Source organism: Streptomyces johnsoniae (assembly GCF_031845565.1).
In the GTDB taxonomy this organism is placed as follows: domain Bacteria; phylum Actinomycetota; class Actinomycetes; order Streptomycetales; family Streptomycetaceae; genus Streptomyces; species Streptomyces johnsoniae.
Genome location: NZ_JAVREV010000001.1, coordinates 171,026 through 228,696 on the forward strand (window position 1 = coordinate 171,026; position 57,671 = coordinate 228,696).

The 57,671-nt window shown below is 72.7% G+C and carries 44 protein-coding genes, 3 tRNA genes and 1 pseudogene (2 of these 48 running past the window's edge); 11 read left to right on the top strand and 37 right to left on the bottom strand.

The features are described 5' to 3' along the window. Positions 1-413: the 3' portion of a MerR family transcriptional regulator gene (locus RM779_RS00765; RefSeq protein WP_311614668.1), read on the top strand. 268 nt of this gene lie to the left of the window's left edge; only the last 413 of its 681 coding nucleotides appear in the window; the start codon falls outside the window, past its left edge; it ends in the stop codon at positions 411-413. Positions 414-431: 18 nt separating this feature from the next. Here the strand turns inward: RM779_RS00765 and RM779_RS00770 are convergent. The 13 genes from RM779_RS00770 to RM779_RS00830 all read right to left on the bottom strand — a co-directional run bounded on the left by RM779_RS00770 (position 432) and on the right by RM779_RS00830 (position 13,117). After that, positions 432-504 (bottom strand) — tRNA-Glu (locus RM779_RS00770). Positions 505-531: 27 nt separating this feature from the next. Further along, positions 532-604, bottom strand: a tRNA-Glu gene (locus RM779_RS00775). Between the two features lie 19 nt (positions 605-623). Then, positions 624-695 (bottom strand) — tRNA-Gln (locus RM779_RS00780). A 142-nt stretch (positions 696-837) separates the two neighbouring features. Beyond that, a complete protein-coding gene (gene gltX, locus RM779_RS00785) occupies positions 838-2,322 on the bottom strand; it encodes a glutamate--tRNA ligase (RefSeq protein ID WP_311614670.1) in 1,485 nt (494 codons plus the stop codon). After that, a complete protein-coding gene (locus RM779_RS00790) occupies positions 2,306-3,088 on the bottom strand; it encodes a fumarylacetoacetate hydrolase family protein (RefSeq protein WP_311614672.1) in 783 nt (260 codons plus the stop codon). The genes gltX and RM779_RS00790 overlap by 17 nt, the downstream gene beginning before the upstream one ends. Positions 3,089-3,163: 75 nt before the next feature. Next, entirely contained in the window at positions 3,164-3,757 is a 594-nt protein-coding gene (locus RM779_RS00795) for a GTP-binding protein (RefSeq protein WP_077058635.1), read from the bottom strand. Then, positions 3,738-4,382 carry a DUF742 domain-containing protein gene (locus RM779_RS00800; RefSeq protein ID WP_311614675.1) on the bottom strand — a complete coding sequence of 215 codons (645 nt, stop codon included), beginning with the start codon at positions 4,380-4,382 and terminating at the stop codon, positions 3,738-3,740. Before RM779_RS00800 ends, RM779_RS00795 begins: the two co-directional genes overlap by 20 nt. A 102-nt stretch (positions 4,383-4,484) precedes the next feature. Continuing rightward, a complete protein-coding gene (locus RM779_RS00805) occupies positions 4,485-4,898 on the bottom strand; it encodes a roadblock/LC7 domain-containing protein (RefSeq protein WP_311615446.1) in 414 nt (137 codons plus the stop codon). Between the two features lie 10 nt (positions 4,899-4,908). Beyond that, positions 4,909-7,743, bottom strand: coding sequence for a nitrate- and nitrite sensing domain-containing protein (locus tag RM779_RS00810; RefSeq protein ID WP_449657291.1), 2,835 nt, complete (start codon positions 7,741-7,743; stop codon positions 4,909-4,911). A 295-nt stretch (positions 7,744-8,038) separates the two neighbouring features. Beyond that, the gene (locus tag RM779_RS00815) at positions 8,039-8,632 is read right to left on the bottom strand and encodes a GTP-binding protein (RefSeq protein ID WP_077058638.1); all 594 of its coding nucleotides are present in this window, start codon (positions 8,630-8,632) and stop codon (positions 8,039-8,041) included. Beyond that, positions 8,613-9,023: a DUF742 domain-containing protein gene (locus RM779_RS00820; protein ID WP_394813203.1), complete on the bottom strand. Its 411-nt coding sequence runs from the start codon at positions 9,021-9,023 to the stop codon at positions 8,613-8,615. Before RM779_RS00820 ends, RM779_RS00815 begins: the two co-directional genes overlap by 20 nt. Before the next feature lie 70 nt (positions 9,024-9,093). After that, positions 9,094-9,507: a roadblock/LC7 domain-containing protein gene (locus RM779_RS00825; RefSeq protein WP_062206445.1), complete on the bottom strand. Its 414-nt coding sequence runs from the start codon at positions 9,505-9,507 to the stop codon at positions 9,094-9,096. Between the two features lie 22 nt (positions 9,508-9,529). After that, a complete protein-coding gene (locus tag RM779_RS00830) occupies positions 9,530-13,117 on the bottom strand; it encodes a sensor histidine kinase (RefSeq protein ID WP_311614680.1) in 3,588 nt (1,195 codons plus the stop codon). A 563-nt stretch (positions 13,118-13,680) separates the two neighbouring features. On the opposite strand from RM779_RS00830, the gene RM779_RS00835 reads away from it, so the two are divergent. Continuing rightward, the gene (locus RM779_RS00835) at positions 13,681-13,863 is read left to right on the top strand and encodes a hypothetical protein (RefSeq protein WP_311614682.1); all 183 of its coding nucleotides are present in this window, start codon (positions 13,681-13,683) and stop codon (positions 13,861-13,863) included. A 118-nt stretch (positions 13,864-13,981) separates the two neighbouring features. On the opposite strand, the gene RM779_RS00840 is transcribed toward RM779_RS00835, so the two are convergent. From RM779_RS00840 to RM779_RS00875, 8 genes are all read right to left on the bottom strand, one after another. Then, complete coding sequence (locus RM779_RS00840) at positions 13,982-14,194, bottom strand: acyl-CoA carboxylase epsilon subunit (protein WP_311614684.1); 213 nt, start codon at positions 14,192-14,194, stop codon at positions 13,982-13,984. Between the two features lie 71 nt (positions 14,195-14,265). Continuing rightward, complete coding sequence (locus RM779_RS00845; RefSeq protein WP_311614685.1) at positions 14,266-15,861, bottom strand: acyl-CoA carboxylase subunit beta; 1,596 nt, start codon at positions 15,859-15,861, stop codon at positions 14,266-14,268. Positions 15,862-16,044: 183 nt separating this feature from the next. Continuing rightward, positions 16,045-17,658, bottom strand: coding sequence for a citramalate synthase (gene cimA, locus RM779_RS00850; protein WP_311614687.1), 1,614 nt, complete (start codon positions 17,656-17,658; stop codon positions 16,045-16,047). A 302-nt stretch (positions 17,659-17,960) separates the two neighbouring features. Continuing rightward, positions 17,961-19,064 (bottom strand): branched-chain amino acid aminotransferase, encoded by a 1,104-nt coding sequence (locus tag RM779_RS00855; protein ID WP_311614689.1) that lies wholly within the window; start codon positions 19,062-19,064, stop codon positions 17,961-17,963. A 229-nt stretch (positions 19,065-19,293) separates the two neighbouring features. Next, complete coding sequence (locus tag RM779_RS00860) at positions 19,294-20,337, bottom strand: 3-isopropylmalate dehydrogenase (protein WP_311614692.1); 1,044 nt, start codon at positions 20,335-20,337, stop codon at positions 19,294-19,296. A gap of 59 nt (positions 20,338-20,396) precedes the next feature. Next, entirely contained in the window at positions 20,397-20,576 is a 180-nt protein-coding gene (locus RM779_RS00865) for a hypothetical protein (protein WP_311615489.1), read from the bottom strand. A gap of 206 nt (positions 20,577-20,782) precedes the next feature. Next, entirely contained in the window at positions 20,783-22,414 is a 1,632-nt protein-coding gene (gene pruA, locus RM779_RS00870) for an L-glutamate gamma-semialdehyde dehydrogenase (RefSeq protein WP_311614694.1), read from the bottom strand. Positions 22,415-22,496: 82 nt separating this feature from the next. Then, a complete protein-coding gene (locus RM779_RS00875; RefSeq protein ID WP_311614696.1) occupies positions 22,497-23,423 on the bottom strand; it encodes a proline dehydrogenase family protein in 927 nt (308 codons plus the stop codon). 165 nt (positions 23,424-23,588) lie between these two features. Between RM779_RS00875 and RM779_RS00880 the strand changes: the two genes are divergently transcribed. The 3 genes and pseudogenes from RM779_RS00880 (at position 23,589) to RM779_RS00890 (ending at position 26,431) form a co-directional block, all read left to right on the top strand. Then, the gene (locus RM779_RS00880) at positions 23,589-24,728 is read left to right on the top strand and encodes a PucR family transcriptional regulator (RefSeq protein WP_311614699.1); all 1,140 of its coding nucleotides are present in this window, start codon (positions 23,589-23,591) and stop codon (positions 24,726-24,728) included. Between the two features lie 137 nt (positions 24,729-24,865). Next, positions 24,866-25,732 (top strand): GNAT family N-acetyltransferase, encoded by an 867-nt coding sequence (locus RM779_RS00885; RefSeq protein WP_311614700.1) that lies wholly within the window; start codon positions 24,866-24,868, stop codon positions 25,730-25,732. 52 nt (positions 25,733-25,784) lie between these two features. Continuing rightward, positions 25,785-26,431, top strand: a pseudogene (locus RM779_RS00890) (IS701 family transposase). A 326-nt stretch (positions 26,432-26,757) separates the two neighbouring features. Here RM779_RS00890 and RM779_RS00895 read toward each other — a convergent pair. Beyond that, positions 26,758-27,357, bottom strand: coding sequence for a lytic polysaccharide monooxygenase auxiliary activity family 9 protein (locus RM779_RS00895; RefSeq protein WP_394813204.1), 600 nt, complete (start codon positions 27,355-27,357; stop codon positions 26,758-26,760). Between the two features lie 423 nt (positions 27,358-27,780). Here RM779_RS00895 and RM779_RS00900 point away from each other — a divergent pair, with 423 nt between their 5' ends. The 4 genes from RM779_RS00900 (at position 27,781) to RM779_RS00915 (ending at position 31,559) form a co-directional block, all read left to right on the top strand. After that, positions 27,781-28,791 carry a glycoside hydrolase family 6 protein gene (locus RM779_RS00900; RefSeq protein WP_311614704.1) on the top strand — a complete coding sequence of 337 codons (1,011 nt, stop codon included), beginning with the start codon at positions 27,781-27,783 and terminating at the stop codon, positions 28,789-28,791. Positions 28,792-28,945: 154 nt separating this feature from the next. Beyond that, positions 28,946-29,674, top strand: coding sequence for a TetR/AcrR family transcriptional regulator (locus tag RM779_RS00905; RefSeq protein ID WP_311614706.1), 729 nt, complete (start codon positions 28,946-28,948; stop codon positions 29,672-29,674). Then, the gene (locus RM779_RS00910) at positions 29,671-30,438 is read left to right on the top strand and encodes an SDR family NAD(P)-dependent oxidoreductase (protein ID WP_311614708.1); all 768 of its coding nucleotides are present in this window, start codon (positions 29,671-29,673) and stop codon (positions 30,436-30,438) included. The genes RM779_RS00905 and RM779_RS00910 overlap by 4 nt, the downstream gene beginning before the upstream one ends. Before the next feature lie 80 nt (positions 30,439-30,518). Beyond that, positions 30,519-31,559 (top strand): NAD(P)-dependent alcohol dehydrogenase, encoded by a 1,041-nt coding sequence (locus tag RM779_RS00915; RefSeq protein ID WP_311614710.1) that lies wholly within the window; start codon positions 30,519-30,521, stop codon positions 31,557-31,559. Between the two features lie 72 nt (positions 31,560-31,631). Here the strand turns inward: RM779_RS00915 and serA are convergent, their stop codons facing one another. From serA to RM779_RS00945, 6 genes are all read right to left on the bottom strand, one after another. Beyond that, complete coding sequence (gene serA / locus RM779_RS00920) at positions 31,632-33,221, bottom strand: phosphoglycerate dehydrogenase (RefSeq protein WP_077058656.1); 1,590 nt, start codon at positions 33,219-33,221, stop codon at positions 31,632-31,634. 209 nt (positions 33,222-33,430) lie between these two features. Beyond that, positions 33,431-34,429: a ketol-acid reductoisomerase gene (gene ilvC / locus RM779_RS00925; protein WP_311614713.1), complete on the bottom strand. Its 999-nt coding sequence runs from the start codon at positions 34,427-34,429 to the stop codon at positions 33,431-33,433. A gap of 157 nt (positions 34,430-34,586) precedes the next feature. After that, on the bottom strand, positions 34,587-35,111 hold the full coding sequence (ilvN, locus tag RM779_RS00930) for an acetolactate synthase small subunit (protein WP_311614715.1): 525 nt from the start codon (positions 35,109-35,111) through the stop codon (positions 34,587-34,589). Between the two features lie 31 nt (positions 35,112-35,142). Then, positions 35,143-37,011 (bottom strand): acetolactate synthase large subunit, encoded by a 1,869-nt coding sequence (locus RM779_RS00935; RefSeq protein WP_311614717.1) that lies wholly within the window; start codon positions 37,009-37,011, stop codon positions 35,143-35,145. A gap of 265 nt (positions 37,012-37,276) precedes the next feature. After that, positions 37,277-40,138, bottom strand: a complete 2,862-nt coding sequence (locus RM779_RS00940; RefSeq protein WP_311615448.1) for a putative bifunctional diguanylate cyclase/phosphodiesterase — start codon at positions 40,136-40,138, stop codon at positions 37,277-37,279. 111 nt (positions 40,139-40,249) lie between these two features. Continuing rightward, positions 40,250-41,203 (bottom strand): 2-hydroxyacid dehydrogenase, encoded by a 954-nt coding sequence (locus RM779_RS00945; RefSeq protein WP_311614719.1) that lies wholly within the window; start codon positions 41,201-41,203, stop codon positions 40,250-40,252. 106 nt (positions 41,204-41,309) lie between these two features. Here RM779_RS00945 and RM779_RS00950 point away from each other — a divergent pair, with 106 nt between their 5' ends. Beyond that, positions 41,310-42,308, top strand: a complete 999-nt coding sequence (locus RM779_RS00950; RefSeq protein WP_311614721.1) for an aldo/keto reductase — start codon at positions 41,310-41,312, stop codon at positions 42,306-42,308. A gap of 86 nt (positions 42,309-42,394) precedes the next feature. Continuing rightward, entirely contained in the window at positions 42,395-43,603 is a 1,209-nt protein-coding gene (locus RM779_RS00955; protein WP_311614723.1) for a PQQ-dependent sugar dehydrogenase, read from the top strand. A 75-nt stretch (positions 43,604-43,678) separates the two neighbouring features. Here the strand turns inward: RM779_RS00955 and RM779_RS00960 are convergent, their stop codons facing one another. The 9 genes from RM779_RS00960 to ligA all read right to left on the bottom strand — a co-directional run. Beyond that, complete coding sequence (locus tag RM779_RS00960) at positions 43,679-46,693, bottom strand: helix-turn-helix transcriptional regulator (RefSeq protein ID WP_311614725.1); 3,015 nt, start codon at positions 46,691-46,693, stop codon at positions 43,679-43,681. A 44-nt stretch (positions 46,694-46,737) separates the two neighbouring features. Beyond that, a complete protein-coding gene (locus RM779_RS00965; RefSeq protein WP_311614727.1) occupies positions 46,738-46,950 on the bottom strand; it encodes a hypothetical protein in 213 nt (70 codons plus the stop codon). Between the two features lie 261 nt (positions 46,951-47,211). Further along, positions 47,212-50,268 (bottom strand): ATP-binding protein, encoded by a 3,057-nt coding sequence (locus tag RM779_RS00970; protein WP_311614728.1) that lies wholly within the window; start codon positions 50,266-50,268, stop codon positions 47,212-47,214. Positions 50,269-50,398: 130 nt separating this feature from the next. After that, the gene (gatB, locus tag RM779_RS00975; protein WP_394813205.1) at positions 50,399-51,850 is read right to left on the bottom strand and encodes an Asp-tRNA(Asn)/Glu-tRNA(Gln) amidotransferase subunit GatB; all 1,452 of its coding nucleotides are present in this window, start codon (positions 51,848-51,850) and stop codon (positions 50,399-50,401) included. Between the two features lie 88 nt (positions 51,851-51,938). Continuing rightward, complete coding sequence (locus tag RM779_RS00980; RefSeq protein WP_311614732.1) at positions 51,939-52,166, bottom strand: hypothetical protein; 228 nt, start codon at positions 52,164-52,166, stop codon at positions 51,939-51,941. Continuing rightward, complete coding sequence (gatA, locus tag RM779_RS00985; protein WP_311614734.1) at positions 52,163-53,656, bottom strand: Asp-tRNA(Asn)/Glu-tRNA(Gln) amidotransferase subunit GatA; 1,494 nt, start codon at positions 53,654-53,656, stop codon at positions 52,163-52,165. Before gatA ends, RM779_RS00980 begins: the two co-directional genes overlap by 4 nt. A 5-nt stretch (positions 53,657-53,661) precedes the next feature. Next, on the bottom strand, positions 53,662-53,958 hold the full coding sequence (gatC, locus tag RM779_RS00990; protein ID WP_077063190.1) for an Asp-tRNA(Asn)/Glu-tRNA(Gln) amidotransferase subunit GatC: 297 nt from the start codon (positions 53,956-53,958) through the stop codon (positions 53,662-53,664). A 126-nt stretch (positions 53,959-54,084) separates the two neighbouring features. Further along, a complete protein-coding gene (locus tag RM779_RS00995) occupies positions 54,085-56,187 on the bottom strand; it encodes a putative bifunctional diguanylate cyclase/phosphodiesterase (RefSeq protein ID WP_311614738.1) in 2,103 nt (700 codons plus the stop codon). A 176-nt stretch (positions 56,188-56,363) separates the two neighbouring features. After that, positions 56,364-57,671, bottom strand: the 3' portion of a protein-coding gene (ligA, locus tag RM779_RS01000; protein WP_311614740.1) for an NAD-dependent DNA ligase LigA. 1,017 nt of this gene lie beyond the right edge of the window; only the last 1,308 of its 2,325 coding nucleotides appear in the window; its start codon lies off the right edge, out of view; it ends in the stop codon at positions 56,364-56,366.

Consider the following 57,671-nt stretch of genomic DNA (forward strand, 5'->3'; position numbering starts at 1 on the left):
CCCACGGCCCCGCCCCGGCCCCGGCGGACCCGGCGACCGCCGCCGCGGAGCACACGGCCGAGGAGGTGCTGCGCCTGCTGGGCTGGGGCCACCACCCGGAGAATCCCGCGCACGGCATGCTCGTCTCCGCTCTCGCCGCGCTCGGCCGCCTCGACTACCCCTGCGGCATCGAGCACGTGCTGCCCTACGGCCGGGCGGCCGCGACCATCGCCGAGCACGAGCTCGCGGTGATCGAGGATCTCGACGCCCCGACCACCCAGCTGGAGGCGGCCGTTGCCCTCACGGTGCTGTACGAGCCGGTGCTGCTCGCCCTGCGCCGGCTGGCCCAGGCGCGGGAGGCGGGCCGCCGCTTCGGAAGCGGAACGGAAACGGAAACGAACGACGGCCCCCCGCACGAGGCGGAGGGCCGTTGATGATCACGAGTGACCGAGTACCCCCGACCGGATTCGAACCGGCGCTACTGCCTTGAGAGGGCAGCGTGCTAGGCCGCTACACAACGGGGGCTTGCTCAGGCCCGGAGTCCCGGACCAGTACCCCCGACCGGATTCGAACCGGCGCTACTGCCTTGAGAGGGCAGCGTGCTAGGCCGCTACACAACGGGGGCTCGATCTTGTGAAAGACCGCTGGGGTACCAGGACTCGAACCTAGACTAACTGAACCAGAATCAGTCGTGCTGCCAATTACACCATACCCCACCAAAACGCAACCCCACGCGGGGGTATTGCTCGGGTGGCCGCTCGGTGACCCGGACTTGCGTCCTGCCCTTGCGACGCGCCAAACAATACCCGATCGAGAACGGTGCCCCAAAACGAGATCCGCTCCCGGCCGCGCGGCGCCTCAGCCGGAGAGGCGGGCCAGAGCGTCGTCGATGCGCGCCAGGGTGCGTTCGCGGCCCAGGGTTTCCAGCGATTCGAAGAGCGGCAGCCCCACCGTGCGGCCCGTCACCGCGACCCGGACCGGGGCCTGGGCCTTGCCGAGCTTCAGCCCGTGCTCCTCCCCCGCCGCGGTCACCGCGGCCTTGAGCGCCTCCGCGGCCCACTCCCCGGCCGCCGCGAGACGCGCCCGCGCCGTCGCCAGCACGGCCTCGGCGCCCGGCTTCATCGCCTTGTTCCACGACTGCTCGTCGCGAACCGGCTCACCGAGGAACAGGAAGTCGACATTGTCGGTGATGTCGGACAGCACCGTGACGCGGGTCTGGGCAAGCGGCGCGAGCGCCGCGAACGCCGCCGGGTCGAAGTTCTCCGGCTTCCAGGGGGCGTGCGGGGCGCGCAGCCACGGCTCGCAGGCCGCCGTGAACTCCTCGACGGTCAGGTGCTCGCGGATGTGCGTGGCGTTGATCGCCTCGGCCTTCTTCAGGTCGAAGCGCGCCGGGTTGGCGTTCACCGCGTCGATGTCGAACGCGGCGACCATCTCCTGGAGGCTGAAGACATCCCGGTCCTCGGCGAGCGACCAGCCGAGCAGCGCCAGGTAGTTGAGCAGGCCGCCGGGCAGGAAGCCGCGGTCCCGGTAGAGGTTGAGCGAGGACTGCGGGTCGCGCTTGGAGAGCTTCTTGTTGCCCTCGCCCATGACGTACGGCAGATGCCCGAACGCGGGCACCCCGCCCGGCCCGACGCCGATGTCCGCCAGCGCCCGGTACAGCGCGATCTGCCGCGGGGTGGAGGACAGCAGGTCCTCGCCGCGCAGCACGTGCGTCACGCCCATCAGCGCGTCGTCCACCGGGTTCACGAGGGTGTACAGCGGCGCCCCGTTGGCGCGGACGATGCCGTAGTCCGGCACGTTCTCCGGGGTGAACGTCAGCGTGCCGCGGACCAGGTCGGTGAACGTGATCGGCTCGTCGGGCATCCGGAAGCGGACGATCGGGCTGCGGCCCTCCGCCACGTGGGCGGCGACCTGTTCATCCGTGAGGGAGCGGCAGGTCCCGTCGTAGCCCGAGGGGCGGCCGGCCTTCCGCGCGGCCTCCCTGCGGGCCTCCAGCTCCTCCGCGGAGCAGTAGCAGCGGTAGGCGTGGCCGGCGGCGAGCAGCCGCTCGGCGACGTCCGCGTACACGTCCATCCGGAGGGACTGCCGGTACGGCCCGTGCGGGCCGCCGACCTCCGGGCCCTCGTCCCAGTCGAGGCCGAGCCAGCGCAGGGAGTCGAGCAGCGCCTCGTAGGACTCCTCGGAGTCCCGCGACGCGTCGGTGTCCTCGATGCGCAGCACCAGCGTGCCGCCGTGGTGCCGCGCGAACGCCCAGTTGAACAGGGCGGTGCGGACCAGGCCGACGTGCGGATTGCCGGTCGGCGATGGGCAGAAACGGACGCGAACTTCAGTCACGCTTGACAACCTTGTTGGTGAGAGTGCCGATGCCTTCGATGGTGACGGCGACCTCGTCGCCGACGTGGAGCGGGCCGACGCCCGCCGGGGTGCCGGTGAGGATGACGTCCTGCGGCAGCAGGGTCATCGACTCGGTGACGTGCACGATCAGATCCTCGACGGTGCGCACCATCTCGCTGGTGCGGCCGAGCTGCCGCTGCTCGCCGTTCACGGTGCACATGATCGCGAGGTCGGCCGGGTCGAGGTCCGTCTCGATCCACGGGCCGAGCGGGCAGGAGTGGTCGAAGCCCTTGGCACGCGCCCACTGGCCCTCCCGCCGCTGCACGTCGCGGGCGGTGAGGTCGTTGGCACAGGTGTAGCCGAGGATCACGTCCCTGGCGCGCTCGCGCGGCACGTCACGGCACAGCCTGCCGATGACGACGGCCAGCTCCGCCTCGTGGTGGACGTCGGAGGAGATCCTGGGGTAGGCGACCGGGTCGCCGTGGCCGACGACCGACGTGGAGGGCTTGAAGAAGGTCACCGGCACGTCGGGAACGGCGTTGCCCAGCTCGGCCGCGTGCTCCCGGTAGTTGCGGGCGACGGCCACGATCTTGCTGGGCAGCACGGGCGGCAGCAGCCTGACCTTGCTCAGGGGCACCCGTCGGCCCGACCGTTCGAACGCGGCGAACGGATGGCCCTTGATGATGTCGAGGACCGGCTCCCCGCCCTGGTCCCGGTCGGCCTCCACCACGCCGAACCCGACCGTTCCGTCAATGGAGAATCTGGCGATGCGCACGGCGCCAAGACTAACCACCGCGTCGGACGGCCGGCCCCCCGGACGGCGGGTCCGGGGGGCCGCGGCGGCGCGGGGTCAGCGCAGGCGCGCCATCAGCGCGTGTTCGACGAGGGTGATCAGCCCGCTCTTGGCCTCCGTGCGGTGGCGGGCGTCCGTGGTGATGATCGGCGCGTCGGGGCCGATCTGGAGTGCCTCGCGCACCTCTTCCGGCGAGTACGGCTGATGGCCGTCGAAGCCGTTCAGCGCGATCACGAACGGCAGTCCGCTGTTCTCGAAGTAGTCGACCGCCGGGAAACAGTCCGCCAGCCGCCGCGTGTCCACCAGCACGATCGCCCCGATCGCGCCGCGGACGAGGTCGTCCCACATGAACCAGAAACGGTCCTGCCCCGGGGTGCCGAACAGGTACAGAATCAAGTCCTGATCCAGCGTGATACGGCCGAAGTCCATCGCCACCGTCGTGGTGGTCTTGCCCGCCGTGTGCGTCAGATCGTCGATCCCCGCCGACGCCGACGTCATCACCGCCTCCGTCCGCAGCGGGTTGATCTCCGACACCGACCCCACGAACGTGGTCTTCCCCACGCCGAACCCCCCCGCAATCACGATCTTCGCGGAGGTCGTGGAGCGGGACGGCGCGGTGAGACCGGCGTCGTTAGAGCTTGCGAAGTCCACTGAGCACCCTTTCGAGCAACGTCACATCTGGCTGGCCGCCGGGCTCTGCGTCGTGGCCCGGCTGATGAATGGCGACGAGCCCGGCCTCGGCGAGATCGGCCACCAGAATCCGCGCCACCCCCAGCGGGATGGCGAGCAGTGCGGACACTTCGGCGACGGACTTGACCTCGTAGCACAGCTGGCAGATCCGCTGGTGCTCGGGCAGCTGGCCGTGCAGCTGCGCCGGCTCCGCGGTCGTGCTCACCAGCGCCTCGATCGCCAGCTGGTAGCGCGGCCGGGTCCTGCCGCCGGTCATCGCATACGGGCGCACCAGCGGCTGCGGGGCTTCGCCTTCGCCCGGGCGCCGGGGGCGGCCCGGCTGCCGCGCCTGCGGCGGCGGCTGCGGGCTCCACTCCTCGCGCTCGGGCTGGCCGGGTCCGTTGCCTCCTGAGGGCGGGCGGCCGGCGCCGGGGGGAGGTGTGCGCCGAGCCTCGGGCTCCGGGCCCGGCCGCGGCGGGGGCGCCGCCTGCGGCTCCGGCACGGGCCGCTGGTGTCCGCCGCTTGGCGCCGAAGGGAAGTTGAAGCGCCCGCTGCGTGGCTGCGGCGGGTACTCATTGCCGTAAGGTCCGCCTGGGGGCGTTGCCACAGTTCCTCCTCCGACTGCCTTTGCTATCCGCGGCGACCGCGTTCAGTGCCTCACCATGTCGGCACCTTATGGTGCGCGGCCCCAATCCGCACAAGTCGTCTGCTAGTTGAGCAGGGTCCCTTGGAGCTCCGCTCGCAGGTCGGGCGTCAGCACCGTACCGGCACGGTCGACAAGCAGCGCCATCTCGTAACCGACCAGACCGATATCGGCCTCCGGATGCGCAAGCACCGCCAACGACGAACCATCCGAAATAGACATGATGAAGAGGAACCCCCGCTCCATCTCCACCACCGTCTGATTCACCGCACCACCCTCGAAGATCCGCGACGCACCCGCCGTCAACGACGTCAGCCCCGAAGCCACCGCCGCCAACTGATCAGCACGATCCCGCGGAAACCCCTCGGACAACGCCAGAAGAAGACCATCGGCCGACACCACCACCGTGTGCGACACCCCCGGGGTGTTCTCCACAAAACTGGTGATCAACCAGTTCAGGTTCTGCGCCGCCTGGCTCATCGGGCTCACACTAACGCTCCTGATCGTCGTTTCGCGTGCCGCGGCCCGTACGTGCGCCGCGGCCCTGCTGTACACCGCGGTGCAGGCTGCTCAGCCGCCCACGGACTTCCGTCGGGTCCCGTGACACCTGCGGCCCGCCCGCGGCGGGCTCCGAGGCCGGGTGCTCCGTGAGGTTGGCCCGGGGCACCCGCTTGGGGAGGCCCGAAGAGGTCGTGCCGCCCGTGCGCTCCTCCCGGCGCGGCCCCCGGTCCCACTGGGTCTCTGCCGGTGCCTGCGGAGCCGGGGGCTCTTCCCGCAGTCGCTGTGCCGGTTCCTCCTCGGGCTGCTGCCACTGTCGTTCGCGCCGGGGAAGCCCCGCGCTGGTCGTCGACTCGTATCCCGTCGCGACCCGGTCTGGTGGACTGAAGCCTACGCGGTGCGGGCCGTTCCCGGGACCACCCAGGGGGTTATCCGCGGGCGGCGGGAAGGTGCCGAACCCGGGCTGTGCCGTGGCCGGTTCATGCCGGGTGGGCGGCGGGCCCAGCGGTGTCCGCGGGCCGGGATCGGCCCGGGGGGCCTCGCGTATCCGGTCGAGGTCGGCGCGGCCCAGGCGCACGGTGTCGCCGGTGACCTGCGGCACCTCGTACCTGGAGTCGTCGAAGCCCAGCTCCGCGGCCGTGCGGGCGCCGGCCTCCAGATCCGCCTGCGTGATGTGCTGCCCGTGGGGCGCGATCCGCGAGACGGTGAACTCCTCGGGCGCCTGCGCGGGAACGGGGGCGCTGCCGCCGTGGGTGATCCGTTCGGGCAGCATCACCAGCGAGGTGGTGCCCGACTGCTCGCCCGAGGGGCGCAGCTGGACCCTGATGCCGTGGCGCTCGGAGAGGCGGCCCACCACGTAGAGCCCCATGCGCCGCGAGACGGCGGCGTCGACGGCGGGCGGGTCGGCGAGCCGCTTGTTGATCTCGGCGAAGTCCTCCTGGGTGAGGCCGATACCCTTGTCGTGGATCTCGATCATGATGCGGCCGTCGGGCAGGCGGGTCGCGGTGACCCTGACCTTGGTCTGCGGCGAGGAGAACGTGGTGGCGTTCTCCAGCAGCTCCGCGAGGAGGTGCACCAGGTCGTTGACGACCGAGCCGTGGATGTCGCATTCGGGCACGCCGGACAGCTCGATGCGGGCGTACGCCGCCACTTCCGAGGCGGCGGCGCGCATGACGTCGACGAGCGCCACCGGCTGGTTCCACCGGTGCTCGGGCTCCTCGCCCGCGAGCACCAGCAGATTTTCGCCGTTGCGGCGCATGCGGGTCGCCAGATGGTCCAGCTTGAACAGGTGCTCCAGCTGCTCGGGATCGGCCTCGTTGTTCTCCAGCTCGCTGATCAGGCTGAGCTGCCGCTCGATGAGGCCCTGGTTGCGGCTGGAGAGGTTGGTGAAGATGGCGTTGACGTTGCCGCGCAGCAGGGCCTGTTCCGCCGCGAGGCGGACGGCCTCGCGGTGGACCTGGTCGAACGCGCGGGCGACCTCGCCGATCTCGTCCTGGCTGTTGATGCGGATGGGGACCACGCGGGTGTCCACGTCGCCCGGCCTGGTCCGCGAGAGCTGGTCGACGATGGCCGGCAGCCGCTGCTCGGCCACGTCGAACGCGGCCCCGCGCAGCCGGCTCATGTTGCGGCTCATCGACCTGGCCATCAGCGAGGCGAGCACGACGGCGATGATCAGGGAGCCGAGGACGACCGCGGCGTTCACGATCATGTCGCGGCGGGCGGTGGCGGCGATGTCGTGCGCCTCGTCCAGCGCGGCGTCGACCAGGTCGCGTTCGATGGTGCGGTACGCGTCGAACTCCGCGGTCGCCGCCGTGAACCAGCTCTGCTCGGTGACACCGTTCGCCGCGAGCGCGTCGGCGTCGCCGCCCGCGCCGATGAGCGAGACCATCTCGGCGAGTGCGGGGGCGTCGGGCGCGTTGCTCGCGACGCTCTCCGCGGCCCCGGCCATCGCCTCGGAGAGCCGCTGGGTGTCCTCCTCGGTGCCCGCCGAGGCGTACTCGGCCTGGGCGATGCGCTCCAGATAGGCGTAGGAGCCGAAGGCGGTGAGCTGAAGCTCGGTGGCCTCGGCGCCGGGTCCCGGCGCGACGATGAGGTGGGTGCCGATGGCGCGCTGGAGGGAACTGGCGGCCTTGGCCAGGGAAATGGCGTAGACGGTACGGCCGTAGGAGGTGACGTTGCCGGTGCCGAGGCCGAGTTCGTTCGCGAGCGACATCAGGGGGTGCTGGACGTCGACGTACCCCTCCTCGGTCTCCACGCCCGGCAGTTCCTCGGTGTACGCCTGCTCCCTGAGCGCGTCGAGATGCGGCTCGGCCTCGGCGATGGCGTCGAGGCGGCGTTCGAGGTTGTCCGTCTGCGGGGCCTCCTCGACGCGGGCCCGGAACTCCGCGCGCGCCTCGTCCGTCCTGGCGCGCACCTCCGCCACGGCCGGATCGTCCCTGTTGCCGCGCAGCAGCGCGGCGGCGGAGACGTCGCGTTCGTCGATGAGGGCGTGCGCGTAGGCCGTGGAGGCGCGGACGAGCTCGGCCGTGCGTTCGGCGTCGTCGGCTTCCTGCCAGGTGTCGTACGCGCCGTAGACGCGGAAGCCGCCCAGGACGAGGCCGACCAGCACGGGTATGAGCAGGATCGCGTACAGCTTGGTGGCCACCCGCCAGTTGCGGGGGGCGAGTCTGGAGCCGGTGGCCGCGGGCGCGGCGGAGTCGCCGGGGGCCTCTCGGGCACCCGGCGGCGGTGTGAAGTTGCCCCGTCCTGACGCCCGGGACGGGCCCGGTTCTGCCGTTGTCTCGGGGGTCGCGCGCTTGCGCCTCACTGGGCTCTCACCTCTCGGCATCGGCTCTCGGCGTCGGCGGGCCGCCGCTGCCGACGGTCACGACTGCGGAGTTGCCAGGATTCCAGCACGTCGGGAGATGACTTTCCAATCCCCCGCGGGCCGCAGATTTCGGCCGGTCGCGGCCGCACGAAATCGGGCATTGTGGTCGAGGGACGCAAATAGCCGGAGTTTCGTATGCGGAGAGGCACGGATCACTCGCGAGGCGTACCCATTCGGTGCGCAATACGCAAAAGAATGTTGGCACGGTCGGCAGAGGACGTGTTGAAGAACACAGACGGAGCGGCGCGGGGAGGAGTCAGTGCAACCTGGCCAGCAACGCGTGTTCGACGAGGGTGATCAGTGCACTCTTGGCCTCCGTGCGGTGGCGGGCGTCCGTGGTGATGATCGGGACGTCGGGGCCGATCTGGAGTGCCTCGCGCACCTCTTCCGGCGCGTACGGCTGATGGCCCTCGAAGCCGTTCAGCGCGATCACGAACGGCAGTCCGCTGTTCTCGAAGTAGTCGACCGCCGGGAAACAGTCCGCCAGCCGCCGCGTGTCCACCAGCACGATCGCCCCGATCGCGCCACGGACGAGGTCGTCCCACATGAACCAGAAACGGTCCTGCCCCGGGGTGCCGAACAGGTACAGAATCAAGTCCTGATCCAGCGTGATACGGCCGAAGTCCATCGCCACCGTCGTGGTGGTCTTGCCCGCCGTGTGCGTCAGATCGTCGATCCCCGCCGACGCCGACGTCATCACCGCCTCCGTCCGCAGCGGGTTGATCTCCGACACCGACCCCACGAACGTGGTCTTCCCCACCCCGAATCCGCCGGCGATCACGATCTTCGCGGACGTCGTCGACTGGGAGGGAGCCGGACGGCCCGCGGCGCTAGAGCTTCCGAAGTCCACTGAGCACCCTTTCGAGCAACGTCACATCTGGCTGGCCGCCCGGCTCGGCGTCGTTACCGGGCTGGTGGATGGCGACGAGCCCGGCCTCGGCGAGATCGGCCACCAGAATCCGCGCCACCCCCAGCGGCATGCCGAGCAGTGCGGACACCTCCGCCACCGACTTCACTTCCAGGCACAGCTGGCAGATCCGCTGGTGCTCGGGCAGGAGCCCCTGGAGCTGCACCGGCTCGGCAGTCGTGCTCACCAGCGCCTCGATCGCCAGCTGGTAGCGCGGCCGGGTCCTGCCACCGGTCATCGCATACGGACGTACCAGCGGCTGGTCGCCGTCGTCGTCGTACGAGCCGTAATGATGCTGAGCGCCGTACGAGCCCTGCGAGGGTGGCGGGGTGATCATAGCTCCTCCGAGCATTACATGAGGTCGGCGAGGCGGATGGTGGTGCTCATGTGGGGGGAGCTGGGGGTCAGTTAAGCAGACTTCCTTGAAGCTCGGCCCGGAGATCAGGCGTCAGCACCGTACCGGCACGGTCGACAAGCAGCGCCATCTCGTAACCGACCAGACCGATATCGGCCTCCGGATGCGCGAGCACCGCCAACGACGAACCATCCGAAATAGACATGATGAAGAGGAACCCCCGCTCCATCTCCACCACCGTCTGATTCACCGCACCACCCTCGAAGATCCGCGACGCACCCGCCGTCAACGACGTCAGCCCCGAAGCCACCGCCGCCAACTGATCAGCACGATCCCGCGGAAACCCCTCGGACAACGCCAGAAGAAGACCATCGGCCGACACCACCACCGTGTGCGACACCCCCGGGGTGTTCTCCACAAAACTGGTGATCAACCAGTTCAGGTTCTGCGCCGCCTGGCTCATCGGGCTCACACTAACGCTCCTACTACTGGTACGTGGGGCCGAAGCCCCGGTCCGTGCGGTCGGCCGAAGTACCGGCCTGGCGCCCCTGCTGAATGCCCCTGCGGAGGTTGGTCAGCCGGCCCCTTACGTCGTCGGGCCGACGGGAGACCTGCGGGCCCGTGGGTGCGGCCTGCGACTGTGACTGGGCGGCGCCCGCGACCAGGTTGGCGCGCGGGACCCGCCGTGGCAGGCCCGACGTGGTCACGCCGCCGGCGGTCGGCTGGCGCAGCTGCTCGGCCTGGCGCCAGCGTTCGTCGTTGGGCGACGCGCGCCACGGCGCTCCCGGCTCCCCTGGACCCGCCGCGGCGCGGGCCGGCGGCTGTTGCGGGTACTGCGGCTGCTGCGGCGGCTGCTGCTGGGGGACGGCCGGTACGGGGTCCTGCCGCGGGGCGGGTGGCGGCGCGGGGGCTGTGGGGGGAGGCCCCGCCTGCTCGCCGGGAGGAGCGGAAGGCGGCGCGGGAGCTCGGCGCAGGCCGAACCACGTCGACTCCATCTCCTCGAAGATCGGGGTGCGTTCGGAGACGCGTTCCTGCGCGGCCGCGGGCAGCGGGTCGCTCAGCTCGTCGGGCCGGCGCGGCTGCTGCGGCGACTGCTGCTGCTGCGGGGCCTGCGGCGCGTAAGGGCTGCGGGTCTCCTGCGTCTGGTGCGGCTGCGGCTGGTGCGGCTGCCGCTGCGGCGGCTGGCGGAAGTCGGAGCCGACCGGGTACTCGCCGGTGTCCTGCGGCGACTGGGCGGGCGCCTCGGCACCCGGCATGGGAAAGCCGAACTCGGTGGTCTCGTCCGGCTCCTGCCGGCGCTGCTGCCGGTGCCCGAACGCCGACGACATCGGCGAGTGCCCAGGCCCGCCGGTCGCCCCGACGTAGCCGGGCCTGGCGTACTCGCCGGTCGACTCGGCCTCGTCGTGACCGCGTGGCCCGTCCGCGGCGTCCCTGGCGACGGGTATTCGCCCGCTGTCCTCCGCGCCGGACGCCCAGCTCGGCCGCCCGCCCGCGCCCGCCGAGGGCGCCTGCGGCTGCCGCGGCTCGTTCGGCGCGACGGGTGCGGGGGCAGGTGCGGGGTCGTGCGACGGCCGAACGGGGGCAGGGCCGCGGCTCCTGTCCCGCGCCGGGGGCGGTCCCTCGGCGGAGACGAACGGCTCGCGCGCCGCGTCCTGATCGCGTTCACCGGACCCGGACCCGGACCCGGGCCCGGTGGGTCCGCCGGGGCCGACGGGGCGGGAGGGCAGTGCGGGGCGGTCCTGCCCGCCGCCGACCTGCCCGCGGGTCTGCTGTTCCGCGGTGCGCTCCAGGCTGCGGTTCCAGCCGGGCAGCTGCGCGGTGTCGGGCCCGGGGCCGCGGCCGGAGTCGCCCGGCCTGGCGCGGGCGGCGGGCGCCTCGCGCTGCAGCGTCGCGGTCGCCGGGCCGCCCGCGGGGCCCCCGGTCGGCCGGGGCCGGCCCGGGCCCTGGGCGACATCGGCGGGCAGCATGACCAGGGCGGTGGTGCCGCCGGAGTCGGAGGGCCGCAGCTGTATGCGGATGTTGTGGCGCAGGGACAGGCGGCCGACCACGAACAGGCCCATGCGCCGGGAGACGGAGACGTCCACCGTCGGCGGGTTCGCGAGCCGGTCGTTGATCTCGGCCAGGTCCTCGGGCGACAGTCCGATGCCGGTGTCGTGGATTTCCACCAGGACGCGGCCGTCGGGCAGGGCGTGGCCGGTGACCTTGACCTTCGTCTGCGGCGAGGAGAAGGACGTGGCGTTCTCGAGCAGCTCCGCGAGGAGGTGCACCAAGTCGTTGACGACGCGTCCGGCGACATCCGTCTTGGGCACGGCGCTCAGCTCGATGCGCTCGTACTGCTCCACCTCGGAGGCGGCGGCGCGCAGCACGTCGACCAGCGGCACCGGCCGCGTCCACCGGCGGCCCGGCTCCTCACCGGCGAGCACCAGCAGGTTCTCACCGTTGCGGCGCATGCGGGTGGCCAGGTGGTCCAGCTTGAACAGCGAGGACAGCTGGTCCGGGTCCGCCTCGCGCGATTCGAGCTCTGAGATGAGGGACAGCTGCCGCTGGATGAGGCCCTGGCTGCGGCGCGAGAGGTTGGTGAACATCGCGTTGACGTTCCCCCGCAGCAGGGCCTGCTCACCGGCGAGGCGCACGGCCTCGCGGTGCACGTCGTCGAACGCCTGCGCCACCCGGCCGATCTCGTCGCGGGTGTAGGCGCCGACGGACTCGACGTCGGTCTCGACCTCCTCCGGCTCGGCCTCCGACATGCGCTTGACGACCTCGGGCAGCCGCGTGCGGGCGACCTCCTGCGCGGTGTCCTGGAGCCTGCGCAGCGAACGGACCATGGAGCGGGCCACGACGAACGCACCGACGAGCGAGATGCCGAGGACGAGCAGGACGATGGCGCCGTTGATGAAGGAGTCGCGCTGCGCCTCGTCGCGCAGGTCGCTGGCCTGCTTCTCCATCTCGTCGAGCAGGGTGCGCTCGATGCGCTCCATGGCGTCGATCTTCGTGCGGTCCTGCTCGTACCAGTCGCGGTATGAACGGTCCTGGCTGCGGATGCCCTCCTCGGCGGCAAACACCTGGAGGGCGAACTGGTCGGCCTCGACGACGTTGGCGATGCCGCCTTCCAGCGGGTTGAGCAGCTCCTCGACCGCTTCCTCGTCGCCGTAGATGAGGGAGAAGCTGTCCAGCGCGGCCTCCTCGGCCTGCTGGTGGGTGCGGCCGAACCGCCAGTCGCTGTCGGACAGTTCGGCGATCTGGCCGTCGATCTCGTCGCGGGCGAGACCCGCGGTGATGACGGCGCGCTGGATGGAGGCGTGCTCCTTGGCCGAGGAGAACGTGGCCAGCGCGCGCGTGCTGCGGATCATCTCGCTGTTGCTGGTGGCCTGCGCCATGTCCTGCGAGAGGCCGTGCAGCGCGGCGATCAGCTCGTTGTACCGGCTGACGGTCTGCGAGACGTACTCGGGGTCCTCGTAGGCGCCGTTGCGGATCTGGCTGATCTCGTTCAGCCGGGTGCCGATGTCGACCACCGTGGCCTCGACGCTGCGCATGGCCTCGTCGCTGCCGTCGATCTGGAGGCGTGCGTCACTGAACGCGCGGATCGCCTCGTCCGTGCGCTCGCGCGGCCCGGCGACCTCGTCGCTCTTGTCGCTGCGCCCGCTGACGAGGGGGCCGGCCGAGCCGTCACGTTCCTCCTGGAGGGCGGCGGCGAGCAGGGTGGCCTGCTGCGACATGTCCGTGAGCAGCTGCATGTCATCCAGCTGTTCGATGTCGTCCATCGAACCCTGGATGCGCAGTCCGCCCAGGATGGTGGCCGCGACCACCGGCAGGGCGATCAGGGAGACCAGGCGGCTGCTGATGCGCCAGTTGCGCAGGGCGAGCCTGGAGCCCGCCTGGCTCGGACGGGCGGGTGGTGCGGGGGAGTCGGCCGCGTCCTGCGCGGCACGCTCGCGGGAGGGCTCCTCGCCGCCCGCCGCCGCCCGCGCCGGGTCGCCGCCCAGGGCAGGCCCCGCGGAGGAGCTGCGGTTACCTCTGCCGCTCAGCTCCGCATCCCCCGCAGCGCTGCCTTCCCTCTTGAAACGTCCCTGCACTAGCGTCGCAACCTCTGGACCTCAGCGCCCGCCGCACACTGCGGCGTGACGGTCTCGAGCGGGGGCACGCGAGCCCCGTTTCGGTCGTTTGGGCAACCGACGCGTATGTGATCAACCGGTGTGTGACGCTGGTGTGCGCCCTCCACTCAGGAGGCTGACCCGCGGCGGTCCGTGGAATTCCAGCACAGTGGCCGTACTCCAACAAGGGCCAGGAGGGGTCCCGTGACATGTATGACGCTGCGGAGATGCATGATCACGACGGGTACGCGGCAGGTGCGGAGGAAACGGACCTTTACCCGCACGACCGTCACTGAATCAGCACACTCACCACGCAATGCGCGAGGGGAAACATCCGCCTATATCACCCATGGGCACTTCGCCGGAAAAACGAACTCACCCAGAATGACCGTTTTGACAGGGTCCTCGTGAGGAAACTCACATCGAGACTGTGACGGATCGCGGGCGTCGGATGGGTAAGCGGGACCTAGCCTCAGCTTTACAGAGCCGCGGAGAACGACAAGCGGCAAACCACCCAGCGACGAGCGACCCAAGGCAGACCACTCGTGAAGACCACCCTGCACATGCGTTCCATCGCCAACCCCCGCCGTACCACTCTGGCACACCTGGCGGACGCCGGTGATCTCGCCCCGGCCGTCCGCCCGGCGGACCCCGCGCAGGAGTTGCCGCCGCAGACGGCCAACCCGCGCCGCACCGTTCTCGACGAGGAGCTCGCCGCCGCGCAGTAAGCGGCGCCGGGACGGCGCAAGGACGCGCACCGCACGCAGCGGAAGCCCCCGGCCGGTCCCGGCCGGGGGCTTCCCCGTTCTCGCTTCGTCGCTCCCGGCTCCCAGGGGCGCGCGGGCCTCAGCCCTGCCAGCTGTGCGGCGCGCTGTAGGCGCGGGCCCGCTCCAGGCGGCGCCAGGCCGCGGGGCTGTGGCCGGGGCCGGCGTCGTCGGGGGCGGGCTGCCGCGCGACCCGGGCGAGCAGCAGGGCGGTCACCGCGGCCAGCTCCTCGTCGCTGGCCCTGCCCTTCTCCACCCGGACCAGGTGCGGGGCGGTGATCGTCTCGGGGCTCATCGTGAACTCTCCTTCGCTGGAACGCGCGCTGGGACTCGCACTGGAACGCGCTGCCGCTGCTGTCCTGTTGGTCACTGGGGCGGGTTGCCGTGCTTACGGGCGGGCAGGTCGGCGTGCTTGTTGCGCAGCATCGCCAGCGCGCCGATCAGGACCTCGCGGGTCTCCGCCGGCTCGATCACGTCGTCCACCAGGCCGCGCTCCGCCGCGTAGTAGGGGTGCATCAGCTCGGTGCGGTACTCCTTCACCATCCGCGCCCGCATGGCCTCGGGGTCCTCGGCCGCGGCGATCTGCCTGCGGAAGATCACGTTGGCCGCGCCCTCCGCACCCATCACCGCGATCTCGTTCGTCGGCCAGGCCAGCGTCACATCCGCCCCGATCGACTGCGAATCCATCACGATATACGCCCCGCCGTACGCCTTCCGCAGCACCAGCGAAATCCGCGGCACCGTCGCATTGCAGTACGCATACAGCAGCTTCGCCCCGTGCCGGATGATCCCCCCGTGCTCCTGGTCCACACCCGGCAGAAAACCCGGCACATCCAGCAGCGTCACAATCGGGATATTGAACGCATCACACATCTGAACGAACCGCGCCGCCTTCTCGGACGCCGAAATATCCAGCACCCCCGCAAGCGACTGCGGCTGATTCGCCACCACCCCCACCGCCTGACCGTCCAGCCGCGCCAGCGCACAGATGATGTTCCCCGCCCACCGCTCGTGGACCTCCAGGAACTCCCCGTCGTCCACCAGCTCCTCGATCACCGCCCGCATGTCGTACGGCCGGTTCCCGTCGACGGGCACCAGGTCCACCAGCGCCTCGCACCGCCGGTCCGCCGGGTCCTTCGACGCCACCACCGGCGGATTCTCCCGGTTGTTGGACGGCAACAGCGTGAGGAGGTAACGGACTTCCTCCAGACACGTCTCCTCGTCGTCGTAGGCGAAGTGGGCCACACCTGACGTCCCCGCGTGCACCTCCGCACCACCCAGACCGTTCTGCGTCACCTGCGCCCCGGTCACCGCCTGCACCACATCAGGACCGGTAATGAACATCTGCGCGGTCTCCCGCACCATGAACACAAAATCCGTCAGCGCCGGCGAATACGCCGCACCCCCCGCACACGGACCCAGCATCACCGAAATCTGCGGAATCACCCCCGACGCCCGCGTATTCCGCTGAAAAATCCCCCCGTACCCCGCAAGCGCCGACACACCCTCCTGAATACGCGCCCCCGCACCATCATTCAGCGACACCAAAGGCGCCCCCGCCGCCAACGCCATATCCATGATCTTGTGAATCTTCGCCGCATGCGCCTCACCCAGCGCACCCCCGAAAATCCGGAAATCATGCGCATACACGAACACCGTCCGCCCATGCACCGTCCCCCACCCCGTCACCACACCATCCGTATACGGCCGCTTCGCCTCAAGACCGAACCCCGAAGCCCGATGCCGCCGCAACACCCCCACCTCACGGAACGACCCCTCATCCAGCAACAGCGCGATCCGCTCCCGCGCCGTCAGCTTCCCCTTCCCATGCTGCGCCGCGGTCGCCCGCTCCGAAGGCCCCGCCCACGCCTCCTCCCGAATCGCACGCAACTCCGCGACCCGGCCGCGCGTGTCGGCGGGAGCGGCCGTTTCTGACGCGTCCGTCGATGCATGATCGGTCATGTATAGACCCTACGAAATGCGGCCGCACTTGGCTCTCGTCAGATCCGTACAGTCTCCGCAGGTGTTTCATGGCCGCGCTGGACAGAACGCGAGTACGGGCGGAGGCCGGGTGCATGCACCGTACAGCGGAGCTGGAGCGGCACTGTTGGCTTTCTACAGTGCCGCTCGGCTCAGCGTGAGGGCTCAGTCACTCGGCCGCAGGCCGGCGCGCAGGAGGCCGTAGGTGTAGGCATCGTCCAGCGCCTGCCAGGAGGCCGCGATGACGTTGTCCGCGACGCCGACCGTGGACCACTCGGTGGCACCGTCGCCCGTCGTGATCAGGACGCGCGTGGTCGACTGGGTGCCGTGCCTGCCCTCCAGGATGCGCACCTTGTAGTCCACCAGCTGAATCCTGGCCAGCTGCGGAAAGCTCCGCTCCAGCCCCGTGCGCAGGGCGCGGTCCAGCGCGTTGACCGGACCGTTGCCCTCGCCGGTCGCGAGAATCCGTTCGCCCTTGGCCCAGATCCGCACGGTGGCCTCGTTGTCCACCGAGCCGTCCGCGCGCTGGTCGGCGATGGCGCGCCAGGACTCCAGCGAGAAGAAGCGCTGCGGGCCGCCGTGCACCGCCTCGCGCAGCAGCAGCTCGAACGAGGCGTCGGCCGCCTCGTAGGTGAACCCCTGCTGTTCCCGCTCCTTGACCCGTTCGACGATACGGCCGACCAACTCGCGGTCGCCCAGGTCGTAGCCCAGCTCCTTGCCCTTCAGCTCCACCGAGGCCCGGCCGGCCATGTCGGACACCAGCATGCGCATCGAGTTGCCCACCAGCTCCGGGTCGATGTGCTGGTACAGGTCCGGGTCGACCTTGATGGCGGAGGCGTGCAGCCCCGCCTTGTGCGCGAAGGCCGAGATCCCGACGTACGGCTGGTGGGTCGCGGGGGCGAGGTTGACGACCTCGGCGATGGCGTGCGAGATGCGGGTCATCTCGGTCAGGGCGCCGGGCGGCAGCACGCGCCGGCCGTACTTCAGTTCCAGGGCGGCGACCACCGGGAAGAGGTTGGCGTTGCCGACGCGTTCGCCGTACCCGTTGGCGGTGCACTGCACGTGCGTCGCGCCCGCGTCCACGGCGGCCAGGGTGTTGGCGACGGCACAGCCGCTGTCGTCCTGCGCGTGGATGCCGATGCGCGCGCCGGTGTCGGCCGCGACGGTCCGCACGACGGCCTGCACCTGCGCGGGCAGCATCCCGCCGTTGGTGTCGCACAGCACGACGACGTCCGCGCCGGCCCGGTGGGCGGTGCGCACGACGTCGAGGGCGTAGCCCGGGTTCGCGGCGTGGCCGTCGAAGAAGTGCTCGCAGTCGACGAAGACGCGCCGCCCGTGGGCCCGCAGGTGGGCGACCGTGTCGCCGACCATCGCGAGGTTCTCCTCCAGCGTGGTGCGCAGCGCCAGCTCCACGTGCCGGTCGTGGGACTTGGCGACCAGCGTGACGACCGGGGCACCCGAGTCGAGCAGGGCCTGCACCTGCGGGTCCTCGGCCGCGTCGGCACCCGCCCTGCGGGTGGAGCCGAACGCGACGAGCTGGGCGTGACGGAACGCGATCTCCTCGCGGGCGCGCCGGAAGAACTCGGTGTCCCTGGGGTTGGCGCCCGGCCAGCCGCCCTCGATGAACCCGACGCCGAACTCGTCGAGGTGGCGGGCGATGGTCAGCTTGTCGCCCACGGTGAGGCTGATGCCCTCGCGCTGCGCGCCGTCGCGCAGCGTGGTGTCGAAGACGTGGAAGGCGTCGCTCACGGCCTGGGTGTCCGGATCGTCCGTCGTCATGGCGGTGCGTGCTCCTGTGATGAGGGAGGTCGGGGAATCGGGGGCCCGGGAGCGTGCCGGAAAACGAAAAGACCCCTCGCGGATGCGAGAGGTCTGCACGCGGGTCCCGGAGGTTTACCGAGGACCGGCGCGCCGGTCACCAATAATCATGGCGAAGCAAAGCATGGGGGCAGTGTGGCACAGGCACGGGCCTGTGCCACCCGCCGTCTCACCATCCGGACCGCGGCCGGCCGTCAGGCGATGCGGTGCATGGCCGTCAGGCGATGCGGTGCATGGCCGTCAGGCGATGCGGTGCATGGCCGTCAGGCGATGCGGTGCATCCAGCCGTGGCGGTCCTCGACCGTTCCGGTCTGGATGCCGAGGAGCTGCTCCCGCAGCCGCATGGTGATCGCGCCCGGCTGACCGTCGCCGACCGTCCACGCCGCATCGGCGGACTTGACCGAGCCCACGGGCGTGATCACGGCCGCGGTGCCGCAGGCGAAGACCTCGTTGATGCTGCCGTCCGCGTTGCCGCGTTCCCAGTCCTCGGTGGAGATGCGGACCTCGTCGGTGGCGTAGCCGAGGTCACCGGCGATGGTCAGCAGCGAGTCGCGGGTGATGCCGGGCAGCAGCGTGCCGGTCAGCGCGGGCGTGACGATGGCGGCGCCTGCGCCCGTTCCCCTGACGAAGTACAGGTTCATGCCGCCCATCTCCTCGACCCAGCGGCGCTCGTTGGAGTCGAGCCAGACGACCTGGTCGCAGCCCTGGCGCGTGGCCTCGGCCTGGGCGACGAAGGCCGCGGCGTAGTTGCCGCCGCACTTGGCCTCGCCGGTGCCGCCCGGGGCGGCGCGCACGTACTCCTGGGACAGCCAGACGGAGACGGGCTTGATGCCGCGCGGGAAGTACGCCCCGGCGGGCGAGGCGATGATCATGAAGAGGTATTCGTTGGCGGGCCGGTTGATGCCGAGGCCGACCTCCGTGGCGAACATGAACGGCCGCAGGTAGAGCGACTGCTCCCCCTCGGTCGGGACCCACGCCTTGTCCTGGGCGACCAGCAGGTCGATGGCCTCGACAAAGGTCTCGACGGGTAGTTCGGGCATGGCGAGCCGGCGCGCGGAGAGCTGGAAGCGCCGGCCGTTGGCGTCCGGGCGGAAGACGGCGACCGAGCCGTCGGGCTGCCGGTACGCCTTCAGCCCTTCGAAGATCTCCTGCCCGTAGTGCAGGACCATGGTGGCCGGGTCCATCGGGACCGGGGCGTACGGCTGGAGCCGGGCATCGTGCCACCCGCGGCCCTCGGTCCACCGGATGGTGACCATGTGATCCGTGAAGTAGCGGCCGAACCCCGGATTGGCGAGGGCGGCGGCGCGCTCCTCATCGGACAGCGGCTGGGCGGCGGGCTTGAGGTCGAACGGGATGCGGGTGGTCATGGATTACGCGTCCTTCACGTCAGGGTCGGGCGGGCTGTCTGCCCGCCGCCCGCGCGGTAGTAGGACGTCCGAGCATCGGGGGACGACGGCCCCGCGTCGATTATTGCTCGGTGGTCCCGCCGCACGGTGCGGAGGTTCAGGCGGCCCTGAGAACGATGGTGGCACCCCGCGGCGGACTTGCGTAAGCCGCCGGGCACCCGAGCCCGGCGGCACGTGCGGCCGGCGGGACCTACCTGGCTACTCGTCGGGCGAGGGCGTCGCCGGTCTCCACGGTGGTGCGGGGGGTCGCGGCGTCACGTTCGGCGAGGTCGGCGGTGACCGCGTCCTCGACGCGGGCAGCCTCGGCCTCGTGCCCGAGGTGGCGCAGCAGCAGGGCGACGGACAGCACGGTGGCCGTGGGATCGGCCTTGCCGGTGCCGGCGATGTCGGGCGCGGAGCCGTGGACCGGCTCGAACATCGACGGGTACGTGCCGGTCGGGTTGATGTTCCCGGACGCGGCGAGGCCGATACCGCCGGTGACGGCGGCGGCCAGGTCGGTGAGGATGTCGCCGAAGAGGTTGTCGGTGACGATGACGTCGAAGCGCTCCGGCTGCGTGACGAAGAAGATGGTGGCCGCGTCGACGTGCAGATAGTCGGTGGTGACCTGCGGATACTCCGCGCCGACGCGATCGACCGTGTTCTTCCACAGGTGGCCGGCGTGCACCAGGACATTGTTCTTGTGGACCAGCGTCAGCTTCCGGGCGGGGCGGGCCGCGGCGCGCTCGAAGGCGTCGCGCACGACGCGCTCGACGCCGTAGGCGGTGTTGATGCTGACCTCGGTGGCGACCTCGGCGGGCGTACCGGTGCGCATGGAGCCGCCGTTGCCGACGTAGGGGCCCTCGGTGCCCTCGCGGACGACGACGAAGTCGATGTCGGGGCGGCCGGCCAGGGGGGTCGCCGTGTTCGGGAAGAGGCGGCTGGGCCTGAGGTTCACGTAGTGGTCGAACGCGAAGCGGAGCTTCAGCAGCAGGCCGCGCTCCAGGACGCCGGAGGGCACCGACGGGTCGCCGATGGCGCCCAGCAGAATCGCGTCATGGCCCTTGAGCCGACCGAGATCGGCGTCGGGCAGTGTCTCGCCGGTGGCGTGCCAGCGGGCGGCACCCAGGTCGTAGGCGGTGGTCTCCAGCTTGACGTCCCTGGGCAGAACGGCCGTCAGGACCTTCAGTCCCTCGGCCACCACCTCCGGGCCGATGCCGTCGCCGGGGATCACTGCGAGATCGATGCTCCGAGCCATGGAGGGGACCCTACGCCGCGTCCCAGGAGCTGACACGGCGCGTCCACGATGCGGACGGGTCAGCGCTCCCCCGCCCCGCCGTTGTCCCTGCGGTCGAGCGCGCGCTGGAGGGCCGCGGCGGCCTGCCTGCGGCTGGCCTCCCGGGCCTCGCGGGCGGCGGCCCTGGCGCGGCCGAGGGCCGATCCCGCGCCGGGACGGGGGGTGGTGCCGCGCTGCGGAAGGGTGACTGTGGCATCCATGACGGATCAGCTCCAGTGAGGGAGACGTGACGGCAGGGGGCGACGGTGCCCGAAGTGCGACCTCCACAAAAGTAGCGGTGATCCGCCGTGATGTCTCGCCAAATACCTGGGCGTCCTACTATCTGAGACGACCGGGCTCCCCGTCCGTTGCGCCTGTGGCGGACGGGGAGCCCGGGACGTGCGGGGCCGGGGGGCACCCCCGCACGTCAGCCCATGTGCGGGTACCGGTGGTCGGTCGGCGGCACCTGCGTCTCCTTGATGACGCGCGGGGAGGCCCAGCGCAGCAGGTTGAACTTCGAGCCCGCCTTGTCGTTGGTCCCCGAGGCGCGCGCCCCGCCGAAGGGCTGCTGGCCGACGACGGAGCCCGTGGGCTTGTCGTTGAGGTAGAAGTTGCCCGCGGCGAACCGCAGCCGCTCACCGGCCGCCGCGGCCACCGCCCGGTCCCGCGCGAAGAACGCGCCAGTGAGGGCGTATGAAGCGACCGACTCCATCTGGTCGAGCATCGTGTCGAACGTGTCGTCCTCGTACACGTGCACGGCGATAACCGGTCCGAAGTACTCGGTGCTGAACACCTCGTTCTCCGGGTCGGAGCAGGTGAGCACCGTCGGCCTGACGAACCAGCCGACCGAGTCGTCCCAGGTGCCGCCCGCGACGATCTCGCAGGACGGGTCGGCCTTGGCCCGTTCCAGCGCCGCCGTCACCTTCGCGAAGGACCGTTCGTCGATGAGCGCGGCCATGAAGTGCGACAGATCCGTGGGGTCGCCCATCGACAGGCCGTCCGCCTCCTGCGCGACGGCGTCCCGCAGGCCGCCCTCCCACAGCGAACGCGGCACGTAGGCACGCGACGCCGCCGAGCACTTCTGGCCCTGGTACTCGAACGCCCCGCGGATGATCGCCGTCTTGACCGCCGCCGGGTCGGCGGTGGGATGCACGACGATGAAATCCTTGCCGCCGGTCTCCCCCACGATCCGCGGGTAGCCGCGGTAGTTCTCCAGGTGCGTGCCGACCTGCTGCCACAGGTGGCGGAACGTCGCGGTGGAACCGGTGAAGTGGATGCCGGCCAGGTCGCGGTGCGGCAGCGCCACCTCGGACACCGCGCGGCCGTCGCCCGTCACCAGGTTGATGACGCCGTCGGGCAGGCCCGCCTCGTGCAGCAGCCGCATCAGCAGCACCGCGGAGTGCGTCTGGGTGGGCGACGGCTTCCACACCACGACGTTGCCCATGAGGGCGGGGGCGGTCGGCAGGTTGCCCGCGATGGCCGTGAAGTTGAACGGCGTCACCGCGTAGACGAAGCCCTCCAACGGCCGGAAGTCCATGCGGTTCCACACGCCCTTCGGCTGAACCGGCGGCTGCTCGGCCAGGATCTCGCGGGCGAAGTGGACGTTGAACCGCCAGAAGTCGATCAGCTCGCAGGGCGCGTCGATCTCCGCCTGCTGCACCGTCTTGGACTGCCCGAGCATGGTGGACGCGGCGATCGTCTCCCGCCACGGCCCCGACAGCAGCTCCGCGGCCCGCAGGAAGACCGCCGCCCGGTCGTCGAACGGCAGCGCGCGCCAGGCCGGCGCCGCGGCGAGGGCCGCGTCGATCGCGTCCCGGGCGTCCTGCTCCGTGGCGTGGGCGGCCGTGCCCAGCCGCGCCTCGTGCTTGTGCGGCTGCACGACGTCGAAGCGCTCGCCGCCGCCGAGCCGCTCCGTGCCGCCGATGGTCATGGGCAGCTCGATCGGGTTCTCGGCCAGCTCCTTCAGCTTCCGTTCCAGGCGGGTGCGTTCGGGGGAGCCGGGGGCATAGGTGTACACGGGCTCGTTCACCGGTGCGGGAACCTGGGTCACGGCGTCCATGGCCGTCAACTCCTTCGGTGTCTGCGGCTGATTGCGGCGGTCGGCGGGGCACCGCCCGGGACGGGCCGGGCGGCGGGCGCGGTCAGGTCCTGGTGGCGAGGGAGCGCGCGAAGAAGGCCAGATTGGCGGGCCGCTCGGCGAGGCGGCGCATGAAGTAGCCGTACCAGTCGGTGCCGTACGGAACGTAGACCCGCATGCGGTGCCCGTCGGCCGCCAGCCTGCGCTGCTCCTCCTCGCGTATGCCGTACAGCATCTGGAACTCGTAGGCGTCCCGCGCCCGGCCGAGGCGGGCGGCCAGCGCCTGCGTCACGGCGATCAGGCGCGGATCGTGCGTTCCCACCATCGGGTAGCCCTCCCCCGCCAGCAGAATCCGCAGGCAGCGGACGTACGACCGGTCCACGTCCCGCCGGTCCTGGTAGGCGACGGCGGCCGGCTCGCGGTAGGCGCCCTTGACCAGCCTGACCCGCGCCCCCGCGGCGGCCAGCGCGTGGCAGTCCTCCTCGGTGCGGAACAGGTACGACTGCACCACCGCGCCGGTCGCCGGGAACCGCGTCAGCAGATCGCGGTGGATGGCGAGGGTGGAGTCCGTCGTGGTGTGGTCCTCCATGTCCAGCGTGACCGTCGTGCCCGCCGCCGTCGCGGCCTCCACCACCGGCAGGACGTTCCGGTGCGCGAGGTCATGACCGCCGGGCAGGGCCTGGCCGAAGGCGGACAGCTTCACGGACAGCTCGGCGTCCCCGGCGAGACCCGCGCGCTCCAGCGCCTCGACGAGGGCCAGGCAGGCATCGCGGCTGCGCTCGGCCTGCGCCTTGTCCGTGACGTCCTCGCCGAGGTGGTCGAGCGTCACGCCGAGGCCGCGCGCGGCCAGCCCGGCCGAGGCGGCCACGGCGTCCGGCAGCTGCTCTCCCGCGACGAAGCGGGCCACGACGGAACGGGTCACCGGGGCGGCCGACACGGCACGGCGAATGCCGTCGCTGCGCGCCGCGGCGAGAAGAACGGGTCCCAGCACGGGCCACCTCCGGGTATCAAGGCGAGTTACCCGAGAAGGTAAGGATCGCCCGGGTTCACGGCCATCGACAGGTGTCCTGCATCGGTGTCCCCGATCTCAGACAGTTGTATGAGACCGGGCGAGAATGGGAGGTGGTGAGGAGGTGGAGGAGGTGAAGGACGAGGCATGAGAGCGGACTACCAGGAGCTGATCGACGAGGTCAGCGCACTGCTCGGCACCCCGGCGACGCTGGAGGGCCGCGACTTCGCGCTGATCGCCTTCGGCGCGCACGAGAGTGAGGACGACCGGGTCATGGACCCGGTGCGCACCCGTTCCATCCTGCGCCGCCGTTCCCCGCCCGCGGTGCGCGCATGGTTCGAACGCTTCGGCATCGCCACCGCGCGCGCCCCCGTGCGCATCCCGCCGGAGCCGGCCGCTGGCGTGCTGACCGGGCGGATCTGCCTGCCCGTGCGGCACGGGTCGGTGGTGTACGGCTACATCTGGCTGCTCGACGACGACGTGCTGACGCTGGACGACCCGCGGCTCGACGACGCCATGGCCACGGCCGGGCGCATCGGAACGCTCCTCGCCGAGGAGGCGCGGGCCGGCGCGCGGCTCGGCGAACTGCTGCACGCCCTGCTGGCCGAGGCCGGGCAGGGCGCGGCCGACGCGCTGGCCGAGGCGCTCGGGCCCGCCGCCGAAGGGCCGCTGACCTTGGTCGCGGTGACTCCCTGGCCGGTCACACAGCGCGGGGAGCCGGCCGACGTGCCGACGGCACCGCCGGGCGCCCTCGCGCTATGCCTGATGCCCGGGGGCCAGGCACACGGCCGGGTCGCGCCGGCCGCGCCGGCCGCGCTCGCCGCGCTGACGCGCCCCGGCACGGCGCGCGCGGTCGCGGAGCGACTGCGCGGCGGCGCCACCGCCGGCATCGGCGGCACCGGACATGGCCCCGAGGACCTGCCCGGCGCCTGGCGCCAGGCGCTGGCCGCGGCACGCGCCGCGGGAGCGGAGGACCGGCTCGGCGCCGTCGCCGCGTGGGCGGCCCTCGGTCCCTACCGGCTGCTGACCGCACTGCCCGAGGGGGCGCCCGATCCGGCGGTGGCGCCCTTGCTCGCCCCCGGGCACCGGGAGCTGGCGCGCACCGCGGAGACGTTCCTCGACCACGCCGGGCAGGCCGCCCGAACGGCCGCGGCCCTGGGCATCCACCGGCAGACGCTGTACTACCGGCTGTCCCGCGTCGAACGGCTCACCGGCCTCGACCTCGGCTCGGGTGCGGACCGGCTGCTGCTGCACATGGCACTGAAGGCGGCCAGGCTGCGGCCCTGACGGGGGAACCCCAGCAGATCCGCGACCGGTCCGGCGACGACTTCGGTCAGGGGCGGCCGGCTGTGCGCCGCTGCCGGTACCGGCAGCGGCCGGAAACCGGGTGCGGACTCCCGGCGCGTTCATGTGTGATCGGGAGTATGACGATTGCGTTGGGCAGGCCGGGAGTCGACGGGTTGGGCGAGTCTGTGGGCGCGCTGCGGGAGTGGCAGTACGACGGGGCGCCGATGCAACTGCATCCGGGGGACCTGGGCTGGTTCTGGCGGTTCGGTGCCGAGGCGACTGCCGCGGCGGTCCGGACCTGGAGCCGGAACGGACAGATCCTCGCCGTCGGGCTGCTGGACGGTCCCGAGCTGCTGCGGCTGACGATCGCGCCGGACGCCCAGCGGGACGAGGAGCTGGCGCGGCAGCTGGTCGAGGACATGACCGAGCCGGAGCGCGATGTGCTGGGAGAGGGGCGGGCCCACATCGAGGCACCCATGGGCGCACTGGTCCAGAATCTGCTGTTCGAGGCCGGCTGGAGCACCGACGAGCCGTGGACGCCGCTGCGCCGGGACCTCACGGAGCCGGTGGCGGAGCCGGGCGTGCGGATCGAGGTGATCGGGCCGGAGCGGGCGCATGTACGGACCGCCGCACATCGGTCGTCGTTCGGCGGATCGACGTTCACGGACGAGCGCTGGCACGCGATGGCGGCCGGGTCGCCGTACGCCGACGCCCGGTGTCTGGTCGCGTACGACGACGAGGGCAACGCGGTGGCGGCGGTGACGGTGTGGTCGGCCGGCCAGGGGAAGCCGGGGCTGCTGGAGCCGATGGGCGTGCCCGCGGAGCATCGCGGTCACGGCCACGGCAAGGCGATCACCATCGCCGCGGCGGCGGCACTCCAGGAGCTGGGCTCGTCGAGCGCGATGGTCTGCACCCCGAGCGCCAACACCGGTGCCGTCGCCACCTACGAGTCGGCCGGCTTCCGGAAACTCCCCGAGACCCGGGACCGACGCCGAGACGCCTAGTAGTGCTTCGTTAGGTTGGTCGATCTTGGCTGGGTGTGGGCAGGGTGTTGGTATGAGGCTTGGTGAGATCGAACGTTTACGTGGTGAGTTGGCGGAGTTCGTTGGTGATGTGTTCGCGTCGGTACGGCGGCGGGATCAGCGTCGGTGGGGTGAGTGCTACCTGCGGGGGCTGATGCTGGACGGGCGGCGCAAGTCGATCCAGCCGATGGCCGCACGGCTGCCGGACAGGAACATGCAGGCCCTGCAGCAGTTCGTGAACCAGTCGCCGTGGGACCCGCGGCCGGTGCGGCAGCGGATCGCCGAGCGGCTGACCGAGGCGGTTGGGCCCAAGGTGTGGGTCATCGACGACGTGTCGTTCCCCAAGTGCGGGAGGCGTCGGTGGGGGTGGCCCGGCAGTACTGCGGAGCGCTGGGCAAGCGGGCGAACTGCCAGGTCGCTGTGAGCGTCCATGCCGCCACCCCGATCGCCGACCTCGTGCGCTGGACGAAGACGCGCCGGCGCGTCGAGCACGACTACCGCGAACTCAAACACGGCCTGGGCCTGGACCACTTCGAAGGCCGCACCTGGCGCGGCTGGCACCACCACGTCACCCTCGTCACCGCCGCCCAGACCTTCCTCACCCTGCGACGGCTCCACCCAGAAGCACCCACGCCGGCCTGGCCCTCGACCAGATCCTGGACACACTCCAAGACCTCCTGAAGTGCCGGACCGGTACCTGCACCACCTGCGGCCGGCCCCTACCCCGCAACAGAACCAGACACAGAACCTCACGAAGCACTACTAGACCGTGATCCAGCCGACCGAGCACCGGCAAGCATCACCATCCGGCACTGCGGCCGGACGCGCTCCGCACCTGATGCCGGGCCTCATCCGGTGCCGCGGCGGCCGGCGCGGCGTTCCCGGGGACGGGCGACCGCCTTCGCCGGCCGGGGCCTCACCGGGGAACGACGCGGAGCCCCGTCCGCTGCCGGGGCGGCGGACGGGGCTCGCGAAGCGGGTGGCGCGGGCGTCAGCGCATCAGCGCATCAGTTGAAGTTGACGTCGCTGCACAGGTAGTACACCTGGTCCATGTGCGAGGCCTGCCAGATCGTGAAGACGACGTGGTGGCCGCTGCGGCCGGGCGCGCTCACGTCCACGGAGATGTTCTGGCTGGGGGCGTAGCTGCCGGTCTCCTCGACCAGTTGGAGGTCGTCCCAGCCGAGCGGCTCGCTGGCCGGGTCGAAGCCCTGGCGGGTGACGTAGATCTGGAAGTAGTCGGCCCCGTGGCTGGCCTGGTCGTAGAGGTGCACCGAGAAGTTGGCGCCGACGTCGGTGGTCTTCCAGGGACCGACGGCGTCAAGCGAGTTGTACCGGCCGCCCTCGGTCTGGCCGCCGCTGCAGAGCTGACCGTTCGGCACCTGGCCCTGGTGGTTGCCGCCGACGTTGTTGCGGTACAGCCCGTTCCAGTTCCACATGGCGTTCGGGTTGTCCTGCCACGCCTGCCAGCACATGGGGTCTTCCTGGGCCATGGCCGGGTTCAAGTGGTCGTCGCCCCAGCGGTCCCAGCAGCCGTAGTTGCGGGAGGCGGGATCGACGATCGACCCGTGGGCGGCGGCGTTGTCCGCCCAGGGGATCAGGAACATCATCGCCGCGGACAGCAGCGCCAGGGCGCGGAGCGTCCAGCGGGGGGTGTGAGTCTGTCTCAGTACGTGCATGACGCGGTCTCCGACTTCCGGTTGTGGGTTCCGAAACTGGGAGCGCTCCCAAATTACCGTGGCTTTACCCCGCGACACACCGCCGAAACCGGCGCGCGGACATCCGGCGCGCCCTGAACGCGCCGGAGCGCCGTTCCGCGACGACGCGCGACGTCCCCCTCCGCCGCGCCGCATCACCTTCGCGGCCGAATATTGACAAACCAACAGCAAGCAGGCCCGGTCGGTGGGCGAATGCCGACCCGTTCCCTTCGAGTGCGTCCGCACCGTTTACTCGGCTCAAGCGAACCGCTATGTTCTGCGGCTATGGGAGCGCTCCCACCCCCCACATTTTCGTCCCGAAGGGAACGAGCCTGCATGCGCACCCCACGAGCCGCACAACCACCCGACGACCGCGCACGCCGCCAGCGCGCCCGGCGCGCGCCCCTGGTGCTCGCCGCCGGCGCGGCGCTCGGCGGCGTGTTCGCCTGGACCGCCCTCCCCACCGCCCAGGGCGCCTCGGCCGACCTGCCCGGCGACGCGGTGTTCCACAACTACCCGCTCCAGGTGCACGAGTGGGTCGAGGAGAACGCCGGGGACGCCCGGCAGCCGCTGATCGCGGAACGGATCGCGAGCCAGCCGCAGGCGGTGTGGTTCTCCAACTACGAACCCGGCACCGTCACCCAGGACGCGGCGGAGGTCACCTCCGCCGCCGCGGCGGCGGGCGAGGTCCCCGTGCTGGTCTCGTACATGATCCCCAACCGCGACTGCGGCGGGGCGTCGGCAGGCGGCGCCCCGGACTTCCCGAGCTACCTGGAGTGGGCCGAGGGCTTTGCGGCCGGGCTCGGCAGCGACCCGGTCGCGATCATCCTGGAGCCGGACTCGCTGGCCCTGACCACCTGCCTGGACGACGCGGAGCGCGCCGAACGTTTCTCCGCGCTGGCGCAGGCGGCCGACACCATCCACGCCGCCAACCCCGAGGCTCGCGTGTACTTCGACGCCGGGCACTCGGCCTGGCACGAGCCGGCCACGATGGCCGGCACGCTGATCGAGGCCGGAATCCTGGAGAGCGGGGACGGCATCTACAGCAACGTCTCCAACTACCGCGTCACCGAGGAGGAGGTGGCCTTCGCGGAGGGCGTGCTCGCCGCGCTGGGGGACGACAGCCTGCGGGCGGTCATCGACACCAGCCGCAACGGCAACGGCCCGGACGGCGCCGAATGGTGCGACCCGCCCGGCCGCCTCGTCGGTGAGAACCCCACCGCCGACACGGGGAACGACCTGATCGACGCCTATCTGTGGGTGAAGCCGCCCGGTGAGCTGGACGGCTGCGCCGGCCCGGCCGGGCAGTTCTCGCCCGATATGGCGTACCAGCTGGCAGGCGGCTGACGCGGTCCTTGAACCGCGCGCGACGACGTCAGTCCGTCTGCCCGAACCGGTGCCGCCCCTGCCTTCCCAGGGCGGCACCGGTTTCGACTGCCGTGATCACACGTCCCACTGAGACAAAAGTCCCACTGGGACATCTCGGCGTACGCTGGAGAACGTGACCACCGAAGCTCCGGCGGCCGACCGCCGCCGACGCAAGGCCCTGCGGACCAGGGAGGCGCTGGCGAGTGCCGCGTTCGAGCTGGTGCTCGACCACGGGCTCGCCGCCGTGACCGTCGAGCGGATCGCGGAGCGCGCCGACGTGGCGCGGCGCACGTTCAGCCGCCACTTCGGCAGCAAGGAGAGCGCGGCGCTCGACGTCATCCGGGCCGACGGCGCGCGCATCAACGCGCTGCTGCGCGCGCGCCCGGCCGACGAGCCGCCGTTCGCCGCCTACCGCGCCGCGGTCCTGTCCTGGCTGGCCGACACGACCGAGCCGCCCTGGCCCCACCGGCCCCGGATGCCCGAGTTGCTGCGGCTCACGCTGCGGGAGCCGGCGCTTCACGCCGCCTTCCACCACATCCGGGTCGAGGCCCAGCGAGAGTCCGCGCGCATCGTGGCCGCGCGACTCGGCCTCGACCCGCACCACGATCCCCGCCCCGCCGTGCTCGCGGGCGCGGCGGCCGGTGCCCTGAGCGCGGCCCAGGAGCTGTGGATCGCCGGGAGCGAGGAGGTCGGGGCGGACGCGGGGAGCGACCTCACCGCACTGGTTGAACGTGCCTTCTCCGTTCTGGCCCTCCGCCCCGGGGCGCTGCCGAGGCAGCGCGCGGAGGACGGGGCGGACCGCGGGACCGGCAGGACCGGCAGGACCAGCAGCACCGACACCGAAGGAGCAGCAGGCACATGACCGTCACCGACTACCGCACGGAGTTCTCCGGCCGGACCGCCCTCGTCACCGGCGCGGCCTCCGGGATCGGCCGGGCCGTCGCCGACCGCCTCGCCGCGGGCGGCGCGAGCGTCGTCCTCGCCGACTACCAGGAGACGGCCGCCGCGAAGGCCGCCGACGAGATCGCCGGCACCGGCGCCCAGGCCGCCGCGATCCGCATGGACGTCACCGATCCGGCGTCCGCGGAGGCCGCCGTCGCGTTCGCCACCGGAACGTTCGGGGCCCTGCACCTGGCCGTCAACAACGCGGGCATCGGCGGGGTGAGCGCCCAGAGCGGCGCCTACCCGCTCGACGAGTGGCGGCGGGTCGTCGACACCAACCTCAGCGGCGTCTTCTACTCCATGCGCTACGAGCTGCCCGCCATCCTCGAAGCGGGCGGCGGCGCGATCGTCAACATGGCCTCCATCCTCGGCACCAACGGCTTCGCCGGCTCCGCCGCCTACGTGGCGGCCAAGCACGGTGTGGTCGGCCTGACGAAGACCGCCGCCCTGGAGTACGCCGCCCGCAATGTCCGGATCAACGCGGTCGGCCCCGGCTTCATCGACACGCCGCTGCTGCACGCCTCGGAGGACATCGACGTCGGCGCGCTGGTGGACCTGCACCCGGCCGGGCGCCTCGGCACCGCGGCGGACGTCGCGGAGCTGACCGTCTTCCTGCTGTCGGAACGGGCCTCGTTCGTCCACGGCAGCTACCACCTCGTCGACGGCGCCTACGCGGCCCGCTGACCGGAAGACCGGCAGGTCCGGCAGGTCCGGCAGGTCCGGCAGACCGGAAAGTTCAGAAGGGCAGACCCGAAGGAGCCGTCATGAAGGCCGTTCAGTACCGGGAGATCGGCGCCGCCCCCGCAGTCGTCACGCTCCCCGAGCCGGAGCCGGGCCCGGGGCAGGTGCTGCTCGAGGTGGCCGCGGCCGGGGTGTGCCACTCCGACATCGCGCTGATGAGCTGGCCCGCGGACCAGTTCCCCTACCGGCTGCCGCTCACCCTCGGCCACGAGGGCGCGGGAAGAGTGGCCGGGTTCGGCCCCGGCGTCACCGGCCTCGCCGAGGGCGATCTCGTCGCGGTGTACGGGCCGCAGGGCTGCGGGCGCTGCGCCAAGTGCGCCGAGGGCAAGGAGAACTACTGCCTGGACGCGGCCCGGCTCGGCATCTTCCCGCCCGGCCTCGGCGCGCCGGGCGCCATGGCCGAGTACCTGCTCGTCGACGACGCGCGGTTCCTGCTGCCGCTGGACGGCCTCGACCCGGTCAGGTCGGTGCCGCTGACGGACGCCGGGCTCACGCCGTACCACGCGATCAAGCGGTCGCTGCCCAAGCTGGTGCCCGGCAGCACGGCCGTGGTCATCGGGGCGGGCGGGCTCGGTCACGTCGCCATTCAGCTGCTGCGGGCGCTGACCCCGAGCCGGGTGATCGCGCTCGACGTGGCCGAGGAGAAGCTGGCGCTGGCCAGATCGGTCGGGGCGCATGACACGGTGCTGTCCGACGAACGCGCCGCCGACCGGGTGCGGGAGCTGACGGGCGGCCTCGGCGCGGAGGCCGTGTTCGACTTCGTCGGCGCCCAGCCCACCGTGGCGACGGCGGGCGCGGTGGCGGCGGTGGAGGGCGACGTCTCGGTCGTCGGCCTCGGCGGCGGTGCGCTGCCGGTCGGCATCAACACCACCGCGTTCGACGTGGCCGTCGCCGCGCCCTACTGGGGCAGCAGGGGCGAGCTGCGCGAAGTACTCGACCTCGCGCGGACGGGCGCGCTCGACGTGCACATCGAGACGTACGGCATCGACGAGGCTCCGCTCGCCTACGAGCGGCTGCACGCGAGGAAGGTCAACGGCCGCGCGGTGATCCTGCCGAACGGCTGACGCGTCCCGGCGCCCGGGGCGGTGGAGCGCCGGGGCCGGGACGAGGTGCGCGCGGCCGGGCGCGCGCCGTGCTCAGTCCGTCAGGTCGACGCCGCGGGCCGAAGTGGCGCCGATCTCCGCGGCGATCTCGGTGAGAACGGAAGCCGGGATGGTGCCGTCGACCGTGAGGGCGATCAGCGCGTCGCCGCCCTCCTCGGCACGTGCGACCTGCATGCCGGCGATGTTGATGTGGGCCTCGCCGAGGATGCGGCCCAGCGTGCCGACGACGCCGGGGCGGTCGGTGTAACGCAGGAACGCCATGTGGTCCGCCACGGTCAGGTCCAGCGTGTGGTCGCCGATGCCGACGATCTTCTGCTGGTGCTTGGGCCCGGCCAGCGTCCCGGCGACGGACACCACCTCGCCGCTGGTGAGGGTGCCGCGCACGGTGATCATGTTCCGGTGGTCGGCGGACTCCGAGCTGGTGGTCAGCCGGACCTCCACGCCGCGCTCCTGCGCGAACAGCGGGGCGTTCACATAGGAGACCGTCTCCGCGACGACGTCCTCGAAGACGCCCTTCAGCGCGGACAGCTCCAGGACCTTCACGTCGTGCTGGGTGATCTCGCCGCAGACCTCGACGTCGAGACGCAGGGCGACCTCTCCGGCAAGGGCGGTGAAGATACGGCCCAGCTTCTCGGCGAGGGGCAGCCCGGGGCGCACGTCCTCGGCGATGACGCCGCCCTGCACGTTGACCGCGTCGGGCACCAACTCGCCCGCCAGGGCCAGGCGCACCGACTTGGCCACGGAAATACCGGCCTTCTCCTGCGCCTCGCCGGTGGAGGCGCCCAGGTGCGGGGTGCCGATCACCGTGTCGAACTCGAACAGCGGGGAGTCCGTACAGGGCTCGGTGGCGTAGACGTCGAGCCCCGCGCCCGCGACGCGGCCTTCCTTGAGCGCGCTGAGCAGCGCCGTCTCGTCGACGATGCCGCCGCGGGCCGCGTTGATGACGCGGACGGACGGCTTGACCTTGTGCAGGGCCTCGTCGCCGATCAGGCCCAGGGTCTCGGGCGTCTTCGGCAGGTGGACGGTGATGAAGTCGGCGGCGGCCAGCAGCTCGTCGAGGGAGGTCAGCCTGACGCCCATCTGTGCGGCGCGCGCCGGCTGCACATAGGGGTCGTAGGCGACGACGTCCATGCCGAACGCCGCCATGCGCTGGGCCACCAGCACGCCGATGCGGCCGAGGCCGACGACGCCCAGGGTCTTCTCGGCCAGCTCGACGCCGGTGTACTTGCTGCGCTTCCACTCGCCGTTCTTCAGAGCGGCGTTGGCCTGCGGGATATTGCGCGCGGTGGAGATGATGAGGCCGCAGGCCAGCTCGGCCGCGGTCACGATGTTGGAGGTGGGCGCGTTGACCACCATCACGCCGGCCTTGGTTGCGGCGGGCACATCCACGTTGTCAAGGCCGACGCCGGCGCGGGCGACGACCTTGAGGCGGCCGGCGGCGGCGATGGCCTCCGCGTCGACCTGCGTGGCGCTGCGGATCAGGATGGCGTCCACGTCGGCGATGGCGCCGAGCAGGTCGGCGCGGTCCGCGCCGTCACAGCGGCGGATCTCGAAGTCCGGGCCCAGGGCGTCGACCGTGGCGGGCGAAAGCTCTTCAGCGATGAGTACGACGGGCTTGCTCACTATGTCTCACTGGTCCTTTGCGGAAGGCCGCGTCCCGACGGCCGACGGCGGGGGGAGAGGAGGGCAGCCGCGTGGAGACGCACGACGCTGTGAGCCTGTGACGCGCTTCGCCATGCAGTGTATCGGCGCGGTGGTGGGCCCGGCAGACGGCCGCCGAGCCCACCGCTCGATCGAGCGAACTCCCGCGGAACGCAGGGTCGGAAGAGGGCTCAGGCCTCTTCGTCGACCCAGCTCATGAGCTTGCGCAGCTCCTTGCCCGTGGTTTCGAGGAGGTGGTCGCCGTCCGCCTTCTTGTACTCGTTGTACTTGGGCAGCCCCGCGCTGTACTCGGCCATCCAGCTCTTGGCGAAGCTGCCGTCCTGGATCTCGCCGAGAATCCGCTTCATCTCCGCCTTGGTGTCGGCCGTGATGATGCGCGGGCCCGAGACGTAGTCGCCCCACTCGGCGGTCTCGGAGATGGACCAGCGCATCTTCTCCAGGCCGCCCTCGTACATGAGGTCCACGATCAGCTTCAGCTCGTGCAGGCACTCGAAGTACGCGATCTCCGGCTGGTAGCCGGCCTCGACCAGCGTCTCGAACCCGGCCTTGACCAGGGCGGAGGTGCCGCCGCACAGCACGGCCTGCTCGCCGAAGAGGTCGGTCTCGGTCTCCTCGGTGAACGTCGTCTTGATCACGCCGGCGCGGGTGCCGCCGATGGCCTTGGCATACGACAGGGCCAGGGCGAAACCGCTGCCGGTGGCGTCCTGCTCGACGGCCGCGATGCAGGGCACGCCGCGGCCTTCCTCGTACTGGCGGCGCACGAGGTGGCCCGGGCCCTTGGGGGCGACCATGCACACGTCCACGCCGACCGGGGGCTTGATGAAGCCGAACCGGATGTTGAAACCGTGGCCGAAGAACAGCGCGTCGCCGTTCTTGAGGTTGTCGCGCACGGACTCCTCGTACACCTTGCCCTGGATCGGGTCGGGAACGAGCATCATGATCACGTCGGCCTCGGCGGCGGCCTGGGCCGGGGTGGTCACCCGCAGGCCCTGCTCCTCCGCCGTCACCCGGGACTTGGAGCCGTCGTGCAGGCCGACCCGGACGTCGACGCCCGAGTCACGCAGGGACAGCGCGTGGGCGTGGCCCTGGCTGCCGTAACCGAGGACCGCGACCTTGCGGCCCTGGATGATGGACAGGTCGGCGTCGTCGTCGTAGAACAGCTCGGCCACTTTGAGTTTTCTCCTCTGTAGTTCTGTGCGCCGCGGCCCGGTTGCCACGTCCTTCGCCCCCTCGCGGGAGCCCTGCGCACGGTTGCTGCGGGCCGGGTGGTCCGCGCCTGCGGACCACCGTAAGCCGCGGGAATCGGTGGGGTGCGGGGCCGTCTCGCTATGCGGTCCGCTCCAGGGCGCGCAGCGACCGGTCGGTGATGGAGCGGGAGCCGCGGCCGATGGCGATGGCGCCGGACTGGACCAGCTCCTTGATGCCGAACGGCTCCAGCATGCGGAGCATGGCCTCCAGCTTGTCGCTGCTGCCGGTGGCCTCGATGGTGACGGCCTCGGGCGCCACATCGACCGTCTTGGCGCGGAACAGCTGCACGATCTCGACGATCTGCGACCTGCTCTCGTTGTCGGCGCGGACTTTCACCAGCACGAGCTCCCGGTGAACGGCGGCCGACGGGTCGAGCTCGACGATCTTCAGCACGTTGACGAGCTTGTTGAGCTGCTTCGTGACCTGCTCGAGCGGCAGGCTCTCGACGCTGACCACGATCGTGATACGGGAGACCTCGGGGTGCTCGGTCGTGCCGACCGCGAGCGAGTCGATGTTGAACCCGCGGCGGGAGAACAACGCGGTGATGCGGGCGAGGACGCCCGGCTTGTTCTCCACCAGGACGGAGAGGGTGTGTTTCGACATGTCGGTTCGTTACCTCGGCGGTGGGTCTCGGTCAGTCGTCGGCGTCGCTGAAGTCCGGGCGGACCCCGCGGGCCGCCATGACCTCGTCGTTGGAGGTGCCGGCCGCGACCATGGGCCAGACCATGGCGTCCTCGTGGACGATGAAGTCGATGACGACGGGACGGTCGTTGATGGCGTTGGCCTTCTCGATGACGGCGTCGAGCTGGGCCGGGTCCTCGCAGCGCAGCCCCACGCAGCCCATGGCCTCCGACAACTTGACGAAGTCGGGGATGCGGGTGCCGGTGCTCGTGGCCGCGCCGTCCGCGCCCGGGCCGTCGCGCAGCACGGTGTTGGAGTAGCGCTGGTTGTAGAAGAGGGTCTGCCACTGCCTGACCATGCCCAGCGCGCCGTTGTTGATGACGGCGACCTTGATGGGCACGCCGTTCAGCGCGGCGGTGGCCAGCTCCTGGTTCGTCATCTGGAAGCAGCCGTCGCCGTCGATCGCCCAGACCGTGGCGTCGGGGCGGCCGGCCTTGGCGCCGAGCGCGGCCGGGACGGCGTAGCCCATGGTGCCGAGACCGCCCGAGTTCAGCCAGGTGCCGGGGCGTTCGAAGGGGAGGTAGTGGGCGGCCCACATCTGGTGCTGGCCGACGCCGGCGGTGTAGATGGTGCCCTCGGGGGCGAGGCGGCCGATGCGCTCGATGACCTGCTGCGGGGAGAGCGTGCCGTTTTCCGGCAGGTCGTAGCCCAGCGGGTAGGTGTCGCGCCACCGGTTCAGCTGGTCCCACCAGGCCGCGTAGCGCTCGCGCGCGGCGGGGCCGCGGGAGGCGCCGGTCTCCTCGCCGCGCAGGGCGGCCGTCAGATCCGCCATGACCTCCTTGACGTCGCCGACGATCGGGACGTCGGCCACCCGGTTCTTGCCGATCTCGGCCGGGTCGATGTCGGCGTGCACGATCTTGGCCAGCGGCGCGAAGGAGTCGATGCGGCCGGTGACCCGGTCGTCGAAGCGGGCGCCGAGCGCGACGATCAGGTCGGCCTTCTGGAGGGCGGTGACGGCGGTGACGGCGCCGTGCATGCCGGGCATGCCGACGTGCTGGGGGTGGCTGTCGGGGAACGCGCCCAGCGCCATCAGCGTCGTGGTCACGGGCGCGCCGGTCAGCTCGGCCAGCTCCAGCAACTCGGCGGCGGCGCCCGCCTTGATGACCCCGCCACCGGCGTACAGCACGGGGCGCCTGGCCTCGGCGATCAGCCGGGCCGCCTCGCGGATCTGCTTGGCGTGCGGGCGGCTCACCGGGCGGTAGCCGGGCAGGTCGTGGCTGGGCGGCCAGGTGAAGCTGGTCCGGCGCTGGAGCGCGTCCTTGGCGATGTCGACCAGAACGGGCCCGGGGCGGCCGGTGGCGGCGATGTGGAACGCCTCGGCGATGGTCCGCGGGATCTCGTCCGGATCGGTGACCAGGAAGTTGTGCTTGGTGATCGGCAGGGTGATGCCGCAGATGTCGGCTTCCTGGAAGGCGTCGGTGCCGATCGTCTTGCTGGCGACCTGGCCGGTGATGGCGACCAGCGGCACCGAATCCATGTGGGCGTCCGCGATGGGCGTCACCAGGTTGGTCGCACCGGGGCCCGAGGTGGCCATGCACACCCCCACCTTGCCGGTGGCCTGCGCGTATCCGGTCGCCGCGTGGCCCGCGCCCTGCTCGTGGCGGACGAGGATGTGCCGGACGGCGGTGGAGTCCATCATCGGGTCGTAGGCGGGCAGGATCGCACCACCGGGAATACCGAAGACGGTGTCGGCACCGACCGCTTCGAGGGAGCGGATGAGGGACTGGGCGCCCGTCAGGTTGGCGACAGTGGTGGGTTGCGGCGCCCCGCCTCGGGGTGCTCGTGGCTGCGGCTTCGGCGCCCCGGTGGCCTGCTCGGTCATGGTCGATCTCTTCTCGGCGTATGAGGGTGGTGGAGCTGATGCGGGTGCTGGTCGGGAGGGGGGTGGGGAGGGGTCTTCCGCGCACTGGTGCAACAAAAAACCCCTCGTGCCGTAAGGCATGCGAGGGGGAGCGCGCCGCTGTGGGTCCTCGGGGTGAGCCCGGGGTCAGCCGACGCGCCGTCCAAGTACGAGAATTCGGGTGCGCATGGGTCAGACACTGCTCTTTCCTCCTGCCGTGTGTCAAGCGAGCGCGAATGACGTCTCACTATGTGGGCGCGGTGGAGGAAGGGGTGGAATCGGCCGCGGTCCTGCCCGTGCGGGGCGGTGCCTGCACGGGATGTTGCGCCGTCACCCGGACGGTGTCGGGCGGAACCGGCAGGTGGCCCACGTCCAGCACCCGGCGCAGCCGGACGGGCTCGAGCGGCTCGCTGAACGCCAGGCCCTGGCCGCGGCGGCAGCCGAGGGCGCGCAGGGCGACGGCCTGCTCCGGCAGGTCCACCCCGTCGGCGAGCGAGTCGATCCCGAGGTCGGCGGCCATGCGCAGCAGCCCCGCGGCGATGGTGCTCAGCGGGGCCGACTCCAGCAGCCCGTCGACCAGCTCGCCGTCGAGGCGGACCAGGTCGACGGGCAGGCGGTGCAGGGCGGCGGCCGCGGTGCCGCCGCTGCCGAACCCGCCGAGGGCGATGCCCACACCGAGGCGGCTGAGGTCCGTCAGGCGGCCGCGCAGCTCGCCCGAGGCGAGGACTGTGTCGGCCTCGGGCAGCTCGATCATCAGGGCCTCGGGCGGCAGCCCGTGCCGCCCGAGCAGCGTCTCGACCCCGCCGACTCCGAGGGCGCGGTCGGCGAGGCGCCCGCTGGGGACGCGCACGCTGACGGGAACGGTCAGGCCCGTGCGGTGGCGGCGGGCGGCCTCGGTGACGGTCTGCTCCAGCAGCCAGCCGGTGACCTCGGCGGCGCGGCCGTCCTCGGGCGTCGGGGCGGCGGGCAGCTCGCGGGGGCCGCCCCTGAGGAACTCGATCGGGGTGGCGAGGTGGCCGTGTGCGGAGCGCCAGCGGGCCTGGGCGCAGACGGCGGCGACACGTCCGTCGGCCAGCTCCACGATGGGCTGGTGGAGCAGGGTGAACTCCCCCGCGTCCAGCGCGCGGCCGAGCCGGTCGGCCAGCTCCGTGCGGCGTACGGCCTCGGCCTGGAGCCGCGGGTCGTACAGCTCGACGCGGCCCTTGCCCGACTGCTTGGCGCGGTACATGGCCAGGTCGGCCCTGCGCATCAGCGCGGCGGGGCTCGCGCCCGGCTCGGCGAAGGCGATGCCGATGCTGGCGGTCACGCGGATCTCCCGGCCGTCGATCGCATAGGGACGGCTGAGGGCGGCCCGCACCCGCTCGGCGATCTCCAGTATCCGGTACTCCCTCGGCTGCTGCTCGCCGCCGGCGTCTCCCGCGATGAGCGCGGCGAACTCGTCGCCGCCGAGCCGCGCGGTGGTGTCCCCGGCCCGCACGGACTCCCGCAGCCGCTGGGCCGCATGGATCAGCAGCTCGTCCCCCGCCTGGTGGCCGACCGAGTCGTTGACCGCCTTGAAGCCGTCGAGGTCGATGAACAGCACCGCGGCCTCGGGCCCGCCGCCCCCGCCGAGGGCCAGTCGGACCCGCTCGATGAACAGGGCGCGGTTGGGCAGGTCGGTGAGGGTGTCGTGGGAGGCGCTGTGCTGGAGCTGCGCCTGGAGCCGCACGCGCTCGGTGACGTCTCTGGTGTTGAAGATGAGGCCGCCCTGGTGCCGCTTCACGCTGGACTCCACATTCAGCCAGTGGCCCGCGGCGTGCCGCACACGGCACTCGATCCTGGTGGCGTGCTCGCGGGCGGCCGGGGCGGAGAGGAAGCGGAGCAGCTCGTGCTGGACGCGGCCGAAGTCGTCGGGGTGGATCAGCTCGGACAGCGCGCTGCCGGTCAGGCGCTCGGCCTCCCGCCCGTAGACGCCGCTCGCGGCGGGGCTGACGTAGCGCAGGCTCCCGTCCCGGTCGGCGATCATGATGACGTCGCTCGACCCCTGCACCAGCGACCTGAAGTAGTTTTCCTTCTGCGCCAGCTCCCTGGTCAGGGACACGTTGTCCATGAGCGTGATGCCCTGGCGGACCAGCAGCGCGAGAACGACCGCGCAGGCGGCGAAGACGACCACCCGGTCGACGTGCCGGCCGCTTACCACGGTGAACAGGATGCTGAGCACGCAGACGGCGGCGGCGAGGTAGGGCGCGAGCCCGGCCAGCGAGCCGCCGAGGGCCCGGCAGGGCCACCCGGCGGGCGCGCGGTCCGCCCGCTCCTCGGCCGTCCCGCCCTCTTGCGGGCGTGGCGCCATCCACGGCGCGCAGGCGAGCAGCAGCGAGCCGGCGAACCAGCCGGCGTCGAGCAGTCGTCCCGAGCTGTACTGCTCGCGGAGCATCGGCGAGGTGAACAGCGCGTCGCACAGCACGGTCAGGCCGAGCGCGCCGATCGCCGCGTTGATCGAGGGGCGGTGCACGGCGCTGCGCCGGAAGTGCAGGACGAGCACCATGCTGACGAGCGCGATGTCGAGCAGCGGGTACGCCAGCGCGAGGGCCGCCCGGGTCAGCGTCTCGCCCTGCCGCTCGGCGGCCTGTGCGAGGGCGACGCTCCAGGAAAGGGTCATCATCGAGCCGCCGATGAGCCAGGAGTCCAGGCCGAGGCAGACCCAGCCGGCCCGGGTGACCGGCCGCTTGGCCAGCAGGAGCAGGCCGATGATGGCCAGCGGCGCGAACAGCAGGAAACACAGGTCGGCCACCGAGAGGGGCGGCACCTGCTGCTGGAGCACCACCTCGTACCAGCCCCAGATCCCGTTCCCCAGAGCCATCATGACCGAGGAGATGCCGAACAGGGCCCAGGCGGTGCGGCATTCACCGGCGTGATCGCGGGCGTACCACAGGCAGGAGCCCGCGGCGAGGAGCGCGGCGGCGCTCAGTCCGAAGTCCCCCATGGCCGCGGCCACGCGGGGCGACCCCCAGCCGAGGACGGCCCCCGCCGCGTAGCCCGCGCAGACCGCGGCGAGTGCGAGCTGCGGCAGGGACCCCACCTGGGCCCGATGGCCCCGCGGCAGCTCCCCGTTGTCCCGTGGGCAGTGCATCGCCTTGTCGCCCCCCTCTCGTTCCGGGCTCACCCCGGACGGACGATACACCAGAACCGTCACGCAGCGACATAGGAAACTTACTTAAAGTAACGGCATGGGGGAAGCTCGTCACACGGTTGACGCGCCCCCCGCCGCGACGACGTGGCGCAGCGGCTCACCCGCCGCGAAGCGCGTGAGCTGGGCGTGCAGCAGCCGTTCGGCCCGGGGCCTGAAGGCGCTGGTCGGGCCACCGACGTGCGGGGTGATCAGCACGCCGGGCGCCCGCCACAGCGGGTGCTCCGCGGGCAGCGGCTCCGGGTCGGTGACGTCGAGCGCCGCGCGCAGCCGCCCCGATTCCAGCTCGGCGAGCAGCGCCTTGGTGTCCACGACGGCGCCGCGGGCGACGTTCACCAGCAGGGCGTCGTCGGGCATGCGGGCGAGGAACTCGGCGCCGACCAGGCCACGGGTGGCCTCCGTCAGCGGCGTGGTGACGAACACGATCTCGGCCAGGGGCAGCAGTCCTGGCAGCTCGTCGATGCCGTGCACGGGCCCGCGTTCGCTCTCCCGCGCGCGGCTGGCGACCCGTATGACCTCGGCGACCTCGAACGGAAGCAGCCGGTCCTCGACGGCACCGCCGATGCCGCCGTAACCGAGGATCAGCACACGGCGGTCGGCGAGCGAGGGGCGCACTGCCGACTCCCAGCGCCCCTGCTGCGCGTTGCGCACCGCGCCGGGGATGTCGCGCTGGGCGGCCAGGGCGAGGGCGAGGGCCAGCTCGCCGGTGCTGGTGTTGTGCAGGTCACCCGCGTTGCACAGCACGGCATCCGCGGGCAGGTCGGGCACGCGGGGCAGCATGTGTTCGACGCCCGCGGTCAGGGTCTGCACGACGCGCACCCGCGGCATGTGCGCGAGCGGACGCACCGCGACCTCCGCGCCCTTCATGTAGGGGACGGCGTAGAAGGCACAACGGGCCGGATCGGCAGGGAAGTCGGGCTCCCCGTTCCAGTGGACGTAGTTCAGCGAGCTGGGCAGGGACGCGAGCTCAGCGGGCGGGAAGGGCAGCCAGACATCCGGTGTGGTCATAGCGCCAGGCTAAGCCCTGGCCATGGCCCGGGGCGGGGGCTGTCAGCGGCAGCCGTTACGTTGGAGACGGCGCGGCGGGGCGAGTGCGTGGAGGGATCGGCGGCAGGTGCGGTACCGGACGATGGGGGCGGGGGCGCTGCGGGTCGGGGCCGTCGGGCTCGGCTGCATGCCGATGAGCTGGGGCTACACGACGCCGGGGCGGCATGGCGACGCGGCGCTGCGCGCCGTGCACGCCGCGCTGGACGCGGGGTGCACGCTGCTCGACACCGCCGACATGTACGGGCCGTTCACCAATGAGCTGCTGCTCGGCCGGGTGCTCAAGGAGCGGCGGGCCGACGCGTTCGTCGCGGCCAAGTGCGGGCTCGTGGTGGGCGAGCAGCACATCGTGGCCAACGGGCGCCCCGAGTACGTGCGTCGGGCCTGCGACGCGTCGCTGCGCCGGCTGCGGACGGACGTCATCGACCTCTACCAGCTGCACCGCGTCGACCCGGAGGTGCCGGTCGAGGAGACCTGGGGGGCGATGGCGGAGCTGGTGCGGGCGGGGAAGGTCCGGGCGCTGGGCCTGTGCGCCGTGACGGCGCGCGGCGGCCCCGGCGCGTCCGCGGCGGGGGGTTACGGTCCGGCGCTCGGGGCGCTGTCGCGGGTGCAGCAGGTGTTCCCGGTGAGCGCGGTGCAGGCCGAGCTGTCGGTGTGGTCCACCGCGGCGCGGGCGGAGCTGCTGCCCTGGTGCGAGACGAGGGGCGTCGGGTTCCTGGCGGCGATGCCGCTGGGCAGCGGCTTCCTGACCGGCACGCTGGTGCCCGGCGGCGGCTTCGAACCGGCCGACCTGCGGGCCAGGCACCCGCGGTTCACGGCCGAGATGATGGCGGCCAACCAGCCGGTGGTGGCCGGACTGCGGCGGGTCGCCGCCCGGCACGCCGGGGCCACGCCCGCGCAGGTGGCGCTGGCGTGGCTGCTGGCGCAGGGCCCCGGCGTGATCGCCCTGCCCGGCACCCGGCGGGAGCACTGGGCCAGGGAGAACGCGGGGGCCGCCGGGCTCGACCTGACCGAAGGGGACCTCGCGGAGATCGAGGCGCTGCCGCCCGCGCGCGAGTCGTGGGAGTGAGGCGTCGCGCACCGGGCACTCTTGGAGTCGGTGCCCGGGCAGCCGGGCCACGCGGTGCTGTTCCGCGGATGAGCCGGGAGGTGCTGATGACCGTACGTGGCGTCCGGCGCGGCGGGCCGGCCGCGCTTCTCGCGCTGGCCGTGCTCGCGGCCGGCTGTTCCTCGGACGGCGGGGACGAGGAGGGCGACGGCGGCCGGGAGGAGTCCGCGTCCGCCTCGGAGCCGGCCCCGTCGGACAGCGCGGAGGAGACAGAGGAGACCGCGGAGGCGAGCCCTTCGGCCGCGCCCGCCCAGGGCGAGGCGGAGGTGGTGGAGACCGTCGCCGAAGGGCTCGACTCCCCGTGGGGCATCGTCTCGCTGCCGGACGGCGACCTGCTGGTGGGGTCGCGGGACGGCGGCCGGGTGGACGTGGTGGACGCGGACTCCGGCGATACCGAGGAGGCGGGCACGGTGCCCGGGGTGGCGGGCGGCCAGGGCGAGGGCGGGCTGCTCGGTCTCGCGCTGGAGCCGGACTTCGAGCCCGGCGGGCGCCTGTTCGCCTACTACACCGCGGAGTCCGACAACCGCATCTCCGTCTTCCGCTACGACGCGTCCGCGCCCGCGGGCGAGCGGCTGACGCCGGACGGCGAGCTGCTCACCGGCATTCCGCGGGGCGAGGTGATCCACAACGGGGGCGGTCTGGCGTTCGGCCCGGACGGGATGCTGTACGCCTCGACCGGGGACATCGGCGACGGGGACCTGGCGCAGGACGCGGAGTCCCTGGCGGGCAAGATCCTGCGCATCGACCCGGAGACGGGCGAGCCGCCAGAGGACAATCCCGACCCCGGCTCGCTGGTCTACTCGATGGGCCACCGCAACGTGCAGGGGCTGGCGTGGGACGGCACGGAGCAGCTGTGGGCCGCCGAGTTCGGCAATGACGCGTGGGACGAGCTGAACCGGATCGAGCCCGGCGCCAATTACGGCTGGCCCGAGTACGAGGGCAGGGGCGGCGAGGACGCCGGATTCGTCGACCCCGTGGAGCAGTGGCCGCCCGCGGAAGCCTCCCCGAGCGACCTCGCGTTCAGCCAGGGCTCGCTGTGGCTGGCGGCGCTGCGCGGGGAGCGGCTGTGGCGCGTACCGCTGGACGGGAGCGAGCCGGCCGCCGAGCCGCAGTCCTTCTTCGAGGGCGAGTACGGGCGGCTGCGCGCACTGCTCGCGACCGGCGGCGACGAGCTGCTGCTGGTGACGAACGAGACGGACAGCCGCGGCTCTCCGGACGGGGACGACGACCGCATTCTGCGGCTGCGCGTCCGCTGACGCGCGCGAACCGCGGGACGGACGCGAACCGCGGGACGGGCGCGGTGCTCGGTCGGCGGGGCCGCCGGTCCGCCCTCAGGCGGGCGTGGCGATCTCCGTGCTGACGATGCCCAGCCGGTGGGCCAGGGCCGCGGCCTCGCCGCGGCCGGCGACTTCGAGCTTGGCGAGGATGTTGGAGACGTGGACGCTCGCCGTCTTCGGCGAGATGAACAGCTCCTCCGCTATCTGCCGGTTGCTCCGGCCGGCGGCCACCAGCGTCAGCACGTCCCGCTCGCGCCGGGTCAGACCGAAGGTCTCCGGCTCGCCGGGCCCCGCCGCCCCGGCCCCGCCCGCCGTCAGGGGCAGCCGGGCGCGCCGGGCCAGCCGCTCGGTCTGTGCCCTCAGCGGCCCGGCGCCCAGCCGCACCGCCACCGCTTGGGCCCGCACGAGCAGGTCCCCCGCACGCTCCCGCTCGCCCTCGGCGAGCAGCGCCTCGGCCCAGCGGGTGCGCATCCGGGCCAGCTCGAAGGGGCGGCACACCTTCTCGAACGCGGCCACCGCCGCCGCCCAGTCCGCGGCCCGCGAGGTGCCCTCCGCGCGGCGCAGCTCCGCCTCGACGAGCGCCGCGTAGCCGACCCACACCGGGTAGTCGCGGCGTATCCCGCTCGCGTAGGCCCGGATGGCGGCAACCGCCTCGGGCTGTCCCGGGGCCGCGGCGGGCACGCCGCGCGCGGCGGACTCGGCCTCCGCCGCGGCGGCCAGCATCGGCCACGTATAGGAACCCGAACCGGTGCCGAGGCCGACCGCGGCGACATCGGCGAAGAGGCGGCGGGCGTCGAGGATGCGGCCCTGGTGCGCGGCGAGCGCGATCTGGTACTCCGCCGCCGCGTGCGCGTACTGGGCGGCCGCCCCGTGGTACGGGCGGTGGTGCTCCCGCATGGCCGCGATCTCCGTCTCGGCCGCGGCCAGATCACCGTGGGCGAGCGCGAGCCGGGCGAGCCGCTGCGCGGCCAGGGACCGCGTCACCGGCATCTGACCGCTGCGCCGCGCGCTCAGCGCGGCCTCCTCGGCCTCCGCCCACCGGCCGAGGGAGAAGAGGGCATCCGACCGGTTCCCATGGAGCCACGACTGGGTGTCGGCCAGCCCGTAACGGTAGGCCAGCTCGATGCCCTCCTCGGCCACTTCAAGGGACTCCTCGGAGCGGCCCATGGACTGCAGCAGCGACTGGAGATTGATGTGGCTGCGGGTGAACACCCCCACCAGATCGGAGTGGACGACCCGCTCAAGCACCCCCCGCATGTCGGCGACGCCCGACTCGCCACGGCCCGTCTCGATCAGCAGCCCACCGCGGCTGAGCAGCGCGTTCAGCTCGGCATTCTCGTCGCCGACCTCCCGGGCCAGCTCCACCGCGCGCCTGGCTATCGCCAGACTGCCGGGCCCCGGGTCGAAGACGGCACCCCACAGCGCGGCCTCGGTCAGCACCCGGGCGTGCACCGGGGAGGGGTCGAAGCCGCGCAGCAGCTCCTGCGCGGTACCCAGCTCCTCCCAGCCGGTGCCGCGCCCGAGGTTGCGCATGAGGCGCGACTTCTCCGCCCAGAACCAGGCGGCGCGCAGCGGGTGGTCGAGCCGCTCCAGGGAGCGGAGCGCCCGGTTGATCACGGACAGGCCCCGCTCGGGCTCGCCCGCGTACCGGGCGGCGAGCGTCATCTCGGCGAGCATGTCGAGGAAGCTCAGCGCCTCGTCCCCGCAGTCGCACAGCGGGTAGGACTCGGCATCCTCGGCGACCTCCAACGACCGCTTCACCTCGGCGGGCGCGTCGTCCCACAGCTCGAGTGCGCGCTCGAGCAGCTGGAGCTGCTCGGCGTAGGCGTGCTGACAGCGGGCGCCGGTGGCCGCCCGCACCACGGCGGGCAGCGCCTTGGCCGGGTCGTGCGCGTGGTACCAGAACGTCGCGAGGCGGGCGGCGCGCTCGCCGGCCGGCACCAGTGTGGGCTCGGCCTCCAGGGCCTGCGCGTACTGGCGGCTGAGCCGGGAGCGCTCGCCCGGCAGCAGGTCGTCGTCGACGGCCTCACGCACCAGCGCGTGCCGGAAACGGTAGGTGCCGTCCTCCGCCGCCCGGAGGATGCTGGCTCCGACCGCGGCGCGGAGGGAGGCGATCAGCTCGTCCTCACCGAGCCCGGCCACGGCGCGCAGCAGCCCGTACTCCACCTTGGAACCGCCCTTGGCCGCGACCCGCACCACGCTCTGCGCGGTCTCCGGCAGTGCCTCGACCCGCACGAGCAGCAGATCGCGGATGGAGTCGCTGATGCCGCCCGAGCCGCAGCCGTCGGAGATACTGGCCAGCTCCTCGACGAAGAAGGCATTGCCGTCCGAACGCCGGTAGACCTGGTCGAGCAGATCTTCGGGCGGCCGGCTGCCGCGTATGCCGGCGAGCTGGCTGCGCACCTCTTCGCGCGTGAAACGGGGCAGCTCCAGGCGCTGCACCGTCCGCAGCCTGTCCAGCTCGGCGAGGAACGGGCGCAGCGGGTGGCGCCGGTGGATGTCGTCGGAGCGGTAGGTGGTGACGATCATCACCCGGCCGCCCTGGAGGGAGCGGAAAAGGTAGCTCAGCAGCTCCCGCGTGGAGGTGTCCGACCAGTGCAGGTCCTCGATCACGAGGGCGAGCACGCGCTCCTGCGCCAGCGTCTCCAGCAGCCGGCCCGTCAGCTCGAAGAGGCGGCCGCGCACCTCCACGTCGCGGGCCGCGCGCACCGCGGCGCTCGGCTCCCCCAGCTCGGGGAGCAGCCGCGCCAGCTCGCCGCCGAACCCGGCGGCGGCCTGCGTCAGCTCCTCGCCGAGCTGGCGGTGGAGCGCGCGCAGCACGGTGGAGACGGGTGCGAACGGCAGGCCGTCGGCGCCGACTTCGACGCAGGCGCCGACGGCGGTGACCGCCCCGGCCTCGCCGGCCTGCCGCAGGAACTCCTCCACCAGACGCGTCTTGCCGACCCCGGCCTCGCCACCGATCAGCACGGCCTGCGGCCGGCCGTCGGTGGCCTCGGCGAGCCCTTCGGTCAGGGCGCTGCGCTCGGGCGCGCGTCCGACGAAGACGGGACTGACGGTTTTGGTCTGCATGTCTCGCAGCATCGCATATGCCACTGACAGCGGGTCGGCCATTATCAGGCCCCCGTGCCCCACCGCAGCATGCGACGCCACCCGCCGCCGGCCGCCGGCCGTCCGGCACGCTCGCGCCCGTCCCGGGCCCGGGCGGCGGCCTCCGCGGCGCGGCGTTCCCTGCGCGCCCTGCGCACCTCGGCGGCGAGCCGTTCCTGTGCCCCCTCCTCGCGCCTGGCCCGCATCCTGGCTTCCAGTTCGTACATCTCGTGCAGCATCGTCCGCTCCTCGGTCCCGGGCCTTTCCCGGTACCTCAAGGCTCCGCGGCAAGGAGGGGCCGCCGCATCGGGCAGCATCCGGAACTGTGCGCCGCCCCGGTGCCTTAGACGGCGGGGTGCGGGGGCCTTAGGCCGCTGCCGCGGCGGGTCCTGACGTCCGGTCCCGGGGCGACGGGCGCCCTGCGGCCTGAGGTGCCGGGCGGGGGCGGCGGGAGACGCGAGGCGGCGGGAGACGCGAGGCGGCGGGCGCGGGGGTGGTGGTCAGCCGGCCGGGACCAGCTTCAGCCGGCGGGCGAGGGCCGCGGCCTCGACGCGGCCGGGGACCGCCAGCTTGGCGAGGATGTTGGAAACGTGGACGCTCGCCGTCTTCTGCGAGATGGACAGCTCCTCGCCGATCTGCCGGTTGCTCCGCCCCGCGGCCACCAGCGCGAGCACCTCGCGCTCGCGGCGGGTCAGGCCGAACGGGTCCCGCGCCGCGGCGGGCATCAGGACGCCGGGACCCGCGAGGTCGATACAGGCGCGGGCCGCGGCCTTCCGGGCGCGCGCGCCCAGCGGCTCCGCGCCCAGGGCGGCGGCCGTGGCGCGGGCCGACCGCAGCAGTTCGGCGGCCTGGTCGCGGTCCTCGGCGCGCGCGGCGGTCCGGCCCGCGGGGCCGCCGAGCAGCGCCTCCGCCCAGGACAGGCGGGCGGCGGCCAACTGGTGGGGCAGGCCGAGCCGTTCGAACGCGGTGACCGCCCCGGCCCACTGGGCCGGGGCGTCCCTGCCCTCGGCCCGCAGCAGCAGTGCCTCGACGAACAGCGCGTGCGCGGACCACGTCGGGGGCTTCCTCGGCCGGACCTTCATCGTCTGCCTGATCCGCGCCAGGGCCGCGGCCCTGCCCGGCGCGGCGGCGGGCCGGCCGCGGGCGGCCGCCTCGGCGTCCGCGGCGGCCAGCAGCAGGCCCCACACCTGGGGCGAGCTGAACGGCGGGAACGTGCCGCTCGCCGCACGCGCGAACGCCTCCCTGGCCGCCTCGGTGCGCCCCTCGGCCGCCGCGGTCGCCACGTCGAGCCGGGCCAGCTCGATGACGAACGCGGGCCGCGGGTCGGGGGTGCGGATCTCGCCGCGGATGTCCGCCGACGCGGCGCGGGCCGCCGCGAGGTCGCCCCGCAGCACGGCCAGGTGGCCGGCGACCAGCAGGGCGGCGACCCGCGGGTGGACGGCGTGCGCCCGTTCCCCGGCGGCGGCCAGGGCGGCGTCCGCCTCCTGCCAGCGGCCGAGCTGGACCAGGGCGTTCGCGTGGGCGGCCGCGAGGCGGCCCCGGGTGTCGGCCAGACCGTAGCGGTCGGCGAGGCCAAGTGCTTCCGCGGACAGTTCCGCGACGTGCGAGAACTGCCCGGCCAGGCCCAGCGTCGACACCTGGCCGACCAGGCAGCGCCCGAGCAGGCCCACCTCGCCGCGCGCCAGGATACGGTCGCGCACGGCGGACAGCTCGGCCAGCCCCTCGGCGGTCTCCCCCGCGTCGGCCCGCAGGCGGGCGAGGGTGATCCGGGCGTCCAGCTCGACGCTCTCCCCGCCCACCAGGCGGGCCAGCGCAGCGGCGCGCTCCGCGGTCTCGAACAGCTCGGGCCCCGGCCGCTCCGCCAGGAGTCTGGCGGCGGCCAGCGCCATCACCTGGGCGTGGACGAGGGACGGTGGCAGGCCGCGCACCAGGTCCCGGGCGCGGTCCAGCTCGGCATGGCCTTCGCTGCGGCCGAACCCTTCGCGGACGCGGGCGCGCTGGGCCCAGAACCAGGCGGCGCGCAGCGGTTCGTGGCGTTCGTCGATGAGCCGCAGGGCCCGTCCGCTCAAGGTCAGCGCCCGGTCGGGCCGGCCGGCGAGGGCGGCGGCCCCGGTCGCCTCGGCGAGCAGGTCCACCAGGGACGCGGGCCGCGGGCCAGGACCGGCGCCGGGGTGGCCTCCGGTCCGCCCGCCCGGGCGCAGCCCGGCGAGCACGGCCGGTGGGACGCCGTCCCACAGGCCGAGGGCGCGTTCCAGCAACCGCAGTTGTTCGGCGTAGGCGTGGCGGTGGCGGGCCCGGTCGGCGGCGGCGAGCACGGCCGGGAGCGCCTTGGCCCGGTCGCCCGCGTGGTACCAGTGGCCGGCGAGGCGGGCGGCCCGTTCGTCCTCGGGCACCAGGTCGCCGTGCCGTTCGAGCGCTTCGGCGAAGCGCCGGTTCAGCCGGGCCCGTTCACCGGGCAGCAGGTCGTCGAGGACGGCTTCGCGCAGCAGGGGGTGCCGGAAGCGGTAGCCGTCGCCCTCGCCGGTCGGCGCGAGCAGGTGGGCGCCGACCGCGGTGCGCAGCGCCGTCAGCAGCTCGGACTCGGGCCGCGGGACGGCCGCGGCCAGCACCCGGTGCTCCACCCGGTGGCCGCCGGCCGCGACGGCCCGCAGCACGTCCTGTACCGCGTCGGGCTGCGCCTCGACGCGCACGAGCAGCAGGTCGCGCAGGGTGCGGCTGAGGCCGGTGCCCTGGCCGGCCGCGGTCAGCTCCTCGACGAAGAACGGGTTCCCCTCGGAGCGTGCGTGGATGCCGGAGAGCAGTTCGGGCGCGGGCGCGGCGCCGGTGAGGCCGGTCAGCTGGGCGGCGACCTCGGCTGAAGTGAACGGGCGGAGTTCGGTGCGGCGGACGGTGCGCAGCCGGTCGAGCCCGGCCAGGTAGGGGCGGAGCGGGTGGCGGCTGTGCAGGTCGTCGGTGCGGTAGGTGGCCAGGACGAGGAGGCGGGTGCCGTGGTGCACGGAGCGGAAGAGGTAGCCGAGCAGGTCGCGGGTGGAGCCGTCGGACCAGTGCAGGTCCTCGATGGTGACGACGAGCGGGCGGGCGGCGGCCAGCCGTTCGAGGAGCCGGGTGATCAGTTCGTGCCACCGGGCGCGGTCCTGGGGCTCGCCCGCGGTGCGGCCCGCGGTGCCCAGCTCGGGCAGCAGTCCGGCCAGCTCCGCCTCGTGCCCGGCGGCGGCCCGCGCCACGGCCCGGCCGAGGCGCCGGTGCAGGGCGCGCAGCACGGCGGACACCGGCGCGAACGGCAGTGCGCCCGCGCTCAGCTCGACGCACGCGCCGGTGGCGGTGACGGCGCCCTCGGCCCGGGCGCGGGTCAGGAACTCCTCGACCAGCCGCGTCTTGCCGATACCCGCCTCGCCACCGATCACGAACGCCTGGGGCACGCCCGCGCGGGCCCGGCCGAGACCGGCCGACAGCTCCGCCAGCTCGGCGGCGCGGCCGACGAACACGGGGCTCGGGCTGCGGCTCTCCACGCCGTCGAGGATGGCACGCCCGCCCGGCCGCGCGGTATCCGCGGTCACCCCGGCGATCGGCCGGAACGACCGGCGGCGCTGAACGACCGGCGGCGCGGAACGACCGGCGGCGCGGGCCGGAAAAGGCCCCGGCCGGCCCGCTCGGGACCGGCCGGGGCCGCGGTACGGGAACCCGTCGCTACTCGGCGGCGCCCAGCCGCTCCAGGATCAGCTGCCGCGCGCGGGCGGCGTCCGCCTGACCGCGGGTCGCCTTCATCACGGCGCCGACCAGGGCGCCCGCGGCGGCCACCTTGCCGCCGCGGATCTTGTCGGCGATGGCCGGGTTGCCCGCGATGGCGTCGTCCACGGCCTGCCCGAGGGCCCCCTCGTCGGAGACGATGCGCAGGCCGCGCTTCTCGACCACCTCGTCCGGGCCGCCCTCGCCCGCCAGCACGCCCTCGATGGTCTGCCGCGCCAGCTTGTCGTTCAGCGAGCCCTCCGCGACCAGGGCGGCGACGCGCGCCACCTGGGCCGGGGTGATGGGCAGGGCGGCCAGCTCGGTGGCCTGCTCGTTGGCCCGGCGGGCCAGCTCGCCCAGCCACCACTTGCGGGCGGCGGCCGGGTCGGCGCCCTCGGCGATCGTGGCGACGACGAGGTCGATGGCGCCCGCGTTCAGCGCGGACTGCATCTCGTGCGCCGAGATCCCCCACTCCTCGCGGAGCCTGGTGCGGCGGGCGAGCGGCAGCTCGGGCAGCTCGGACCGCAGCTCCTCCACCCACGCGCGCTCCGGGGCCACCGGCACGAGGTCGGGCTCGGGGAAGTACCGGTAGTCCTCGGCCTCCTCCTTGACGCGGCCCGAGGTGGTGGTGCCGTTGTCCTCGTGGAAGTGGCGCGTCTCCTGCACGATGGTGCCGCCGTCGCCGAGCACGGCCGCGTGCCGCTGGATCTCGAAGCGGACGGAACGCTCGACGCTGCGCAGCGAGTTCACGTTCTTCGTCTCGCTCCGGGTCCCGAACGCCTCCCGGCCGTGCGGGCGGAGGGAAACGTTCACGTCGCAGCGCAGCTGGCCCATCTCCATCCTGGCCTCGGAGACGCCGAGGGACCTGATCAGCTCGCGCAGCTCGGCCACGTAGGCGCGGGCCACCTCGGGCGCGCGCGCCCCCGCACCGGTGATCGGCTTGGTGACGATCTCGATGAGGGGGATGCCGGCCCGGTTGTAGTCGAGCAGGGAGTGCGAGGCGCCGTGGATGCGGCCGGCCGCGCCCCCGATGTGGGTGGACTTACCGGTGTCCTCCTCCATGTGGGCGCGCTCGATGCCCACGCGGAACACCTCGCCGTCCGCCAGCTCGACGTCGAGGTACCCGTGGAACGCGATGGGCTCGTCGTACTGCGAGGTCTGGAAGTTCTTCGGCATGTCCGGATAGAAGTAATTCTTCCGGGCGAAGCGGCACCATTCGGCGATCTCGCAGTTGAGCGCGAGCCCGATGCGGACGGCGGACTCCACGCCGACCGCGTTGACCACGGGCAGCGCGCCGGGCAGGCCGAGGCAGGTCGGGCAGGTCTGCGCGTTGGGCTCGGCGCCCAGGGTGGTGGCGCAGCCGCAGAACATCTTGGTCTTGGTGCCCAGTTCGACATGGACCTCCAGGCCCATGACGGGGTCGTAGGACGTGAGCGCGTCCTCGTACGACACCAGTTCGGTGACGGTCACAGGGGTACTACCTCTCGGATGCTCGTGCCGCTCAGTCGGGGAGGATGCCGGAGCCGTCCTCGTTGATGCGGCGCAGCTCCCGCGTCAGCAGGGCGACACCGGTGACGATGGCGGCGGCCGAGACGACGGCGTCCGCGAGCTGAAGCGTGTCGCCCTCTTGCCGCGCGTCCTTCAGCCGCCTGATGACGCTCACCGTGCCGAACAGCGTCGTACCCAGCGAGATGTACATGCTCGTCTTGGACTTCTGCTTCTTGCTCATAGCGCGGGTGCCTCCTCCAGGATCGGGTGGCCCCAGCGTGCCTCGAACGCGGCCTCGACCGCGGCTCCGACGCGGTACAGCCGGTCGTCCGCCAGGGCGGGGGCGATGATCTGAAGCCCCACGGGCAGCCCGTCCTCGGGGGCCAGGCCGCAGGGCAGGGACAGGGCGGTGTTGCCCGCGAGGTTGACCGGGATGGTGCACAGGTCGGCGCGGTACATCGCCATCGGGTCGTCGGCGCGCTCCCCGATGGGGAACGCGGTGGTCGGGGTGGTCGGCGCGACGATGACGTCGACCTGCGCGAACGCCCGCTCGAAGTCCCGCGTGACGAGCGTGCGGGCCTTCTGCGCGCTGCCGTAGTAGGCGTCGTAGTAGCCGGAGGACAACGCGTAGGTGCCCAGCATGATGCGCCGCTTGACCTCGGGCCCGAAGCCCGCCTCGCGGGTGAGGGAGGTGACCTCCTCGGCCGACCTGGTGCCGTCGTCGCCCATCCGCAGGCCGTAGCGCATGGCGTCGAAACGGGCCAGGTTGGACGAACACTCGGACGGGGCGATCAGGTAGTAGGCGGCGAGCGCGGAGTCGAAGGACGGGCAGGACAGCTCGACCACCTCGGCGCCCAGCTCGCGCAGCAGCTCGACGGACTCCTCGAACCGCTGGAGCACACCGGCCTGGTAGCCCTCGCCGCGGAACTCCCGCAGCACGCCCACCCGCAGCCCGGCAACCGAGCCGTTGCGCGCGGCCTCGACGACCGGCGGCACCGGGGCGTCGATGGAGGTGGAGTCCAGCGGGTCGTGGCCCGCGATGACCTCGTGCAGCAGCGCGGCGTCCAGGATGGTGCGCGCACAGGGGCCGCCCTGGTCGAGCGAGGAGGAGAACGCGACCATGCCGTACCGGGAGACGCCGCCGTAGGTGGGCTTGACGCCGACGGTGCCGGTGACGGCGGCGGGCTGCCGGATGGAGCCGCCGGTGTCGGTGCCGATGGCGAGCGGCGCCTGGTAGGAGGCGAGGGAGGCGGCGGAACCGCCGCCGGAGCCGCCGGGGATGCGGGTGAGGTCCCACGGGTTGCCCGTGGGGCCGAAGGCGCTGTTCTCGGTGGAGGACCCCATGGCGAACTCGTCCATGTTGGTCTTGCCGAGAATGACGATCCCGGCCTCCTTCAGGCGGCGGGTCACCGTCGCGTCGTACGGCGGGACCCAGCCGTCCAGGATGCGGGAGCCGACGGTCGTCGGCACGCCCTCGGTGGTGAAGATGTCCTTGAGGGCGAGCGGCACCCCGGCCAGCGGGCCGAGCTTCTCGCCCCTGGCCCGCTTCGCGTCCACGGCCCCGGCCTGGGCGAGCGCGCCCTCGCGGTCCACGTGGAGGAAGGCGTGCACCTTCTCGTCGACGGCGTCGATGCGCGCGAGGTGCGCCTGCGTGACCTCGACGGCGCTGACGGTGCCGTCCGCGATGCGCGCGGCGAGCCGCGCCGCGGTGGAACGGGTCAGATCGGTCATGTCGGTCACTCCTCCCCCAGGATCTGCGGCACCTTGAAACGCTGCTGCTCCTGGGCGGGTGCCCCGGACAGCGCCTGCCGCGCGGTCAGGCCGGGCCTGACCTCGTCGGGGCGCATCACGTTGGTGAGCGGCAGCGGGTGGGAGGTCGGCGGTACGTCCTCGGTGGCGACGTCGGCGACGCGGGCGACCGCGCCGATGATGTCGTCGAGCTGTCCGGCGAAGTGGTCGAGCTCCTCGTCCGTCAGCTCCAGACGCGCCAGCCGGGCGAGGTGGGCGACCTCCTCGCGCGTGATGCCGGGCATGTGGCGATCCTCTTGCTCGTCGCGGGCTTCAAGTTCACGGCCAATCCTATGGCGCCCGCTCCCGGGCCCGCGCACACGTTCCCCGCCGGGCAGGGTCCCGCGGAACGGGCCCGGCGGGCCGTGCGCTCAGCGGACCGGCTCGGCGTCCGCGGGGGCGGCGGCGGGAAGCGCGGTGGCGCGGGCCGACTCCGCCTCGGGCGGCGCGGTCTCGCGGGCGCGCAGCCAGGCGGTGGTCTCGGCGGGCGGCATCGCGGCGGCGACCAGCCAGCCCTGGACGGCGTCGCAGCCCAGGGCGCGCAGCCGTTCCCAGGTCTCGTCGTCCTCGACCCCCTCGGCCACGACGACGAGGCCGAGGGAGTGCGCCAGCTCGACCGTGCAGCGCACGATCTCGGCGTCCTCGCTGTCCACGACGAGCCGGGCGACGAACGAACGATCGATCTTCAGCTCGCTCACCGGCAGCCGCCGCAGGTGGACCAGGGAGGAGTAGCCGGTGCCGAAGTCGTCCAGCGACATGCGGACGCCGTGCCCGGTGAGACCGGCGAGAGTGTCGGCGGCCTGCTGCGGGTCCTCGAGCATCACGTGTTCCGTGATCTCCAGCTGGAGGGAGCCGGCCGGTACGCCGTGCCGGGCCAGGCGGGCGGCGACGGCCCCGGCGAACCCGGGAGTGTGCACGTCGCGGGGCGAGACGTTCACCGCGACGGGAACGGTGAGGCCGTCCGCGCGCCAGCGGGCGACCTGGCCGAGGGCGGTTTCCAGCACGTACTCGGTGAGCCGGGGCATCAGTCCCGAGGTCTCGGCGATGGCGATGAACTCGTCGGGCGGAACGCGGCCCCGGTCCGGGTGCTGCCAGCGCAGCAGGGCTTCGAGCCCGGCGACGACGCCGTCGAAACGGACCTTCGGCTGGTAGTGCAGCTCGACCTCGCCGGTGTCGAGGGCCCGGCGCAGGTCACCCAGCAGGGCGAGCCGGTCGGGGGTGTTGACGTCTCGGCTGGCCTCGTAGACCTCGACGCCGCTGCGGTCGCGCTTGGCCGCGTACATCGCCACGTCGGCGCGGCGCAGCAGCCCCTCGCCCTCGGGGGCGTGGTCGGGGAAGACGGCCACGCCCACGCTGGCCTCGACCACGAGCGTGAGTCCGTCCAGATCGAGCGGGGCGCTGAGGGAGCCGATGAGGGCGCGGGCAGCGCGCTGCGCGCTGGTGGCGGACGGCACGCGCGGCAGGAGCACGGCGAACTCGTCGCCGCCCAGCCGGGCGGCCTCCGCGTCCCCGGGCAGCTCGCGCCGTATCCGGTCGGCTATCTGGAGCAGGAGCCGGTCGCCGGTGAGGTGACCGAGGGTGTCGTTGACGGAACGGAAGCTGTCCAGGTCGATCAGCAGGAGTGCGGCGCGGTCGCCCGTCAGGGCCGCCTCGTCCAGGGCGGTCTGCGTGCGGGCCAGCAGCCACTGGCGGTTGGGCAGGCCGGTCAGCGGGTCGAGGAGCTGGTCCTCGTCGCGGGCGCGCGCCATCCAGAAGGAGGAGTCCAGGGCTATCAGCGGCACCGCGAACAGCGGCAGCACGAGGGGGCGTTCGACGGCGACGACCACGATCAGCGGCGCCGTGCACAGCAGTGCCACGGCGACCAGACCCTGCCGGAGCAGCGCGGTGAGCGCCAGGGAGTCGAGGCCGCCCGGCGGATCGGTGCTCAGCCACAGCAGCGCGCGGGATATGACGAGGTAGGCGCAGGCCCCGAGCAGCAGCTGCGGCAGGGTGGAGGGCTGCCAGTCACCGGGCTCCCAGGGGTGCTCGACGCTGGGCCTGGTGCCCCAGACCGCCAGCGCCAGGGCGGCCGCGCCGACGCCCAGCATGTCGATCGCGCCGTGCAGCAGGGCGTCGGGCCAGCGGTCCTTGCGCGCGGCGCCGACCAGGGTGACGACGGCCAGGCTGACCAGTACCGCCGGGACCCAGCCGTAGAGCAGCAGCATGGCCAGGGCGAGGGCCGCACCGGCGCCCGAGCCGCCCCACCAGCGGTCGCGGTCGACGGCGACGAGGTAGGCGACGATGATGCCGGTGAGGACGGCGAAGCCCCAGCCGGGGCGATCGCCGGGGAAGAGGGCGCGGCCGTCGGCGAGCACCTGGAGGACGCCTATCAGGAGTGCGACCCCGGCGCACGCCAGGACCGCGGGCCTCAGATACCGGGAGAGCCAGGCCGGACCGCGCAGCGGAACGGGCCTTCCGCGGGGGGCTGACTGCATGCGGGATTCCCTCTCACGGCCGGTGTCGCCGGCGCCCGAGCGGGCGCACCTCCCCACCCTAGGCCGCGTGGCGGCGGGAGGGGCAGGGAACCTGCGCGCTTCCTGAAAGGCCCTCACATGCGCTTATTCCTCTGGTATATGCCGACCGCATGGCCGGGGGGAAAGGGCCCCGCTCCTCACGAGGCCGACCCGCCCTCGGCAGCCTGCCCGCCCGCGGTCTCCCCCTCGGCGGCGTCCGCGCCCGCCCCCGGGCCCGATTCCGTGCCCGCTTCCGGCTCAGTGTCCGTGTCCGGCTCAGTGTCCGTGTCCGTGTCCGTGTCCGTGGGCAGGGCCGCCTCGCGCGCCGCGTCCGGCCCCTGCTCCAGCAGGACCGCGAACCCGGCCTCGTCGAGGATCGGCACCTTGGCCTGCACCGCCTTGTCGTACTTCGAACCGGGGCTGTCCCCCACGATCACGAAGTGGGTCTTCTTCGAGACCGAGCCGGTCACCTTGGCGCCCCTGCTCTGGAGGGCCTCCTTCGCCTCGTCCCTGGTGTGGCTCGCGAGCGTGCCCGTGACGACCGCGGTGATCCCGGCCAGCGGGCGCGGCCCGGCCTCCTCGTCCCCCGACTCGGCGAGCTTGACGCCGGCCGCCCGCCACCGTTCGACGATGTCGCGGTGCCAGTCCACGGCGAACCAGTCCTTGAGCGAGGCGGCGATCGTCGGGCCCACGCCCTCGGTCGCGGCCAGCTCCTCCTCGCTCGCCTCGGCAATGCGGTCGAGCGAACGGAACTCGCGCGCCAGCGCCTGCGCCGCGACGGGCCCCACATGCCGGATCGACAGGCCGGTGATGATGCGGGCCAGGGGCCGCTGCCTCGCCTCCCGCAACCCCTCCAGCATGGCCAGCGTGTTTTTCTTGGGCTCGCCCTGCTGGTTGGCGAAGAAGGTGACGATCTTCGGCTCGCCGGTCTCCGGGTCGCGCTTGGGCAAACCGGTGTCCTGGTCGAGCACGTACGACTTGATCGGCAGCAGCTCCTCCACCGTCAGCTCGAAGATCCGCCCCTCGTCGCGCAGCGGCGGCTCGGTGGGCTCAAGCGGCTGGGTCAGCGCGGTGGCCGCCACGTAGCCGAAGTGGTCGACATCCAGGCATCTGCGCCCGGCCAGGTAGAAGATCCGCTCCCGCAACTGGGCGGGACAGGATCTGGCGTTGGGGCAGCGGAGGTCGATGTCGCCCTCCTTCATCGGCATGAGGGCCGTGCCGCACTCCGGGCACTCGGCCGGCATCACGAACTCCCGCTCATGGCCGTCCCGCAGATCGGCCACCGGGCCGAGGATCTCCGGGATCACGTCCCCGGCCTTGCGCAGGGCCACCGTGTCCCCGATGAGCACGCCCTTGGCCTTGACCACCTGCTGGTTGTGCAGGGTGGCGAACTCCACCTCGGAACCGGCCACCGTGACCGGCTCGACCACCGCATAGGGGGTGACGCGGCCGGTGCGCCCCACGCC

Coding starts and splice junctions, on each gene's coding strand:
- RM779_RS00995 (WP_311614738.1), bottom strand. CDS start 56,187: ATGCAGTCAGCCCCCCGCGGAAGGCCCGTTCCGCTGCGCGGTCCGGCC.
- RM779_RS00895 (WP_394813204.1), bottom strand. CDS start 27,357: ATGATGTTCCTGATCCCCTGGGCGGACAACGCCGCCGCCCACGGGTCG.
- RM779_RS00845 (WP_311614685.1), bottom strand. CDS start 15,861: ATGACCGATCATGCATCGACGGACGCGTCAGAAACGGCCGCTCCCGCC.
- RM779_RS00880 (WP_311614699.1), top strand. CDS start 23,589: ATGAGAGCGGACTACCAGGAGCTGATCGACGAGGTCAGCGCACTGCTC.
- RM779_RS00865 (WP_311615489.1), bottom strand. CDS start 20,576: ATGGATGCCACAGTCACCCTTCCGCAGCGCGGCACCACCCCCCGTCCC.
- RM779_RS00810 (WP_449657291.1), bottom strand. CDS start 7,743: ATGCCGAGAGGTGAGAGCCCAGTGAGGCGCAAGCGCGCGACCCCCGAG.
- RM779_RS00945 (WP_311614719.1), bottom strand. CDS start 41,203: ATGACCACACCGGATGTCTGGCTGCCCTTCCCGCCCGCTGAGCTCGCG.
- pruA (WP_311614694.1), bottom strand. CDS start 22,414: ATGGACGCCGTGACCCAGGTTCCCGCACCGGTGAACGAGCCCGTGTAC.
- RM779_RS00805 (WP_311615446.1), bottom strand. CDS start 4,898: ATGAGCCAGGCGGCGCAGAACCTGAACTGGTTGATCACCAGTTTTGTG.
- RM779_RS00915 (WP_311614710.1), top strand. CDS start 30,519: ATGAAGGCCGTTCAGTACCGGGAGATCGGCGCCGCCCCCGCAGTCGTC.
- RM779_RS00900 (WP_311614704.1), top strand. CDS start 27,781: ATGCGCACCCCACGAGCCGCACAACCACCCGACGACCGCGCACGCCGC.
- RM779_RS00955 (WP_311614723.1), top strand. CDS start 42,395: ATGACCGTACGTGGCGTCCGGCGCGGCGGGCCGGCCGCGCTTCTCGCG.
- RM779_RS00935 (WP_311614717.1), bottom strand. CDS start 37,011: ATGACCGAGCAGGCCACCGGGGCGCCGAAGCCGCAGCCACGAGCACCC.
- RM779_RS00825 (WP_062206445.1), bottom strand. CDS start 9,507: ATGAGCCAGGCGGCGCAGAACCTGAACTGGTTGATCACCAGTTTTGTG.
- RM779_RS00910 (WP_311614708.1), top strand. CDS start 29,671: ATGACCGTCACCGACTACCGCACGGAGTTCTCCGGCCGGACCGCCCTC.
- cimA (WP_311614687.1), bottom strand. CDS start 17,658: ATGACGACGGACGATCCGGACACCCAGGCCGTGAGCGACGCCTTCCAC.
- gatC (WP_077063190.1), bottom strand. CDS start 53,958: ATGCCCGGCATCACGCGCGAGGAGGTCGCCCACCTCGCCCGGCTGGCG.
- RM779_RS00980 (WP_311614732.1), bottom strand. CDS start 52,166: ATGAGCAAGAAGCAGAAGTCCAAGACGAGCATGTACATCTCGCTGGGT.
- RM779_RS00885 (WP_311614700.1), top strand. CDS start 24,866: ATGACGATTGCGTTGGGCAGGCCGGGAGTCGACGGGTTGGGCGAGTCT.
- ilvN (WP_311614715.1), bottom strand. CDS start 35,111: ATGTCGAAACACACCCTCTCCGTCCTGGTGGAGAACAAGCCGGGCGTC.
- gatA (WP_311614734.1), bottom strand. CDS start 53,656: ATGACCGATCTGACCCGTTCCACCGCGGCGCGGCTCGCCGCGCGCATC.
- RM779_RS00940 (WP_311615448.1), bottom strand. CDS start 40,138: ATGCACTGCCCACGGGACAACGGGGAGCTGCCGCGGGGCCATCGGGCC.
- RM779_RS00860 (WP_311614692.1), bottom strand. CDS start 20,337: ATGGCTCGGAGCATCGATCTCGCAGTGATCCCCGGCGACGGCATCGGC.
- RM779_RS00965 (WP_311614727.1), bottom strand. CDS start 46,950: ATGCTGCACGAGATGTACGAACTGGAAGCCAGGATGCGGGCCAGGCGC.
- gatB (WP_394813205.1), bottom strand. CDS start 51,850: ATGGGCCTGGAGGTCCATGTCGAACTGGGCACCAAGACCAAGATGTTC.
- RM779_RS00855 (WP_311614689.1), bottom strand. CDS start 19,064: ATGACCACCCGCATCCCGTTCGACCTCAAGCCCGCCGCCCAGCCGCTG.
- RM779_RS00960 (WP_311614725.1), bottom strand. CDS start 46,693: ATGCAGACCAAAACCGTCAGTCCCGTCTTCGTCGGACGCGCGCCCGAG.
- RM779_RS00840 (WP_311614684.1), bottom strand. CDS start 14,194: ATGAGCCCCGAGACGATCACCGCCCCGCACCTGGTCCGGGTGGAGAAG.